This window comes from Campylobacter sp. IFREMER_LSEM_CL2101 (genome assembly GCF_025771825.1).
Classification (GTDB): domain Bacteria; phylum Campylobacterota; class Campylobacteria; order Campylobacterales; family Campylobacteraceae; genus Campylobacter_D; species Campylobacter_D lari_C.
In genome coordinates, this window is the sequence record NZ_JAKMQZ010000010.1 from 1 (window position 1) to 44,828 (window position 44,828).

General features: G+C 29.0%; 44 protein-coding genes. 27 read left to right on the plus strand and 17 right to left on the minus strand.

From position 1 onward, the window contains the following. Positions 1 to 317: 317 nt before the first annotated feature. Complete coding sequence (locus tag L8V88_RS06605; RefSeq protein ID WP_263724489.1) at positions 318 to 770, plus strand: DUF411 domain-containing protein; 453 nt, start codon at positions 318 to 320, stop codon at positions 768 to 770. 10 nt (positions 771 to 780) lie between these two features. On the opposite strand, the gene L8V88_RS06610 is transcribed toward L8V88_RS06605, so the two are convergent. The 3 genes from L8V88_RS06610 to exbB are packed head-to-tail and all read right to left on the minus strand — an operon-like array spanning position 781 to position 2,244. Beyond that, positions 781 to 1,434: an energy transducer TonB gene (locus L8V88_RS06610; protein ID WP_263727309.1), complete on the minus strand. Its 654-nt coding sequence runs from the start codon at positions 1,432 to 1,434 to the stop codon at positions 781 to 783. Continuing rightward, a complete protein-coding gene (gene exbD, locus L8V88_RS06615) occupies positions 1,431 to 1,820 on the minus strand; it encodes a TonB system transport protein ExbD (RefSeq protein ID WP_039628097.1) in 390 nt (129 codons plus the stop codon). Before exbD ends, L8V88_RS06610 begins: the two co-directional genes overlap by 4 nt. Then, positions 1,813 to 2,244 (minus strand): TonB-system energizer ExbB, encoded by a 432-nt coding sequence (exbB, locus tag L8V88_RS06620; RefSeq protein WP_263675372.1) that lies wholly within the window; start codon positions 2,242 to 2,244, stop codon positions 1,813 to 1,815. The genes exbD and exbB overlap by 8 nt, the downstream gene beginning before the upstream one ends. Positions 2,245 to 2,402: 158 nt before the next feature. On the opposite strand from exbB, the gene L8V88_RS06625 reads away from it, so the two are divergent. Continuing rightward, on the plus strand, positions 2,403 to 4,496 hold the full coding sequence (locus L8V88_RS06625; protein WP_263727310.1) for a TonB-dependent receptor domain-containing protein: 2,094 nt from the start codon (positions 2,403 to 2,405) through the stop codon (positions 4,494 to 4,496). Here L8V88_RS06625 and L8V88_RS06630 read toward each other — a convergent pair. Both L8V88_RS06630 and rho read right to left on the minus strand, forming a co-directional pair. After that, positions 4,493 to 6,025: a DNA polymerase III subunit gamma/tau gene (locus tag L8V88_RS06630; protein WP_263727311.1), complete on the minus strand. Its 1,533-nt coding sequence runs from the start codon at positions 6,023 to 6,025 to the stop codon at positions 4,493 to 4,495. The two genes, L8V88_RS06625 and L8V88_RS06630, sit on opposite strands and share 4 nt — an antisense overlap. A 2-nt stretch (positions 6,026 to 6,027) precedes the next feature. Continuing rightward, positions 6,028 to 7,332, minus strand: a complete 1,305-nt coding sequence (gene rho / locus L8V88_RS06635) for a transcription termination factor Rho (protein ID WP_039617780.1) — start codon at positions 7,330 to 7,332, stop codon at positions 6,028 to 6,030. Positions 7,333 to 7,506: 174 nt separating this feature from the next. On the opposite strand from rho, the gene L8V88_RS06640 reads away from it, so the two are divergent. Together L8V88_RS06640 and ccoS are read left to right on the plus strand one after the other, a co-directional pair. Then, on the plus strand, positions 7,507 to 9,852 hold the full coding sequence (locus L8V88_RS06640; protein WP_263727312.1) for a heavy metal translocating P-type ATPase: 2,346 nt from the start codon (positions 7,507 to 7,509) through the stop codon (positions 9,850 to 9,852). Beyond that, complete coding sequence (gene ccoS, locus L8V88_RS06645; protein ID WP_214099529.1) at positions 9,849 to 10,058, plus strand: cbb3-type cytochrome oxidase assembly protein CcoS; 210 nt, start codon at positions 9,849 to 9,851, stop codon at positions 10,056 to 10,058. The genes L8V88_RS06640 and ccoS overlap by 4 nt, the downstream gene beginning before the upstream one ends. An 11-nt stretch (positions 10,059 to 10,069) precedes the next feature. Here ccoS and L8V88_RS06650 read toward each other — a convergent pair whose 3' ends face one another. Further along, the gene (locus L8V88_RS06650) at positions 10,070 to 10,375 is read right to left on the minus strand and encodes a c-type cytochrome (RefSeq protein ID WP_087700117.1); all 306 of its coding nucleotides are present in this window, start codon (positions 10,373 to 10,375) and stop codon (positions 10,070 to 10,072) included. 30 nt (positions 10,376 to 10,405) lie between these two features. Between L8V88_RS06650 and L8V88_RS06655 the strand changes: the two genes are divergently transcribed. From L8V88_RS06655 to gmhA, 4 genes are read left to right on the plus strand one after another with little or no spacing between them, the layout of a single operon-like run. Further along, on the plus strand, positions 10,406 to 11,020 hold the full coding sequence (locus L8V88_RS06655) for a D-glycero-alpha-D-manno-heptose-1,7-bisphosphate 7-phosphatase (RefSeq protein WP_412175404.1): 615 nt from the start codon (positions 10,406 to 10,408) through the stop codon (positions 11,018 to 11,020). Then, positions 11,017 to 11,970, plus strand: coding sequence for an ADP-glyceromanno-heptose 6-epimerase (gene rfaD / locus L8V88_RS06660; protein ID WP_263727314.1), 954 nt, complete (start codon positions 11,017 to 11,019; stop codon positions 11,968 to 11,970). Before L8V88_RS06655 ends, rfaD begins: the two co-directional genes overlap by 4 nt. After that, positions 11,963 to 13,336: a D-glycero-beta-D-manno-heptose-7-phosphate kinase gene (rfaE1, locus tag L8V88_RS06665; protein WP_263727315.1), complete on the plus strand. Its 1,374-nt coding sequence runs from the start codon at positions 11,963 to 11,965 to the stop codon at positions 13,334 to 13,336. The genes rfaD and rfaE1 overlap by 8 nt, the downstream gene beginning before the upstream one ends. Continuing rightward, a complete protein-coding gene (gmhA, locus tag L8V88_RS06670; protein ID WP_263677887.1) occupies positions 13,326 to 13,886 on the plus strand; it encodes a D-sedoheptulose 7-phosphate isomerase in 561 nt (186 codons plus the stop codon). The genes rfaE1 and gmhA overlap by 11 nt, the downstream gene beginning before the upstream one ends. A gap of 7 nt (positions 13,887 to 13,893) precedes the next feature. Here gmhA and pyk read toward each other — a convergent pair whose 3' ends face one another. The 6 genes from pyk to L8V88_RS06700 all read right to left on the minus strand — a co-directional run bounded on the left by pyk (position 13,894) and on the right by L8V88_RS06700 (position 19,295). Then, a complete protein-coding gene (gene pyk / locus L8V88_RS06675; RefSeq protein ID WP_263677888.1) occupies positions 13,894 to 15,345 on the minus strand; it encodes a pyruvate kinase in 1,452 nt (483 codons plus the stop codon). A 12-nt stretch (positions 15,346 to 15,357) separates the two neighbouring features. Continuing rightward, positions 15,358 to 16,704, minus strand: coding sequence for an FAD-dependent oxidoreductase (locus L8V88_RS06680; protein WP_263727316.1), 1,347 nt, complete (start codon positions 16,702 to 16,704; stop codon positions 15,358 to 15,360). Positions 16,705 to 16,813: 109 nt separating this feature from the next. Beyond that, positions 16,814 to 17,437 (minus strand): type III pantothenate kinase, encoded by a 624-nt coding sequence (locus L8V88_RS06685; protein ID WP_087700105.1) that lies wholly within the window; start codon positions 17,435 to 17,437, stop codon positions 16,814 to 16,816. Further along, on the minus strand, positions 17,424 to 17,756 hold the full coding sequence (locus L8V88_RS06690; protein WP_263724478.1) for a hypothetical protein: 333 nt from the start codon (positions 17,754 to 17,756) through the stop codon (positions 17,424 to 17,426). Before L8V88_RS06690 ends, L8V88_RS06685 begins: the two co-directional genes overlap by 14 nt. Position 17,757: 1 nt before the next feature. Then, entirely contained in the window at positions 17,758 to 18,753 is a 996-nt protein-coding gene (locus L8V88_RS06695; protein WP_263727317.1) for a hypothetical protein, read from the minus strand. After that, positions 18,750 to 19,295: a hypothetical protein gene (locus tag L8V88_RS06700; protein WP_263727318.1), complete on the minus strand. Its 546-nt coding sequence runs from the start codon at positions 19,293 to 19,295 to the stop codon at positions 18,750 to 18,752. Before L8V88_RS06700 ends, L8V88_RS06695 begins: the two co-directional genes overlap by 4 nt. A gap of 151 nt (positions 19,296 to 19,446) precedes the next feature. Here L8V88_RS06700 and gatC point away from each other — a divergent pair, with 151 nt between their 5' ends. From gatC to L8V88_RS06740, 8 genes are read left to right on the plus strand one after another with little or no spacing between them, the layout of a single operon-like run. Next, positions 19,447 to 19,734, plus strand: a complete 288-nt coding sequence (gatC, locus tag L8V88_RS06705) for an Asp-tRNA(Asn)/Glu-tRNA(Gln) amidotransferase subunit GatC (protein ID WP_263727319.1) — start codon at positions 19,447 to 19,449, stop codon at positions 19,732 to 19,734. Positions 19,735 to 19,755: 21 nt separating this feature from the next. Beyond that, entirely contained in the window at positions 19,756 to 20,325 is a 570-nt protein-coding gene (locus L8V88_RS06710; protein ID WP_263724476.1) for a CvpA family protein, read from the plus strand. After that, on the plus strand, positions 20,315 to 20,770 hold the full coding sequence (locus L8V88_RS06715) for a Fur family transcriptional regulator (RefSeq protein WP_043019516.1): 456 nt from the start codon (positions 20,315 to 20,317) through the stop codon (positions 20,768 to 20,770). The genes L8V88_RS06710 and L8V88_RS06715 overlap by 11 nt, the downstream gene beginning before the upstream one ends. A gap of 11 nt (positions 20,771 to 20,781) precedes the next feature. Next, positions 20,782 to 22,284, plus strand: coding sequence for a lysine--tRNA ligase (gene lysS / locus L8V88_RS06720; protein ID WP_263727320.1), 1,503 nt, complete (start codon positions 20,782 to 20,784; stop codon positions 22,282 to 22,284). Next, complete coding sequence (locus tag L8V88_RS06725; protein WP_263675350.1) at positions 22,285 to 23,526, plus strand: serine hydroxymethyltransferase; 1,242 nt, start codon at positions 22,285 to 22,287, stop codon at positions 23,524 to 23,526. It abuts the gene before it with no gap. Continuing rightward, complete coding sequence (locus tag L8V88_RS06730; protein ID WP_263675352.1) at positions 23,523 to 24,068, plus strand: DUF1882 domain-containing protein; 546 nt, start codon at positions 23,523 to 23,525, stop codon at positions 24,066 to 24,068. The genes L8V88_RS06725 and L8V88_RS06730 overlap by 4 nt, the downstream gene beginning before the upstream one ends. 19 nt (positions 24,069 to 24,087) lie before the next feature. Then, positions 24,088 to 24,894, plus strand: a complete 807-nt coding sequence (locus tag L8V88_RS06735; protein ID WP_263727321.1) for an SPOR domain-containing protein — start codon at positions 24,088 to 24,090, stop codon at positions 24,892 to 24,894. Then, a complete protein-coding gene (locus tag L8V88_RS06740; protein ID WP_263727322.1) occupies positions 24,891 to 25,673 on the plus strand; it encodes a shikimate dehydrogenase in 783 nt (260 codons plus the stop codon). Before L8V88_RS06735 ends, L8V88_RS06740 begins: the two co-directional genes overlap by 4 nt. Here L8V88_RS06740 and dnaJ read toward each other — a convergent pair. Beyond that, positions 25,670 to 26,791, minus strand: coding sequence for a molecular chaperone DnaJ (gene dnaJ, locus L8V88_RS06745; protein WP_263727323.1), 1,122 nt, complete (start codon positions 26,789 to 26,791; stop codon positions 25,670 to 25,672). The genes L8V88_RS06740 and dnaJ overlap by 4 nt on opposite strands. Positions 26,792 to 26,904: 113 nt before the next feature. Here dnaJ and L8V88_RS06750 point away from each other — a divergent pair, with 113 nt between their 5' ends. From L8V88_RS06750 to L8V88_RS06760, 3 genes are read left to right on the plus strand one after another with little or no spacing between them, the layout of a single operon-like run. Then, positions 26,905 to 27,576, plus strand: a complete 672-nt coding sequence (locus L8V88_RS06750; RefSeq protein WP_039617824.1) for a response regulator transcription factor — start codon at positions 26,905 to 26,907, stop codon at positions 27,574 to 27,576. Next, positions 27,573 to 28,805, plus strand: coding sequence for an ArsS family sensor histidine kinase (locus L8V88_RS06755; RefSeq protein ID WP_263675358.1), 1,233 nt, complete (start codon positions 27,573 to 27,575; stop codon positions 28,803 to 28,805). The genes L8V88_RS06750 and L8V88_RS06755 overlap by 4 nt, the downstream gene beginning before the upstream one ends. Next, positions 28,805 to 29,380 carry a recombination protein RecR gene (locus L8V88_RS06760; RefSeq protein ID WP_263727332.1) on the plus strand — a complete coding sequence of 192 codons (576 nt, stop codon included), beginning with the start codon at positions 28,805 to 28,807 and terminating at the stop codon, positions 29,378 to 29,380. The genes L8V88_RS06755 and L8V88_RS06760 overlap by 1 nt, the downstream gene beginning before the upstream one ends. On the opposite strand, the gene L8V88_RS06765 is transcribed toward L8V88_RS06760, so the two are convergent. Genes L8V88_RS06765 through L8V88_RS06775 form a run of 3 tightly spaced genes read right to left on the minus strand, consistent with a single transcriptional unit; the run spans position 29,367 to position 32,645 of the window. Next, complete coding sequence (locus L8V88_RS06765) at positions 29,367 to 30,389, minus strand: hypothetical protein (protein WP_263727324.1); 1,023 nt, start codon at positions 30,387 to 30,389, stop codon at positions 29,367 to 29,369. The two genes, L8V88_RS06760 and L8V88_RS06765, sit on opposite strands and share 14 nt — an antisense overlap. Then, on the minus strand, positions 30,386 to 32,179 hold the full coding sequence (uvrC, locus tag L8V88_RS06770; protein WP_263727325.1) for an excinuclease ABC subunit UvrC: 1,794 nt from the start codon (positions 32,177 to 32,179) through the stop codon (positions 30,386 to 30,388). Before uvrC ends, L8V88_RS06765 begins: the two co-directional genes overlap by 4 nt. Next, complete coding sequence (locus L8V88_RS06775) at positions 32,172 to 32,645, minus strand: hypothetical protein (RefSeq protein ID WP_263675361.1); 474 nt, start codon at positions 32,643 to 32,645, stop codon at positions 32,172 to 32,174. Before L8V88_RS06775 ends, uvrC begins: the two co-directional genes overlap by 8 nt. 134 nt (positions 32,646 to 32,779) lie before the next feature. On the opposite strand from L8V88_RS06775, the gene nhaD reads away from it, so the two are divergent. Both nhaD and guaA read left to right on the plus strand, forming a co-directional pair. Beyond that, a complete protein-coding gene (gene nhaD, locus L8V88_RS06780; protein ID WP_263727326.1) occupies positions 32,780 to 34,138 on the plus strand; it encodes a sodium:proton antiporter NhaD in 1,359 nt (452 codons plus the stop codon). Positions 34,139 to 34,147: 9 nt separating this feature from the next. Further along, positions 34,148 to 35,683 (plus strand): glutamine-hydrolyzing GMP synthase, encoded by a 1,536-nt coding sequence (guaA, locus tag L8V88_RS06785; protein ID WP_039641066.1) that lies wholly within the window; start codon positions 34,148 to 34,150, stop codon positions 35,681 to 35,683. Here guaA and L8V88_RS06790 read toward each other — a convergent pair whose 3' ends face one another. Next, positions 35,684 to 36,235: a class I SAM-dependent methyltransferase gene (locus L8V88_RS06790; RefSeq protein WP_263675364.1), complete on the minus strand. Its 552-nt coding sequence runs from the start codon at positions 36,233 to 36,235 to the stop codon at positions 35,684 to 35,686. Positions 36,236 to 36,347: 112 nt separating this feature from the next. Between L8V88_RS06790 and L8V88_RS06795 the strand changes: the two genes are divergently transcribed. The 6 genes from L8V88_RS06795 (at position 36,348) to L8V88_RS06820 (ending at position 44,680) form a co-directional block, all read left to right on the plus strand. Further along, positions 36,348 to 37,787, plus strand: a complete 1,440-nt coding sequence (locus L8V88_RS06795; RefSeq protein WP_263727327.1) for a hypothetical protein — start codon at positions 36,348 to 36,350, stop codon at positions 37,785 to 37,787. A 263-nt stretch (positions 37,788 to 38,050) separates the two neighbouring features. Next, positions 38,051 to 39,301: a phosphoribosylamine--glycine ligase gene (gene purD, locus L8V88_RS06800; RefSeq protein ID WP_263727328.1), complete on the plus strand. Its 1,251-nt coding sequence runs from the start codon at positions 38,051 to 38,053 to the stop codon at positions 39,299 to 39,301. Continuing rightward, complete coding sequence (locus L8V88_RS06805) at positions 39,298 to 39,756, plus strand: RDD family protein (RefSeq protein ID WP_263727329.1); 459 nt, start codon at positions 39,298 to 39,300, stop codon at positions 39,754 to 39,756. The genes purD and L8V88_RS06805 overlap by 4 nt, the downstream gene beginning before the upstream one ends. Further along, positions 39,746 to 41,782, plus strand: coding sequence for an LPS-assembly protein LptD (locus tag L8V88_RS06810; RefSeq protein WP_263727333.1), 2,037 nt, complete (start codon positions 39,746 to 39,748; stop codon positions 41,780 to 41,782). The genes L8V88_RS06805 and L8V88_RS06810 overlap by 11 nt, the downstream gene beginning before the upstream one ends. After that, positions 41,782 to 42,438, plus strand: coding sequence for a phosphoribosyltransferase family protein (locus L8V88_RS06815; RefSeq protein WP_263727330.1), 657 nt, complete (start codon positions 41,782 to 41,784; stop codon positions 42,436 to 42,438). The genes L8V88_RS06810 and L8V88_RS06815 overlap by 1 nt, the downstream gene beginning before the upstream one ends. Before the next feature lie 133 nt (positions 42,439 to 42,571). Then, entirely contained in the window at positions 42,572 to 44,680 is a 2,109-nt protein-coding gene (locus tag L8V88_RS06820) for a polyribonucleotide nucleotidyltransferase (protein ID WP_263727331.1), read from the plus strand. The last annotated feature ends 148 nt before the right edge of the window (positions 44,681 to 44,828 follow it).

A 44,828-nucleotide genomic window follows, 5' to 3' on the forward strand; every position in this document is an offset into this window, starting at 1 on the left:
GTTTATTGGTTTAATTTTTAAATTAGTTTGTTTTTTATGCTTATTGTTAGTTGTTATTTTTTATTAATCTAATAAAATTGGTTTTTTATGTGTTTTTAGTATAGTTTCTAAATTTGGTTTGAAATTATTCATTGAATTTTTATTTGGTATATAACTTGGGTTTTAGTTGTAGGTAAAGTTAATATTTGTAATAAGTATTATTAAATGAAGTAGGAGTATAATTTTGTATTTTGGTGTATTTTAAAATAAAAATTATTGGCTTTATAAAAAATATTAATTTTTATAATGTATTTTATCTTTTTATTTTTGGAGGATATATGAAAAAATTATTTTTAACTTTATCGCTTGGTTTTACAGCTTTATTGGCTAATGAGAAATTATTAAATATTTATGAAAGTCCTACTTGTGGATGTTGTGATCTTTGGGCTGATTATATGAAAGATAAGGGCTATAAAGTGCAAATACATAAAAGCGAGGATTTTTTAAAAATAAAAGAAAAAATGAATATTCAGCCTATGTATCAAAGTTGCCATACTGGCGTAATTGATGGTTATGCTATAGAAGGGCATGTGCCTGAAGATGCAGTTGCTTGGCTTTTGAAAAATAAACCTGAAGATGTTATAGGTATTTCTGCTCCTGGTATGCCTCAGGGAAGTCCTGGTATGGAGCAAGGTTATGAAGAAGAATATCCTGTGGTTTTAATGCTTAAAAATGGAGATTATAAAATTTATGGGATCTACAAAGGACATAATTTAATCAAGACAAACTAAGCAATTTTGCTTAGTTTATTTTATATATTAATGGTATTCTTATATGAAAAGTTTTTTCATATTGTGGAAAATTCTTAGATGCTATACGTATAGTTTCTAAGGCACTATCGTTTAATAATTTATATTTTGATGGTTTTAATATTTTTAAGTTTAATAGATTCTTATCTTTAGTCCATGTGAATTCTACTAAAATTTCGCCACTCATTCGCATTTTTTTGGCTTGTCTAGGAAAGATTAAAGCTTCATCTATAGCTTGTTTAACTTCTTTTAAAAGTTCATTGTTATTAGCTAAAGATATGCTTTCTTGAGAAGTTATTGGAGTGTTTTTTTCTTGTGCTATAGTTTTTTGAGGTTTTATTTTTTCATTTAATTGATTTATTGCTTTGGTATTGGTTAAAGTATTTGTTTTTTTAGGTTGCATAATAGCTTTTTCTTTTGTTTGTTCTAGTTTTTTTATTTTTTCTTGTTTAGGTTGTTCGGTTTTTACTTTAGGTGAATCTTGTAAAAATTGTTTTATAGCTATATTAAATTTTTCTTCTTTTGAAGTACTATGTTGTATATGTAAAAAACTCTTAGTGTAAATAAAAACAAAAAATAAAGGCAAAAAGAGAAATAAAGTGATGAAAAAGGATTGATTTTTATGATTGTTTATAAATGTTTTCATCTTTTTTGCTCTGTTAAAATTTGAAAATTTTCATGATTTTTATTTTTTAAAATATCAATAATTTTTACAAAACTTTCAAATTTTGCTTCTTTATCACTTTTTAACTCTACTAATGTTTTAGAATCTATAGTGTCAAATTTTGCTTTTATTTCTTCTAAGGAAGCTGTTTTTCCATCGATATAAAATTCATTTTCTTTATTGATTAAAATACTCACTTTGTCTTTATTTTCGTTTATGGAATTTGAATTTTCACTTTGAGGTAGATTGATTTTGATTTCACCATGTGCGATAAAAGTGGATATGCTTAAAACAATAGCTAGTAAAACAAGCATTATGTCTATAAAAGGAATAATGTTTAAGCCTTCATTTTTTGGTAATTTAAGCATTTTTATCCTTAAAGATACGATATGTATTACTCAAGGTTGATATTTTTCTAAGTAATCCATTATAAGCCATCAAAGAAGGAATGGCAACTAAAATTCCTAATGCTGTAGCCTTTAAAGCTAATGATAAACCAATAACAATAGATTTAACATCAATATTCCCACTTGCACCCATGTCGTAAAATGTAATCATAATCCCTACTACAGTTCCTAAAAGTCCTACATAAGGAGCATTAGTATAAATAATATAAAGCATAGTAAGATTTTCACTAATTGCATCATCAAATTTTTCTTGACATTGATAGTCATTTAGTTTAATTTTTCTAAAAAACAAGATACGTTCTATAGTACACCATATAGCAATAAATGCCATTACCCCTAAAACAATAAATATAATTAAGTCAATATAAGTTTTTAAAAATTCCATCATACCCTCATCTTAAAATTTTTTGTGATTATATTGCTAAAAATTAAATTTTTTATTAATAACAATTATCATAATTGATACAATAAATTTATTTTAAATTAATAATTATTATCATAATATTCCAACTTTGAAAATTTTATTTATCGTGAAAGGAAATAATGAAAAAACATTGTTTATCGTTTTGTGTTGCTAGTTTTTTGGTCTGCAATGCTTTATCACAAGAAGTTTTATTAGATAGTTCCATAGTAAGTGCTTCGGGTTTTTCTCAAGATATCAAAGAAGCCCCTGCTACTATAAATGTGATTAGCAAAAAAGATTTAGAAAGTAAGCCTTATAGAGATGTTGCCGAAGCTATTGCTGATATTCCTGGTGTAGATTTATTTGCTAGTAAGGGAAAAACTGGATCTTATAATATCACCATGAGAGGTATTACCGGATACACTTTAATTTTAATTGACGGACGCCGTCAAGGGATAGGCGGGGAAGTTGGGCCTAATGGTTTTAATGAAATTTCAAATTCATTTTTACCGCCAATTTCTAGTATAGAAAGAATAGAAGTGATAAAAGGACCAATGAGTACTTTATATGGTTCTGAAGCTTTAGGTGGTGTTGTAAATATCATCACAAAAAAAGTAAGTGATAAATGGGAAACATCGGTCAGTTTAGATGGTATTTTTAATGCACATAAAGAATGGGGTAATACTTATGGCACAAGTATATATTCAAGCGGCCCGTTGATGAATGATCGCCTAGGATTAACCTTACGTTTTAGAGAGTTTTATAGAGAACAGTCGAATGTTGAATTTAGTAATGGGAGTGGACAAAGAGTGCAAGGTGATCAAGCACAAAGTCCTACAAAAGCTAATAATTTTAATTTAGGAACTAGGCTAAATTATTTAGTAGATGATTATAATACCTTGATATTTGATATTGATTTTTCAAGAAATCATTATGATAACAAAAAAAGCCAACTAGGAACGCTGACTAAGCCATCTGGTGATAACGGGGCTTTAACAGGTGGTTATACAGATACTATGCAAGTAGATAAGTTGGTAACTTATTTAAGTCATGAGGGTGTATATGAAGATTTTTCGATTACTTCTACCTTGCAGTATAACCGTGTAAGTAATGATGGTCGTGAGGTAGTTGGTCAAAAAACACAACCATTTTTAGGACAAAATAGAGATATAGTTGCTGAAGATATTATCGTAGATACAAGATCAGTTATTCCTTTAGGTCAAAGTCATATTTTAAGCGTGGGTGGTGAATATAGACTTGAAAAAATGCAAGATAAAATCGCTAATCCTACAAATTTTGATCAATATTTATTAGCTTTTTTTGCAGAAGATGAATATAGCATAAGAGATGATTTAAGATTTACTTTTGGCGCAAGATATAATCATCATGAAATTTTTGGAAATAATATTTCACCAAGAGCTTATTTAGTTTATAATCCTACTAGCGAACTTACTTTAAAGGGTGGTGTTTCAACGGGCTTTAAAACTCCATATGCTAATAGATTGATAGCAGGAACTTATAATTACAGTGGACAAGGAAAAATTCCTGTTTATGGAAATCCAAATTTAAAAGAAGAAACATCGCTTAATTATGAATTAGCCGCTGTTTATAATAATGACTTATTTTATATTTCAGCAACCGGCTTTTTAACAAATTTCAAAGATAAAATTTCTAGTCAAAAATTTAGCAATGGCAGTATGATTTCTGGTATTGGAAAATGTGAAGCTGATAGTTGTTATCAAGCGATTAATCATGGCAAGGTTGAATACAAAGGCATAGAGCTTGGAGCAGGGATTACCCCTATAGAACATTTAAATCTAGATTTAGCTTACACTTATCTTGATAGTGAAGTAAAAGATGCACAAAATAAAGCTGTGATAGGAAAGCCAGAAGTGGATAGTTTAAAACACAATATCATGTTAAAAGCAAGTTATAATATCTTTAATAAATTCACTCCATGGGTAAAAGGTGAGTGGCAAATAGATCGTTATATGGGCAATACAAATATTAATAGAGAATATTATCAAGATGTCTTTTTAGCTTCTATGGGTGTGCGTTATGATATCAATAAAAATTGGAACATCAATGCAGCAATTTATAATCTTTTTGATAAAAGTTTTACAAACGATTGGGATTCTTATAAAAACAAAGATGATGAAGATACTTGGGTAAATACTTATAACCGTATAGAAGAGGGAAGAAGAATTTATATTTCAATCAATGGTAGTTTCTAATTTTGTATTGTCGGAGAACCAAAGAGCTTATTAAGAGCCTCTTTGGTTTCGTCTTTAGGATCGTATTTTTTAGCGTCTTTTTTAAAATTTTCAAAATGCTCATTTAAATTTGGTGTGTTTTTTACTTCTTGTTTTATAGGAGTTTTGAATATATCTTGTAGTTTTTGAGTATCTATGGTTTCTATTTTTTGGATTTTAATTTGTGCTTTTTCTCCAAAAAGCTCATGAAGTAATGTTTTGATTAATTTAAAACCGTTATTTAAAACCATTCTATCATCATCTTTAGCATGTGAGCTAATGCTTAAAATGTCATCTTCAAAAGAAATAAATTGAGTGGTTTTTTTAAAAACTTCAGCTAAGTCATAATCTCTTTTATATATTGCTTTTAAGAGATTTTCATAAGGACTAAGTTTTTCTTCTTTAGGGGTTTGTTGAATAGAAGGAGTTTCTTGTTGTTTTAGACTTAGCGTGTTATCTTGCTTTGAATCTTTAATAGCCTCATCAATGCTTTTTAGATAAGTTGCTTCTATAAGCATGAAAGCCATAACGCAAAGCACAAAACTATCATCATCACTAGAATTTAACATAGTCTTAGCGCGTGAAAGAATTCTAAAAAATCTTTCATAAATTAACATAGAAAAAAGATTATTTTTGGTAAAAAATGCTTCTTTTAAAAAAAATATCATCTCATCAATGACATTACTTGCCTCATAATCTTCAAATTCTTTTAAAAACTCAAGAACTTTATCTTTATCATTGGCTAAAATGGCTTGATAAAATTCTTCAATTTTAGCTGGATCTAAAAAGCCTAGCATAGCGGTGATTTTTTGTGTTTGTATATCATTTTGACAATATACTATGGCTTGATCTAGTAAGGTTAGGGTATCTCTTAAAGAACCATTTCCGCTTCTTGCAATGAGTTTTAAAGCTTCTTTTTCATAACTAATATTTTCTTTTTCCAAAATCCATTCAAGATGATTTAAGATATCATGGGTAGAAATTTGCTTAAATCTAAAATGCTGTGTTCTTGAAAGAACTGTGGCAGGAAGTTTTAAAGGATCGGTTGTTGCTAGTATAAATTTTACATAACTTGGTGGCTCTTCTAAGGTCTTAAGCAAGGCATTTGCTGCTTGTGGAGTGAGCATATGCACTTCATCGATAATAAAAATTTTAAATCTAGCTAAAGATGGAGCGTATTTGACTTGCTCGATAAGCTCTTGTATATCTTCTAAGCTTCTATGGCTTGCAGCATCCATTTCTATAATGTCTATATTAGAGCCATTAAGTGAAGATAAACATTGAGAGCATTCTCCACAAGGGTTGGCACTTGGTCCTTTTTCGCATACTAGAGCTCTTGAAAAAATTCTTGCACTTGAAGTCTTTCCGCTTCCGCGTAATCCTGAAAATAAATAAGCGTGTGCTAAACGGTTATTTTCAAGAGCATATTTTAAGCTTGTAGAAACAGTATTTTGCCCTACAAGCTCGTTGAAATTTTTTGGTCTGTATTTAACAGCAAGAGCTTGAAGCATTACTACTCATTCATGATAGATAATAACTCTTCATTGCTTTTAGTTTTTAGCATTTTAGAGTATAAGAATTTTAAAGCCTCTATGTCATCCATTTGTGAAATAGCTGATCTAATTGCCCAAATTTTTTGAAGTTTTTCAACACCTTGGAGTAATTCTTCTTTTCTAGTGCCTGATTTTATGATGTTAATTGCAGGGTAAATTCTTCTGTCTGAAATATTTCTATCAAGAACGATTTCACTATTTCCTGTTCCTTTAAATTCTTCAAAAATTACTTCATCCATTCTTGATCCTGTTTCTATTAAAGCAGTTGCTATAATGGTTAATGAGCCACCATGCTCTATATTTCTAGCTGCACCAAAAAAGCGTTTTGGTTTATGTAAGGCATTTGCATCAACTCCACCGCTTAAAACCTTACCACTACTTGGCGTAGCAGTATTATAAGCTCTTGCTAATCTTGTAATAGAATCAAGTAATATAATGACATCTTTGCCTGTTTCTACCATCCTTTTTGCTTTTTCTATAACAAGTTCAGCTACCCTAACATGATTATAAGCGGGTAAGTCAAAAGTTGAGCTAAAAACTTCGCCTTTGACACATCTTTGCATATCTGTAACTTCTTCAGGGCGCTCATCTACCAAAAGCACAATCAAATGAGCCTCTGGGTGATTTTTAGCAATAGCAGTGGCTAATTCTTTCATTAGCTCAGTTTTACCGGTTCTTGGAGGTGCTACAATTAAGCTTCTTTGACCTTTTCCTATAGGGGCAAATAAATCAAGCATTCTACCTGTTAGTTTTAAAGGATCGTATTCTAATTTGATTTTTTCAGTTGGAAAAATTGGAGTAAGATTGTCAAATAAAGGTCTTTCTCTAGCTTCTTTTAATGGAAGATAATTAATTGCTTCAATTTTTAATAAAGCATAGTATTTTTCTTGGTCTTTTGGTTCTCTAACTTGACCAGTAACTATATCCCCAACGCGCAGAGCAAATTTGCGAATTTGTGAGTTTGATACATAAGCATCATTTACGCTATCGCTTAAATTTGAATCCATTCCACGCAAAAAGCCATAGCCTTCAGGTGAAATTTCTAAAATCCCTGTAAAGAGTATAAAGCCACCTTTTTTGGTTTGTGCTTTTAGAATTTCAAAAATAAGATCTTGTCTTCTAAATTCTCTTGGGTTTTCTATTTCTGCTTCATTGGCAATTTTAACTAAGCTTTCTAGATCAAGCAACTTTAAGTCTTCTATCTTATAACCTTCCACCGGAATGTGTGTTCTTTGATGTTGTTTTTTTTCTTTTGTATTTTCCATATATCCTCTAAAATGTAGAAAATGTAGTATTTAATAATGAATAAGAGATTTTATTCAAAAAAATGCTTCTTTGTCAAATTTTTAAAATTATAATATAGCTTTGTAAATAATTTTTAAAATAGTGATTTTAAAAAAATGATAAAATATTGTAAAAATTATCAAAGAAAGTATAATATGAAATGCAAACACTGTCAATTAAGTTTTAGACAAGATCAAATGATAGAAAAAAATGGAAATTATTTTTGCTGTAAGGGTTGTGAGAGTGTTTATGAGATTTTGCAAGAAAATAATTTGGAAGAATTTTATGAAAAACTTGGCAACCAAACCCTAACTCCTGCCATAATAGAACATAATGTCAAAGATTATGAAAAATACATACAAAAAACCAAAGAAGGTTTTAGTGAGATTTTTTTACTTATAGAAGAAATTCATTGTGCCGCCTGTGTTTGGCTTAATGAAAAAATTCTCATTAAAAGTGAAGGGGTGATAGAAGTTGATATTAATTCTATTACCCATAAAGCTAGAATTGTTTTTGATGAAAAAAGCATAAATTTAGCAAAAATTATCCAAAGCATAGAAAGTATTGGCTATAAAGCTAGTGTGTATTTGCCTACAAAAAATGAGCAAAGAGCAACTCAAACCAAAAGAGATTTTTATGCAAAATTAATAGTTGCCATAGCTTGCGTGATGAATATCATGTGGATATCTGTAGCTAAGTATGCTGGGTTTTTTAGTGGCATGGAAGCTGATACTAAGGATATTTTACATTTTGCTGAATTTTTACTTTGCACTCCTGTGCTTTTTTACACAGGCTCGATCTTTTATAAAAATGCCTATTATGCTTTGAAATTTAAAAGCGTTAATATGGATACTTTGGTAATTAGTGGAGCAAGTTTAGCTTATATATATTCAGTATGGGCGATGTTTTCAAGAGCTTCGCAAGTGTATTTTGATTCTGTAGCGATGATTATTTGTTTTATTTTTATAGGAAAGTACTTAGAGCTTTTAAGCAAGAAAAAAGCTCTTGATACGCTTGATCATTTACGATCGTTTTTAAGTAGTGAAGTAAGGGTTTTAAAAAATGATAAAATAGAAAATATCGATGTAGAAGAAGTGCAAATAGGAGATATTATAGAGTTAAAAGAAGGCGATAGGGTTTTAATAGATGGAGTGTGCATTAGTGGTAATATTAGTTTGGATATGTCTAGTTTAAGTGGAGAGAGCTTACCGCTTGATGTACAAAAAGATGATATGATTTATTCTGCTTCTTTAGTTTTAAGTGGGAATGCTTTATATAAGGTAAATGTACTTTATAAGGATTCTAAATTAGCTAGGATTATTAATTTACTCGAAAACTCAAGTACTAAAAAAGCCAAAATAGAAAAAATGGTACAGCAAGTAAGTAAGTATTTTTCACCTATTATTTTAACTTGTGCTTTACTTTGCTTTGCTTTTACTTTTTTTGTATTAAATTTGGGTTTTGAAGAAGCTATGATACGCATGGTTTCTGTGTTAATTATAGCTTGCCCATGTGCTTTAGCTTTGGCTACTCCGGTGAGTTCTTTAGTAGCAATTAGTGCTGGTTTGAAAGAAAAAATTTTATTTAAAGAAGCAGGTGTTGTGGAGGATTTGAGTAAGTGCAATGTGGCTGTGTTTGATAAAACAGGGGTTTTAACAAAGGCTAGTTTAGAAGTTAAAAAAAGCTTTTTAGATGAGAGGTTAGATAAAAATGAGTTATTAAATTTCTTATACCTAACTAATCATCCAGTGGCTAAAAGCATTTTGAAATTTTTAGATGAAAAAATCGATAACAGAATAGAATTTGAAAAAATTCAAAATTTTCAAGCAAGAGGTTATAAAGCCTTTTTGGGTAAAGATGAATTTTTGGGAGGAAATGAGAAATTTTTCAAAGAAAATCATATGCAAGTACAAGAATTTCAAACTACGCATTTTATATTTGCTAAAAATAAAACTGTATTAGCAGTTTTTGAATTAGAAGATAGTATAAGAGAAAGCTCTGAAGAGTTGATTGGATTTATGAAAGAATGTAAAATGCAAATTTATATGTTAAGTGGTGATAATTTATCTGCTGTGAGTAAGGTGGCTGAAAAATTAAAAATAAATAATTTCAAAGCCGCATGTATGCCAGAAGATAAAATGCAAATAATAGCTAATTTAAATCAAACAGGTAAGGTTTTAATGGTAGGAGATGGAGTAAATGATGCTTTAGCACTTTCTTATGCAGGTGTTGGGGTTTCTTTAAAAGAAGGTTCTGAACTTGCTATGGAAAATAGTGATATTATATTGTTAAAAAATGACCTAAAAAGCTTACAAAAAGCCATACAAATAGCTAAAAAAACTTATCAAATTATTAAACAAAATTTGGCTTTTTCTTTATTTTATAATGCTTTGAGTATGCCTTTGGCTTTTTTTGGTTTGATTAATCCTTTAATTGCGGCTTTATCAATGTCTTTTAGTAGTATAATAGTAATTTTAAATGCTTTAAGGATTAAAAAATGAATGGTGTTTTAATGATGATGATAGGTGTTTCTTTGGTTGCTTTGTTTTTAGCAATTTGCGCTTTGCTTTGGGGTATAAAGAATAAACAATTTGATGATGATTATAAATTTACTACTTTAAATGATAGTGAAGATGCGTTAAACGATGCGGTGATTTTAGAAAAAAGAAAAAAAGAAGCTTTGGAAAAGAACAAAAAACAGCCATAAAGGCTGTTAAATTATTTTTTTAAGCTTTCAATATAATCTTCAATAGCTTTAAAATCTGCTTCTGTTAAACCTTTAAGGTTAATTTTCATGATCGCTCCTTGACCATAAGCATTTCTTTTACCTGCTGCATAGTCTTTCATGTATTGTAATCTTTCAGCTGCAGTTAAAGTATTTAAAGCAGGAACTTTGTTAAGGTAAACTTTATCTGCTTTAGCACCATGACATACTGCACATTTTTTATAAAGTGTAGCACCATCTGCAGCAAAAGCTGAAACACCAAGACATGCTAAAGCTGATAAAACAAGTAGCTTTTTCATTGTATCACTCCTATATAAATTGAAAATAAAATGTATTTAATTATAAGCTTTTTTTATTTAAAGTCGCTTAAAAAACTTTTTTACTTGATAAATTATAAAATCTTAAAAAAAATTCATTATAATTTTTTTATGAAAACAAAGGCGTTATTTTTAGATAGAGATGGGATTATTAATATAGATAAAAAATACGTTCATAAGATTAGTGATTTTGAATTTTGTGATGGTATTTTTGAACTTTGTGAATTTTTTCAAAAGCAAAATTTTTTAATTTTTGTAGCTACTAATCAATCAGGTATTGCAAGGGCTTATTATAGTGAAAAAGATTTTGAAATTTTAAGCTCGTATATGCTAGGTGAGTTTTTGAAAAAAGGCATTAAAATAGAAAAAATTTATCACTGCCCACATTTAGAAAATTGTGAATGTCGTAAGCCAAAACCTGGCATGCTTTTAAAAGCACAAAAAGAATTTAATATAGATTTTTCACAATCTTTTTTTATAGGGGATAATTTAAGTGATATGCAAGCTGGAATTAATGCTGGTATAAAAAATCTATTTTTGATTAATGAAAATTATAATGATGATGAAAACTATAAGGTCTTTAAAAATTTAAAAGAACTTTTGTATTATTTAAAGGATAGGAAATGAAAATTGTGATAACGGGTGGAGCAGGTTTTATAGGCTCTGCTCTTGCTTTAGAACTTCAGGATAAACATGAGGTTTTGATTGTAGATAAAATGCGCTCAAGCACTACTTTTGAAAATGGAAATTTAGAAAGCTTTGGTCATTTTAAAAATATTTTAGATTTTGAAGGTGAGCTTTATGTGGGTGATATTAATGATGAAAAAACTTTAAAAGTTATAAAAGATTTTAAACCCGATGTGATCTTTCATAAGGCTGCAATTTCAGATACAACTGTTTATGATCAAAACAAAGTTTTAAAGACTAATTTAAACACTTTTAAAGATTTTATAGAACTTGCCTTAGAGCTTAATGCAAAATTAATCTATGCAAGCTCAGCTTCAGTTTATGGAGATGCGCCAAGCCCACAAACTGTAAATTTAAGTGAAGCCCCTAAAAATCCTTATGCGTTTTCAAAATTAATGATGGATAAATTAGCAAAAAAATACTTTGATAAAATGCATATAGTTGGGCTTAGATATTTTAATGTATATGGCAAGGGAGAATTTTTTAAAAATAGTACTGCTTCTATGATTTTGCAATTTGGACATCAAATTTTAGCGGGTAAAAGCCCGCGTTTGTTTGAAGGAAGTGATCAAATTTATCGTGATTTTGTATATATTAAAGATGTTGTGAGTGCAAATTTGCAAGCTTTAGAAGCAAAAAGTGGAATTTATAATGTAGCTACAGGTAAGGCAAGAACTTTTCAAGATATAGTTGATATTTTACAAAAAGAATTAAACACTAATTATCCTTGTGAGTATATTCCTAATCCTTATAAAAACGCTTATCAATTTCATACTCAAGCAAAATTAGATGAGAGTTTTTCATATAAAGCTAAATTTAGTCTTGAAGAGGGAATAAAAGATTATTTAGATGAGATTAAAAGGCTTTATGAAAAGGAAGTAAATGCTTGATTTTTTAAGTTCTAAAAAGCCAAAAATTTTAGTTGTTGGGGATTTTATGGTGGATCATTATATATGGTGTGATTGTACTAGAATTTCTCCAGAAGCTCCTGTAATGGTGATGAAATCACAAAAAGAAGATAAAAGACTAGGCGGAGCTGGTAATGTGTATGCAAATTTAAAAAGTCTTGGTGCTGAGGTTTTTGCTCTAGGACTTGTGGGTGATGATGAGAGCGGGAGGTTTTTAAAAGAGAATTTAAATGCAAAATTATTAGTAGAAAAAGATAGAAAAACCCCTCTTAAGAGCAGAGTTTTATCGCATTCTCAGCAAGTTTTAAGACTTGATGATGAGAATGATTTTGATACTAAATTAGAGGATGAAATTATCAAAGAATATAAAAAAATCGCAAAAGATTATGATGCAATTGTTTTGAGTGATTATGCCAAAGGAGTTTTAACTTCAAAAGTTACAAAGGCTTTGATAGAGCATGCAAATACTTTAAATTTACCTATTTTGATTGATCCAAAAGGAAGTGATTTTAGCAAATATCAAAATGCAACCTTGCTAACTCCAAATAAAAAAGAAGCTATTCAAGCTTTGGGTGTAGAAAAAATTGATAATTTAGAAAAAGCTTTGAAAAAATTAAAAGATGATTTAAATCTAACTTATTCTATTATAACTTTATCTGAAGAAGGAATAGCACTTTTTGATGAAAAATTACATATTATTCCTGCAAAAGCCTTGGAGGTTTATGATGTAACAGGAGCTGGAGATAGTGTTATAGCTATGCTTGCTTATACTTTGGCTTTAAAAGTTGATATTATAAAAGCATGTGAGTTAGCAAATGATGCAGCGGCTGTTGTGGTAGCAAAAGTGGGAAGTGTGAGTGTAAGTTTAGAAGAGATAAAAAATCTAAAAAAAGCTTCTTTTGAAGATAAAATTAAAAGTAAAGAAGAGCTTGTAAAATTAATACAAAATCAAAAAGTAGTTTTTACCAACGGATGTTTTGATATTATGCATTATGGTCATATAAAATATCTTGAAAAAGCTAAAAAATTAGGAGATATTTTAGTTGTAGGTTTAAATTCAGATGAAAGCGTAAAAAGACTAAAAGGAAACTCAAGACCTATAAATTTAGAGTTCCAACGTGCATGTATGCTTGCAAGCATGTATTTTGTAGATTATGTAGTGATTTTTGATGAGGATACTCCTTATGAATTAATAGAGTTTTTAAAACCCGATGTGTTAGTTAAAGGAGCTGATTATAAAGATAAAGAAGTAGTGGGTTCAAATTTAGTAAAAAAAGTAGAATTGATTGACTTTGAAGATGGATTTAGTACTACCAATATAATTAATAGGATTGCAAATGATAAATAAAATTGAAAAGGAATTTATTCAACATCAAAAAACTTTAGAACAAAGTTTGAGTTTAAAAGAGCAAATTGCTATGGTTGCTCAAGAGTTAAAAGTATGTTTAAAAAATGGAGGGAAAATTTTAATTTGTGGAAATGGTGGAAGCGCCGCAGATAGCCAACATTTTGCAGCTGAACTTAGCGGAAGGTATAAAAAAGAAAGAAAGGCTTTAGCTGCTATTGCCCTAAGCACTGATACTTCTGCTTTAAGTGCTATAGGAAATGACTATGGTTTTGAATTTGTTTTTTCAAGACAAGTTGAAGCTTTAGCTAGCAATAAAGATGTATTGATTGGAATTTCTACTAGTGGAAAAAGTCCAAATGTGATCAAAGCTTTTGAAAAGGCCAAAGAAATTGGTACCAAATGTATAGGGCTTAGCGGAAAAGGTGGTGGAGCGATGAATGCATTATGTGAGCATAATATAGTCATTCCAAGTGATGATACAGCTAGAATTCAAGAAATGCATATTTTAATCATACACTGCTTATGTGATTTGATAGAAGAAGAATATTGAGTTTGGGTTATTTTCCCAAACTTAAATAATATTCAATTTGATCTTTTTGTAAAATTCTAATTAAATTTGTACTTCCTGCAACACCTACTGGAAATCCTGCAGTAAGAGTGTAAACCCCATCTTTTTTCATAAGGCCTTTTTCAACTCCAAGTTTTACAGAATTGCTTAAAAGTTCTGTTAAATTTTCATGCTTTTCTATCAATATAGCAGGTTGAACTCCCCAAACTATACTTAAAAAATTTAAAGCTTTTTTAGAATGAGTAATAGCTATGATATCCATTTTTGGACGATATCTTGCTGTTTTAACTGCAGAAGCACCACTGCTTGTAATGGTAAAAATTGCATTTGCGTTTAAATCAGTTGCTAGTTGTGTGCTTGATTTAGCAATGATATCGGTTTCATTGAAACATTTAAAGCTTTCAAATTTTTCATAAGGATAGTTTTTTTCTGTTTCTATAATGGTTTGAGTCATAATATCAACCGCATTTGCTGGATCAATCCCCACTGCACTTTCTTCGCTAAGCATAACTGCGTCAGTGCCATCAAGCACGGCATTAGCAACATCTGAAATTTCAGCTCTTGTGGCAGTTTTGGATTTTGCAAGAGAAAAAAGCATTTGAGTAGCAGTGATGACAGGTTTATTAGCCTCGTTAGCTTTTTTAATGATGAGTTTTTGTATATTTGGCACCCTATAATAAGGCACTTCAATGCCTAAATCTCCTCTTGCAACCATTATACCATCGCTACAATTTATGATTTCATCGATATTTTCAACCGCATCAAATTTTTCTATTTTTGCAAAAATAGCAATTTTGGCATTATTTTCATCAAGTATTTTTTTAACTTCATCAATATCATGAGCATTTTGCACAAAAGATATGGCTAAAAAATCAACATCATTCTTAATACCCCACGCAAGATCGTCTTTATCTTTTTGAGTGATAACATCAATATTAATTTTTGTATTTGGAAAATTAATTCCCTTGTTTGAACTAAGCACCCCGCTATTTTCTACTTGGGTTTGGATAAAATCTTTTTCAACTTGTACTACCTTAGTTTTGATGGAGCCATCACAAAGATAGATGTATTCTCCTACCTTTAGCATTGAAAGAATTTCAGGGTGATTAATACAGACTTTATAATGTTCATTAGAAAGTTTTTCTCCTTCAAAAGTATCCTTGTAAAAGTCTAGTCTATCTCCATTTTTTAATTCAAAAGCTTCTGGAATTTTTAAGGTTCTAATTTTTGGTCCACTAATGTCTTGTAAAATTCCAATTCTTGCATTAAGTTCAGCTGCTACTTTTCTAATAGTAGCTAGATTTTGACTATGATACTCATGGGTTCCATGTGAAAAGTTTAAACGAAAAACATTTACCCCATTAATAATCATTTGTCTTATTGTAGCTTCATTTTCGCTTGCTGGTCCGATCGTTGCAACTATTTTTGTTTTTTTTAACATTTCTTATCCTTTTTATAGTAGTTCGCTAGTAAATAAATCCTCATTAAAATTAGCACCCAAGTATTGACAAATAAGTTTTGCATCTCTATAACCATTGCCAAGACAGCTTGTAGCACCTGGACTTGGTGTCATATTGAAAATTATGCCCGGAATTTCAGTGATGCTTGCCTCACCAAGCATTAATTCCCCTGCTTTTTTATCAAGCACTTGAGGGCGTACTCCGCCAAAGTTTTTGGCATAGTAAATATCATCTGTTTTTAAACTAGGAACTATTTTTTTGGCATCTTTTACAAAAAGTCTTTTGTTAATATAAGGAATTTCAAACAAATAATTATAAAGAATATAATTTCTAATAGTAGAATCTTTAAAAAGATTAAAACAAATTTTAACTACATTCATATCTAAATTTAATGTTTTGAAAAATTCAGGTAACGATTTAAAACCATGATATCTTTCTAACATAGGAATAACTAAAGCAGTAGGGCCAAAGCGTGTATTCATATTGGCTAATAAATCAGGATCACCATGTAACGCAGCAAATGGGAGTTTTGGATTTTGTACCATATAAACTTTGCCATTTAAAATTTTTCTTTTAGACATATAAAAACTTCCTGCAACAGGAAAGCAAGATTTATCTAATCCTATACTCATTTTATGCGCTAAAAATAAAGAATGCGCTCCCGCATTTACTATAATTGATTTTGCACTATATTCTTTAAAATCTCTTGTTTTTATATAAAAAATATCATCTTTTTTTTCTATAAAAACAACTTCTTGATTATAAGCTACATGGGTATTTTTACCTTGTTTGCAAGCTTGTTCTATAAGATTTTGACTCATTAATCCAAAATCCACTGTGGTATAAATTTCACCTTCTTCTACACCCATAGCTACTATATTATCTGCTCTATCATTGATGCCATCTTCACCTAAGACAACATTAGGTTCTATTTGTTTAATATCATTTTTGGTGTAAAATTTAATATAAGGATATAATTCTTTAAATTCTTCATATCTATTTTTCATATACTCGCATTCTTTGTCTCCAACTGCAAGTGCAAGTTTTTGGTGTGAGTGCATAAATTTATTTTGTGCATTTTGCAAAAGACCGTATTTAACAATCATATCTGCAGTTTTTTTAACTTTTTTTGCTTTTTCTAAGGTATAGTTTGTTTCTATATCGCCACAGTGGATAGTTTGTGAATTGCTTGTGCTATGACTATTTAAAGTTGCGGCATTATTATATTTTTCTAATAAAGCAATATTTTGAATATTTGTATATCTAGCTAGCTCATAAAATGCCGCAGCACCAGAAATCCCACCGCCAATTACTACGGTATCAAAATGTTTTTGATCCATTGTTATCAATTCCTTTTGTATATTTACTTTTGCTAATGATATCAAAATATAGTTGTTTTGAGTTTAAATAAAGCTTATAATTTTAAGAGTGGGGGCGTAGAAATAAATTTTAAAGTATAAAATTTTCACAAACAGCTTTTTTCATGCCTCTAAAAATTAAAAATTTATCATAAATAGCATAATCAAAAAAATTTGCAAGAAATTGTCCATCACCGCCAGTAAAATATAATTTTTTACCATATGCACTATCTTTTATGAGTAAATATATGCTTTTAAATACACCATAACTTAAAGCATCAACAGTTCTTTGGGGAAAAGCATCAAAATTTATTTGGGTGTTTAATTCATATTTTAAACGTGATGAAATATTAGAAAAAGATTTTTTGTAACTTTCAATACCAGGAAGAATAAATCCACCAAGATGAATAGAATTAGAGATAATATCTACAGTGATTGCAGAGCCTGCATCAACTACAACACCATCTTCTATAGTATAGCAAGCTGCTATTCTATCGACCCCTAAATTATCATAAATAGTATCAAAGTTAAAATATGGAGCAAGATTGATAAATAAGGGATTTTGTTTCAATCTTTGCTCTAAATTTGGATTAACATTGATATAAAATACTTTCTGTGTTGGCTCATATTGTAAAAACTGTTCTATACTCATAGAATGAAATTTTTGCTCATTTAAAAAACTTGCGGTTGTATTGCCAATATCACATAAAAGCATAACTTTTAATTCCTTTGGTAGTTAAATATTCTTTTGCTTTTGAGCAAATCAAAGCTTGATGAAAAATAAAATAATTTTTGAAATTTAAATTTAGAGTTTGGTTTATATTTTGAAAAATACTTTCAAATTCTAGACATTCTTTTGTTAAAATTTTACTTTTCACAAAAGAAAATAAAATTAAGCAGTATTGCTTGCTTGCATTTTCTCCATAAATACAAGTTATTTTTTTCTTTTTACTAAAAACATGAATATCTAAAGACTTAGTGTTTTTTAAAATAATTCCATGTTTTATAAGAATATCACTAAGTTCTTGATTCATTTTAGTTTAATTGTAAAAATTTGTTTTGAAAGAAAAATTTACCATTTGCCATAAAACTTTTTTTATCAACAGCTTCACTTAGTTTATATACTGTATAATCTTTTAAATTGGTGTTTAATTTGATTAAATAACCTGTTTTTTCAAAAATATATAAAGAGTTGTTGTATAAGGTGCTTTTGGAAAATAGAGCAAATTGAAATTTTATTTCATCGATTTTTCTAAGATTGTAATCATTTTTAAGAATTCTTCCATCTTTTGTAAGTATGAAAATTTCATTATCATTGATTTTTACTTCTTTAATATTTTCATTTAGGTATAAAGTTCTATTTGGAGTAACAACGATGATTTTTTGTGCAGTTGCAGCAACCATTGTATCATTTTTTACATGAAGGTAGATGATATTGTTAAAAAATTCTTCACTACTTACCAAAATTTCTTTACTAACTTTTAATGTGCTTTTATTGAGTATGGCTAATTTTCCATTAAGCATAGGATATATGATAATAGTATTTAAAAAATAAGGATTAGCATAACGACTATCTTGAGCATAAGCTGTACCAAGATTTTGAAGCATTTTAATACCAAGATTTTTATTTGCATATACTAAGGTATTGCTAGCTAAAACCAAGGCTATATCATCTCCATCTATACTTGCGCTTACTACGCTTTCATTAAATTTATGAGAAAATAATTCATCTCCTTGTAAATTTAAAATCTTAAAATTTCCATTATCATCGCCAATAAGAACTTCTTCTTGTTGCATATTTAAAATATGATAATTTTTATCTAGTTTAAAATTAATAATATTCCCCGTGGAATCTATAAAGGAATTGCTATTTAATTGTGCTATATTGTTATTGAAATTGATAATCTTACCATTAATATTATGTGAGCTATAAGGAAGTTGTTCTGTTTGTGTTGGTTGATAATACTCCCTTTTTGTGCCACAAGCGCTAAAAAATATTAAAGTTATAATAAATAAATAAAAGTGTTTCATTTTATTCCTTGATAATGTTTTAAGCTTGTAATAATCTGCCATAAAGGAGAATTTATAGGTATTTTATTAAATTCTATATCTGCATTTTTAAAATCATTTTGTTTTAGAAATTCAAAACCTGCTAGTAGAGTATTATAATCTTTTAAAAATTCTGACTTTTGATTATTTTGAGCAAGTACTATTTGTTTTAACAAAGGATCTATATTAAGACTTAAAGTTTGATTAAGATCTTGATTGTTTTGTCCCATGATGAATATGGTGTATAAATTTGCATTTTTTTGTTTTAATTCTTCAAGTAATTTTTGATCTGAAGGATTTTTTAATAAATTATTAAAAATTATATTGCTTTCTTGAATATTACTTTCTTGTTTTAGATTATAAAAATAACTTCCACCAAAATATGCAACCAAAAGCACGATAATCGTAATGAAGTAGTATTTGTATTTTTTTATAAAGCGCTCAGATTTAATAAAATTTTCCATCATTTGCTCTTGAGAGCTTAATTCTTCTTGGACTGCTTTTAAGTTTTCTTTTAAAGCCATATTTTCCCTTTTTTAGCAAGAATAAACATTATTTATTGTTTTAAGTCTATAATTGTAACATATAAAAATGAAAAAATAAATGATTTTATGTTATAATTTTTAATCTAAAAAAAAGAGTTTTCTTGGATATAAATTAAAATTAAGGTAAATCATGCAAATTGATGATAAATTATTAACTAAACTTGAAAAGCTAAGTGCTTTAAAAATTGCTGATGAGAAAAGACAAGAATTAGAAGAACAATTAAGTCAAATTGTTAATTTTGTAGAAAAATTAGATGAATTAAAACTTGATGATATGGAGGCTATGACAAGTACCACAAAAGGTGGAACGCCATTTAGACTAGATGAAAGTAGAAAATCTGAAGTATTTGATGTAATTAGCAAGCATGCTCCAAATTCTCAAGATGGATTTTTTATAGTCCCTAAAATAATTGAATAAAATATTTGGAGTTTAGCGTAGATGGAAAATTTTTCGTGGTTTGATGTATTTGTTTTGGGCTTAACTGTGATTTTGGGCTTAAAAGGCTTGGTAAGTGGTTTATTTAAAGAAATTTTTGGTTTGCTGGGTATAGTTGGTGGGGTTTTACTTGCTTCAAGATATGCTAAAGAAGTAGCAGAAATTATTAATAATAATTTTTATGCAATTGAAAATGAAAATCTTGCAATTTTTGCGGGATTTTTAGTTTTATTGATCGTGATATGGATAGCTTGTATGGCTTTGGGAAATATACTATCAAAAATGTTTAGTATGAGTGGTCTTGGTTTTATAGATCGTATTGGTGGATTTTTGTTTGGTAGTGCTAAAATATTTTTGATTTTTGCTATTTTGGTAGCTTGTGTTAATAATATAGAATTTTTAAATTCAAGCTTGGAAAAATATGCTAAAAATAGCTATACATTAGAATTACTTAGACAAACAGGTGATTTTATAATGAATACGGATTTTACTCAAAATGGTTTAGATAAAATACAAGAACAAATTATAGATTCTAATTTAAGTCTAAATTCGGAGGTAAATAATGCAAATTGAAAATATAGAATATGATGTTTTGCTTGAGCGTTTTAAAAAAACACTTAAAGATAATGGTCTAAAATATACTAAACAAAGAGAAGTGCTTTTAAAAACCTTATATAATAGCGATATGCATTATACTCCAGAAAGTTTATATGTGGAAATTAAGCAAAAAAATCCTGAGCTAAATGTAGGTATTGCGACAGTTTATAGAACTTTAAATTTATTAGAAGAATCAGGTATGGCTACTTCTATATCTTTTGGTGCTTCAGGAAAGAAATTTGAACTTGCAAATAAGCCTCATCATGATCATCTAATTTGTAAAAGCTGTGGAGAGATTGTAGAATTTGAAAATTCTATTATTGAACAACAACAAATGTTAATAGCAAAAGAATATAATTTTAAATTAACAGGGCATTTAATGCAACTTTATGGCTTATGTCCACAATGTAGTAAAAAATAAAGGTATATTTAATGTTTGATAATATTTTAGAACAACAAAAAATTCAAAAAGCACAAGAATTAAAAGAACTAGGAATCAACCCTTATCCGCATTTTTTAAAAAAAGAAATGAGCATAAATGAATATAAAAGTAAATTTGCTTACATTAAAGATATGGAAAATCAGCGTGATGAAAATGCTCATGGGGTGTTAGCAGGAAGATTAAAGCTTCTTAGGATAGCTGGTAAATCAGTATTTGCTAATATAGAAGATGAGCAAGATAATTTACAAATTTATTTTAATCAAAATATTTTAGGGGAAGAATACTTTGCTATTTTAAAAAAATATCTTGAAGTAGGGGATATTGTTTTGGTTAAAGGTTTTCCTTTTACGACTAAAACAGGAGAATTTAGTCTTCATGTGGAGCAAATTCAAATAGCTACAAAAGCCATAGTGCCTTTACCGGAAAAATATCATGGACTTACTGACATCGAGCAAAGATATAGAAAAAGATATCTTGATATGATTATGAATAGTGAAGTGAGAAAAGATTTTATTTTGCGTTCTAAAATTGTTTCTTATATTAGATCTTTTTTTGATAATAAAGGATTTTTGGAAGTTGAAACACCAATGATGCATCCTATTGCAGGAGGAGCAAATGCAAAGCCTTTTGTGACTTATCACAATGCTTTGGGTGTGGAAAGATTTTTAAGAATAGCTCCAGAATTATATCTAAAACGTTTGATTGTAGGTGGTTTTGAGGCAGTTTATGAGATTAATAGATGTTTTAGAAATGAAGGGATGGATTTAACGCACAATCCTGAATTTACTACAATTGAGTTTTATTGGGCTTATCATAATTATCATGATTTGATGGATTTAACAGAAGAGCTTTTTGCTATGCTTTTGGATAAATTAAATTTAGACAAAAAACTTGAATTTGATGAAAAAATAATTGATTTTTCTAAGCCATTTGAAAGAATTACTTATAAAGATGCGTTAAAAAAATATGGTGGTTTAGATGATGAGCTTATTAATAATAAAGAATTAATCTTAGAAAAGCTAAAAAAAGATGGTTTTGAAGCCAATGAAAAATTAGAATTAGGTCATTTACAAGCTGAACTTTTTGATAATTATGTTGAAGATAAACTAATTGATCCTACTTTCGTGATAGATTTTCCTATTTCCATAAGTCCTTTATCTAGAAGAAGTGATAAAGATAAAGATATTGCTGAAAGATTTGAGTTGTTTATCGCAGGTAGAGAGATTGCAAATGGATTTAATGAGCTTAATGATCCGCTAGATCAATATGAGAGATTTTTAAAACAAATTGAAGCTAAAAATGCAGGCGATGAAGAAGCATGTGAGATGGATGAGGATTTTGTTAATGCATTAGGCTATGCTATGGCACCAACTGCGGGGCAAGGCATTGGAATAGATAGATTAGTTATGCTTTTAATTAATAAAAAATCAATTCGTGATGTAGTGCTTTTCCCAGCTATGAGACCACTTAAAAATGAGATAAAAGGAGAGTAAATGTTGGAAAATTTTGATAAAGAAATTTTTGATTTAACCCAAAAAGAGTTAGCAAGACAATGCGATGGTCTTGAAATGATAGCGAGTGAAAATTTTACCATACCAGAAGTTATGGAGGTAATGGGTAGCATTTTAACAAACAAATATGCAGAAGGCTATCCTGGTAAAAGATACTATGGTGGATGTGAATTTGTAGATGAGATTGAGACGATTGCTATAGAAAGATGTAAAAAACTTTTTAATTGTAATTTTGCCAATGTGCAACCTAGTTCAGGTTCACAAGCAAATCAAGGTGTGTATATGGCATTATTAAATCCTGGTGATAGAATTTTGGGTATGGATTTAAGCCATGGAGGACACTTAACTCATGGTTCTAAAGTAAGTTCTTCTGGAAAAGTTTATGAAAGCTTTTTTTATGGAGTTGAGCTTGATGGAAGAATTAATTATGATAAAGTTAGAGAGATAGCAAAAGAAGTTAAGCCAAAACTTATTGTTTGTGGTGCTAGTGCTTATCCTAGAGTGATTGATTTTGCTAAATTTAGAGAAATAGCAGATGAGGTTGGCGCATACTTATTTGCTGATATTGCGCATATTGCAGGTTTGGTTGTAGCAGGTGAACATCCTAGTCCATTCCCTTATGCTCATGTTGTAAGTTCTACTACACATAAAACTTTAAGAGGCCCAAGAGGCGGGATTATTATGTGTAATGATGAAGAAATTGCCAAAAAAATCAATTCCGCAATTTTTCCAGGTATTCAAGGTGGTCCATTAATGCATGTAATTGCTGCTAAGGCAGTTGGGTTCAAATATAATTTAAGTGATGAGTGGAAAATTTATGCTAAGCAAATCATTAAAAATACTGCTACTTTGGCACAAGTTTTAATAGATAGAAAATATGATTTAGTCAGTGGTGGTACTGATAATCATTTGATTTTATTAAGCTTTTTAAATAAAGATTTTAGTGGTAAAGATGCAGATTTAGCGCTAGAGAGAGCAGGTATTACAGCTAATAAAAATACTGTTCCAGGTGAAACTAGAAGCCCCTTTGTAACGAGTGGTTTAAGACTTGGAACAGCAGCTTTAACAGCTAGAGGTTTTAAAGAAGAGCAAATTACTATTGTTGCAAATTATATAGCTGATATTTTAGATGATATACAAAATACTAAACTACAAGAGGAAATCAAGGTTAAACTAAAGGATTTGGCAAGTAATTTTATTATTTATGAAAGGGCTTTATTTTGATTACAACAATGGATTTAGCTTTAATTAAAATGGTTACAAGCCATTATTATATAAAGCGTGATACTATAGTAAATAAATATGAATACAAGGGTAGGATTTTCTTTGATAAATTTGAGAAAATCAATGCTCCATTAACTGCTAGTGTTATACAAGAGCATATGGAAAAAAAGATAATCGTGGCGCATTCTTTGATTAATAGTTTTGATAAGGTTGAAAATATTGTATTTGATTATAACGGTTTTAATGCGGAGCGTTTTTGGCATAGAGCGCAACTTGTTTTAAGAGAAGAGGGTTTTATTAATTTTACCGCTTATAGAACAAGAACTAATAATCACTTGCATTTGTATATTCATAAAGGACATACAACCTTTAACGAGGCTTGCTCTTTGGGCTCAAAATTATCTTTGCTTTTTTCTCAAAAGATGCCAGTAGAATGGAAGGTTTTTCCTAGTATGGATATACCTAGAGAATTTAATATATTAACCTTGCCTTATGAAGTTTATCAAAAAGAGCGTGGTGCCTCTTGGTCTAAACACATGTAATTTCTTGAAAGGATGAAAAATGGAAGAAAATAACAAAAATGAATTTGATGATATTATTTTGCAAAAAAACAATAAAAGCGAAAAGCTTAAAAAAATTTTGCTTAGATCAATTATTTTAATCATTGTATTTTTAGTTGTTATGATAGCAATGAAACTAATCAATGATCCAGGTGAAGAAAAAACATTACAAATGCCATCAGAGCCGCAAGAGCAAGCTACTTATGGAAATAACTTTAATTCTTTACCTATTACAGATAGTACTAAAGAAGAAGATGAATTTGAAGCTTTAGCTAGAAAATTAAAAGAAGAAAGCTCTTTGAATGATACAAATACTACTATAGAGGAAAAGCAAGAAGTTCCAAGCAATAGTGTGTTAGATCAAATTACTACAGTAGAATCAAAAGAAGAGCCAGCTAAGGTGGAAGAAAAACAAGAAGAGATTAAGCCTGTAGAAAAATCCATAGAAAAACCAATTCAAAAACCTTCTGAAAAACCAAAAAATAATGTAGTTGAAAAACCAAAAGCTCCAGAGCAAAGTAATACAAATGAATTGTTTGAGAGTATAAAAACCCCAAATGTTCAAACGCAACTTCCTGCAGGTGCTTATATTCAAGTTTTTTCTTTAAATAGTTTAGATCCTAAATCAAGAGAATTAAATATACTTAAAGAAAATGGATATGATTATAAAATTTATAAAACAACAGTAAATGGTAAAGAGCTAACAAAAGTTTTAGTTGGACCTTATAAAGAAAGTGAATTAAAGGCTGAGTTAGAAAAAGTACGTTCTAAAATCGCAAAAGGTGCTTTTACATTTAGAGTAAAATGAAAACTTTTGCAGTTATAGGCGATCCTATTATGCATTCTAAATCTCCAAGAATGCATAATAATGCCTTGCAAGCTCTCAAAAAAGACGCAGTTTATACAAGATATCATCTAAAAGATAAAACAAAATTAAAAGAAATTGTTCAAAAATTAGATGGTACTAATATCACCATACCTTTTAAAGAAGTAGCTTGTGAAATAGCTGATTTTAAAGATGAAAGTGTTATGCATATAGGCTCTGCTAATACTTTGTTAAATAAAAATAACAAAATTTATGCTTATAATACAGATTATCTAGGATTTTTAAAAGCGATTGAAGATTTTTCTCTTATTAAAAATGCTTTGATTTTGGGTGCTGGGGGTACGGCTAAAGCTTTAGCTTATGCTTTAAAATCTATAAAAATTGAAGTTACAATAGCAAATCGCTCTAGTGCTAGATTTGAAAATTTAACCGATTACCCATGTTTTTTATATGCTCAACTTGATTTAAGTAAAAAATTTGATTTGATTATTAATACAACTAGTGCAGGTTTAAATGATGAAAAATTACCTTGTCAAGAAGAGATTTTAAAAGGTTTTTTTCTAAATGCCAAATATGCATTTGATGTGATTTATGGTAAAAATACACCTTTTTTAAATTTAGCAAGAGAAAATGACTTGACAATAAAAGATGGCACACAAATGCTTTTATGGCAAGGTGTTTTTGCTTTTGAGTTATTTTTAGAGTGTCAAAAAACAGAGGAAATTTATAAAGCCATGGAGATGGCTTTAAAACTTCCTTAGTGACTAAACCAAGATTTGATTTTATCAAACAAGCTTTCTTGTTCTATAAAAGCTTCTTCATCTGCTAAGCCAAAGCTTTTTTCAAGTTGTAATAGTAGATTTTTTTGTTCATCAGTAAGTGTTTTTGGAAATTTTATTTCAATTTGTACAATATGTGAGCCTAATTTTCCATTATGAATATTTTTAACACCTTCATTAGCTAATTCAAATTTTTGTTTATCTTTTGCACCTACTGGAAGTTTAAGATCAGCCTCTCCCCTTATGGTAGAAACCTTAATAGTCTTTCCTAGAGCAGCTTGGGTAAAAAATACAGGTACTATGGTATAGATATCATCATCATGTCTGATAAATTTATCATCATCTTCTACGATAATTTTGATATACAAATCACCTCTTTGAGAAGAATTTGGAAGCTCATTAGCTTTGTTTTGTACTCTAAGACTCATGCCACTATCTATACCTTCTGGTATATCAAGCTCTATACGATCTTTAATTTCTTCATAACCATTACCATGGCATGTTTTACATTTATCTTTGATAATCTGACCGCTACCTTTACAATGATCACAAGTTTGCACAAAGGTCATAAAACCTTGTCTAACACCAACTTGCCCTTTTCCTCCACAATGAGGACAAGTATCTAATTTTCCATTTTCCGAGCCACTTCCTTTGCAGGATTTACAAAAGCTTTTATAGGTAAAATCGATTGTTTTTTTGCAACCAAAAACAGCTTCTTTAAGGCTAATTTTTGTCGCTATTTTTAAATCGTGAGGATATTTATTTCCTTTTTCCTTTTTGCGTGCTGAGCCTCCAAAACCAAAATTATCTCCAAAAAAGCTTGAAAATATATCTCCTAAATCAACATCACCAAAGCCATTAAATCCACCTGTTTGTCCTTTAAGCCCTTCTTTTCCATATCTATCATATATGCTTCTTTTTTCATCATTGCTAAGAACTTCATAAGCTTCGTTGACAAGTTTAAATTTTTCTTCAGCTTCTTTATCTCCTTGGTTTCTATCAGGATGATATTTTAACGCCATTTTTCTATAAGCTTTTTTTATGGTTTCTTTGTCTGATGTTTGAGAAATTTCTAGTATTTCATAATAGTTAAGTTCCACTTTTTTCCTCTCTTGAAAAATTAATATTGTAATTTTAGCAAAAAAATAAATGAATAGTTAAATTATGTGTTATAATATTAAGTTTGTAACATATTTTCACTAAAGGGGTAGAGATGATTAATGTTTTAATGATCGAAGATGATCCAGATTTTGCAGAGTTTTTGGCAGAATATTTGGCCCAGTTTAATATAAAAGTTACTAATTATGAAGATCCGTATTTAGGAATGAGTGCTGGTATAAAAAACTATGATTGTTTAATTCTTGATTTAACTTTACCTGGACTTGATGGTCTTGAAGTTTGTCGTGAAATAAGGGAAAAATATAGTATTCCTATTATTATTTCTTCAGCTAGAAGTGATTTGAGTGATAAAATTGTAGGACTTCAAATAGGTGCGGATGATTATCTACCAAAACCTTATGATCCAAAAGAAATGCATGCAAGAATTATGAGTTTGATTCGTCGTTCAAAACGCGTAAATGAAACTCCTGAGAAAATCATCAATTCAGCATTTAAAATTGATGAAAAAAGACATGAGATTAGTTACAATGATGAAGTTTTAGTTTTAACACCTGCTGAGTATGAAATTTTAAGTTATATGATAAGACAACATGGATTTTCAGTTAGCAGAGAACAACTTGTATATCACTGTAAGAGTTTAAAAGATAAAGATTCTAAGAGTTTAGATGTAATTATTGGTAGGCTTAGAACTAAGATTGGCGATAGTTCAAAAGCACCAAAACACATTTTCTCAGTTAGAGGAATAGGATACAAATTAATAGGATGAAAGTAACTATTAACCTTAAGATCACGGTCCTTTTTGCAACAGCATTTTTATTTGTTTGTGCCTTGTTTGTGCTTTTAGGTAAGGTTCAGATAGATTCTTATTTAACCAATGAGCAAAGCAGACAAAAAGAAATTGTAGAAAAGATAATATATAATTTAGAAAGAAAAGAAGGTTTTTCAATACATGAGTATCTTCTTTCTAAATCTTTTAAATTAGTTGAAAATGAGCGTAATATAAAACATATTGTTGCCAAAGGTGAAAAAGTACTTAGGGTTAATTCCTTGTATGGAAGCTTTTCTTCTATTATTTATCATAATCAAATTTTTTTCTATGTAGAGCAACTTAATACAAAACATCTTTATGAGTTAAACGCTTCTGCGCGTCTTGAGTATTTATTTTTATTGAGTTTCTTTTTTAGCTTGATTTTGATTATATTTTTATATTTTTCAGTATTAAGATCTTTAATGCCTTTAAAAATTTTAAAAAAGAAAATTAAAAATATTAGCGCAGGTAAAATTGAACCTTTATCTGAATACTCTCAGATTAATGATGAAATTTCTGAAATTTCTTTTGAATTTGATCATGCTATCAATAAAATTCAAGAACTTGTAAAATCAAGACAGTTTTTCTTAAGAATGATTATGCATGAGCTTAAAACACCTATTGGAAAAGGTAGAATAGTTTGTGAAATGCTAGATAATCAAAAGCAAAAAGATCGTTTAGTGGCGATTTTTGAAAGACTTGAATTATTAATAGATGAATTTGGAAAAATTGAAAAAGTTTTATCAAGAAATTGTCAGCTTAATTTGCAAACTTATCATCTGAGTTTGATTTTAGAGCAGGCTGAAGATTATTTAATGAGGGATGATTTTTATCAAAAAGTAAAGATTACTTATAAAGAGGATACTATGATAGTTGCTGATCTAGAACTCTTTTCTTTAATGCTTAAAAATTTAATTGATAATGCTATTAAATACTCAGTTGATAAAGCTTGCGAGATTATATGTTCTGGAGATTATATTATTGTTAGAAATAAGGGAATTCAACTTAAAAAAACTTTTGATTATTATTTAAAACCTTTTGTAAGAGAGCATAATACCCAAGTAGAAGGAATGGGGTTAGGACTTTATATTATTAATAATATTTGCAATCTTCATGGTTATAATCTAACCTATAGTTATGAAGATGGTTATCATACTTTTAAAATTGTTTTTTCAAGGTTGAAATAATTTTGAAAGGCTTAGAAAAATTTAATGAGTTAGTAGCTGCTTTTTCTGCATTGCCTACCATAGGAAAGAAATCTGCTTTAAGGCTTGCATATCATGTTTGTATAAAAGATCCTTTGTTGGGTTCTAAACTTGCTTATCATATTGAAGAATCCATAAGAATGATAAAAAAATGCACACAATGTGGTGCTTTAAGTGAAAATGAATTATGCGAAGTTTGTTCTAATATAGAAAGAAATCATAATATTATCTGTATAGTTCAAGATTCTAAAGATGTTTTGGTTTTAGAAGATAGTGGAAGTTATGATGGGCTTTATTTTGTACTTGATGATACAAGTGAAGAAAACATTATAAAATTAAGAAGCATGATTGAGCATAATAAAACCACAGAAATATTTTTTGCTTTCACACAAGGCCTAAATTCTGATGCTATTGTTTTTTTTATAGAAGAAAAATTAAAAGATTTAAATTTAAGTTTTTCGCAAATAGCTCAAGGTATCCCAAGTGGTGTGAGTTTGGAAAATGTTGATTTTATATCTTTACATAAAGCTATAAATCATAGAACTAAGCTTGATTAATATATTTTTTTAATAATGCCAACCATTCATTTTTGTTAATATCATTTAAGATTATATTGGTAAAATCACAGTTTTTAACCCTATCTTTGGAAAAAAGTAAAATGGTATTTTGCGGATTTTTTATTTTATATTCTTGCAAAATTTGACTAATATATACAAGATCAAATTTTATAACTTCATAATCTATTAAAATTAATTTGAAATTTAATTGTAATGCTTTTTTAAAATCACTTAAATTATTTACAGCCTGGTTGTTTTGGCAAAATTGATTGGTTATATTTAAAATAAGATCGTTTTCAAAACTAGTAGATTTAAAAATCAAAACATTATAAGAATTTCTTTTTTTGTAAGTTTCTTGTGTGAAATTGGCATTTAAAAAATTAATAATATCTTCAGCACAAATTTTAGTAAAAGTAAAATTTAAAATATCATCAACTTTTTCTTTCGAGATAATAAAGCTAAATTTCTTTTCTTTATAATCCTTTGTAATTTCACTACTAATTCCTATATTTGATAATATACATTGTAAAAGAAAATTTTCAATAACATTGTCGTTTATGATACCTACATGTATATTTTCAAAACAATCATTTATGGGAATTTTATTGTGGTGATATTGTTGTAAAATTGGTTTTAGTGTGCATAAATTATCTGTTTGTAAGTAATTTAAACCTTGAATAAGATATTGAAAATCTTTTTGTGTAAGTTGATTTTGTAGTTTTTGATCTTGTAGTTGCTTATTGATTAAATCAAACGATAGTTTTAAATTTTCTTTTAATTCTTCTAAAGAGTTTGATTTTGGTAAGGAAAAATATTTTTCAATTTCTTGAGTTAAAATTTTATTTTTTTTGATTTTTTGATTTTTTAAGATTATATAAACACATGCAATGATAAAAATCAAAATACTTATAAAAGTATAAATGAAGAATAGTTTTTGATTGATAGGGTATAAAAAATAATAATTTAAAAAACATAAAATTAAAGTCAAAAGACTAATAAATAATATCATGAATTTTCCTTGATTAATTTAGCTATTTTTATATTGGAAAGTGATTTTAATTCATCAAAGCTAGCTTTGCTAATTTCATCAAAACTACCATAATAATCTAAAAATTTTTTAATATATCCTTGGGAAATTCCAAGTTGTATTAACCTAGAACTTTGCAAATCTTGTTTTCTTTTTGTTTTTTGATGAAAACTAATTGCAAAGCGATGTGCTTCATCGCGTAATTTTTGTAAAAATTGTAATTTTTTATCATCAGTTGAAAGTTGAATTTTACCTTCTTGGGTATAAATTTTATCTTTCGCACTTCCTTTTGCCCTATAAGCTTTTGCGTCTATTTTTTCTTTAGAAATCGCTAAAATATCTACATTTGCCCCAGAACTTTTGATGATATCATTGGCCAGTTTTAATAAAGCATCTCCTCCATCAATTAACCATAAATCAGGCGGAGGATTTTTATCAAACAACATAGCTCTTTTGCTAAGAGTTTGAAGCATTTGATCGTAATCATTTTTATAGGATAAATGGTAGTGTCTATAAGAACTTTTATCAAATTTTCCATCTTTATAGGCTACCAAAGCACCGACATTTGCCTCACCTTGCATATGGGAATTGTCAAAAATTTCTATATAATTGGGATAATTTTGCAAGTTAAAAAATTCTTTTAATTCTTTTAAAAATAAATAATCATCACTTTTTAAGTGTTTTTGTATATTTATTTTTGCATTTTCCAACGCAAGTTCACACAAGGCTTTTTTTTCACCAAGTTTTGGAGTCTTAAGATGAAATTTTCTAGAAAATCTCTCGCTAAGTAAATTTTGCAAAAGGTTCATATCTTCAAATTCTTCATGTGTATAAATTCGGGTTGAATTTATTGGGCTATCTTGGGTGTAATTTTCTAATATGTATTGTTTATATACTGCATTTAGGTCAAATTCATCTTGATGATTTAGGGTTAGCACTTTATGGTTTGAGCTAATTATTCTACCATTATTTATAACAAAACGTACCATAGAGAGTATATTTACTTCATGATATATGGCAAAAACATCAAAATCTTCTAATTTTGCAAGGTCTATTTGTATTTTTACGCTTAAATCTTCTATTGTTTTGATTTGATCCCTTATAATAGCTGCTTCTTCGTAGTTTTCATTTTTTGCATATTCAAGCATTTTGTTTTCTAAATTTTTTGTTAAAGATAAGGGATTTAAAAGAGCTTGAGTAGCATTTTGGACAATTTTTTCATAATCTTGTTTGGAAATTTTTTGCTCGCATGGTCCTTTACAACGCTTGATTTGATAAAAAAGGCAAAGTTCTTTACAAGATTTTTTTTGTCTTAGTTCAAAAGATAAATACAAAGCATTTAAAAGCTCTTTTGCTCCTTTAAAAAAGGGACCAAAATATTTTATTTTATTTTTTTTGATAATTTTTCTTGTAATTTCAAATCTTGGAAAATCTTCATTTAAATCTATATAAATATAAGGGTAGGTTTTATCATCTCTTAATAGTATATTGTATTTTGGATGAAGTTGCTTTATAAAAGAATTTTCTAGTATTAAAGCATCGGCCTCACTTTTTGTAGTGATAAATTCTAAATGATGTGTTTGGCTAATCATTTTTTGAATTCTTAAGCTATTGCTAGGATTTGGGCAAAGATTTGGAGTGAAGTTAAAATAACTTCTAACACGATTTTTTAAATTCTTGGCCTTACCTACATATAAAAGCTTACCTTGTATATCAAAATACTGATACACACCTGGTAAATTTGGCAAGGTTTTGAGTTCATTTTCAAGCATTTTTTATAAGCTTTCGTAGTTCTTCAAATTTATTATATAAAATAGGATTTTCAAAATGATTTTTAAAATTTCCATTAGAAAGCTCTAGATGAGTTTTTTTATGATCAGCAAAAATACTATTTTTAGATATAAAGTTTTTATCGCTAAGTATTTTTATATTTTCTACCTTTGCAAAATTACTCATTGGTTTAGCTAAAGTATAGTTTTTTATGAGACTTTTAATCATTTTTTTGGTATTATCGTGATTAAGCTCCATATACGCAATGTGGTGTTTAACTAAAATAATCAAAGTATTATTTTTTATAAAGAGTTTAGTAATCATTTGTTGGTGATTATGATTAAACAAATTTAAAAACTCTTTATATTGCAAAAGTGCTTTTAAAGGTCTATAATGTTTATATTTTTCAGAATTAACAAATATATTAATAACATCACGACTTGTTTTAATTTCGTTTTTAACTTCCATTTAATTATTGTAACATTTTTTTTATTAATATTTTTAAGTGCATGTGGTTATAAAGCTGCTCCATTTTATGAAATAAAAGATAATAATGGCAGCGTAAAGGAAATAAAAAAATTCCAATCTTTGGAGAGTGAAATATGAGTAGAATACTTTTTTTACTTTGTTTTAGTATTAGCTTTTTATTAGCAGGTCAAACTCATGAGTTAAATTTGGCTTTTAGTGCTTTGGGTATAGGTATTTTAATAATTTTTATATTAGGTTATTATTTTATCGCAGCAGAAGAAAAATATCATATCAACAAAACTAAGCCTGCTTTGTTTATAGGTACTTTATCTTTTGTTATCATAGGTATATATATGGTAATGAACGATTTAGATACGCAAATACTTGAAGAAAGTGTTAATCATCTTATTTTAGAAATTGCACAAATTGTTTTTTTCTTAATAGCTGCTATGACTTTTATAGAAGCGTTGATAGAAAGATCAGTTTTTGAAACTTTAAAATACAAACTTGTAAGCAAGGGTTATACTTATAGAAAGTTATTTTGGCTAACAGGTATTTTAGCTTTTTTTATCTCTCCAATTGCAGATAATCTTACAACCGCTTTGATTTTATCCACTGTGCTCTTAACCATAGATAAACATAATAAAGAATTTTTAATCCCAGGTGCTATAAATATTGTCGTTGCAGCTAATGCTGGTGGAGCTTGGTCGCCATTTGGTGATATTACTACTTTGATGGTTTGGACAGCAAAAAAAGCCACGTTTTTTGAATTTTTTGCTCTTTTTCCTGCTTCTTTTATTGGTTGGTTACTTACTGCTTATTTGTTATCGCGTTATGTGCCTGATATTAAGCCAAATTTCCACAAAGATAATCTAGAAAAAGTAGAAATTAAACCAGGCGGTAAAGTTTTTATTGTACTTGGTTTTTCAACTATAGCTTTGGCGGTATTTATTCATAGTATTTGTGATTTACCTGCAATGTGGGGTATGATTTTTGGCCTTTCATTGCTTAGTTTGTATATGTATTTTTTCAACAGAAAACAAGGTAAAAAAGATTTAAATATTTTTCATTATATGACGCGTATTGAGATGGATACTTTATTATTTTTCTTTGGTATTTTATCTGCTGTGGGCGCCTTGCATTTTGTTGGTTGGCTTGCTTATGCTTCTGATCTTTATGCAAAATTTGGAGCTACTAGTATTAATATAGGAGTAGGATTTTTATCTGCTATTGTAGATAATGTTCCGGTTATGAGCGCGGTATTAAAAGCAAACCCAAGTATGGATGATACTCAATGGCTTTTAGTGACTCTTACAGCGGGAATAGGGGGATCTTTGATTAGTTTTGGTTCAGCTGCTGGAGTGGGAGTAATGGGTAAAATGAAAGGGATTTATACTTTTAATGCTCATTTAAAATATGCATGGACGATTTTAGTTGGATATATAATATCTATTATAGTTTGGTATGTACAATTTCAATTGTTAAATTTATAAAGGAGTTAGATGAAAAAAGCAGATATTTTAGTTTTGGACTTTGGTTCACAATATACGCAACTCATTGCTAGAAGATTAAGAGAGCAAGGTGTATATGCAGAAATTTTACCTTTTAATGTGAGCTTAGATGAGATTAAAGCTAAAGAGCCTAAAGGTATTATTTTAAGTGGTGGGCCAGCTAGTGTATATGCAAATGATGCTTATTTTTGCGATAAGGGTGTTTTTGATTTAAATATACCAGTTTTAGGAATATGTTATGGTATGCAACTTATGGCACATCATTTTGGAGCAAATGTTGCCCCAGCAGGTCATAAAGAATATGGCAAAGCAACTATAGATATTCAAAATGATAGTGACTTGTTTAAAAATTTACCTAAAAAGCAAACAGTATGGATGAGCCATTCTGATAAGGTTGAGAATTTACCACAAGGTTTTGAGGTTTTAGCAACTAGTGAAAATAGTCCTTTTTGTGTATTTGGAGATGAGAAGCGTAAATTTTTTGCTTTACAATTTCACCCTGAAGTTCAACATAGTGAATTTGGAAAAAGCATCTTGAAAAATTTCGCAAAATACGCATGTAATTGTGATAGTGTATGGAATATGGGATCTTTTGCAAAAACTCAAGCGCAAAAAATCAAAGAAGAAGTAGGAAATGATAAAGTACTTTGTGCAGTAAGTGGTGGAGTGGATAGTAGCGTAGTGGCTGCATTGCTAGCAAGTGCGATAAAAGATCAAGTAGTAGTTGTTTTTGTTGATAATGGTCTTTTAAGAAGCGGAGAAAAAGAACAAGTTGAGTATATGTTTAGACACACCTTGGGTATTGATCTAATTAGTATTGATGCTAGAGAGATTTTCTTAAGTCGTTTAGCGGGGGTGAGAGATCCTGAGCAAAAGAGAAAAATCATAGGAAATACCTTCATAGAAGTTTTTGAAGAAGAAGCTAAAAAACATAAAGATGTAAAATATTTAGCACAAGGGACTTTGTATACGGATATTATTGAAAGTTCGGTTGTAGGAGCTAGTAAGACTATAAAATCTCATCATAATGTGGGTGGTTTACCTGAAAAGATGAATTTAAAACTCATCGAGCCTTTAAAGGAAATTTTTAAAGATGAGGTAAGAGCTTTGGGAATGGAGCTTGGTTTAAGTAAAGATGTAGTTTATCGTCATCCTTTTCCGGGACCAGGCCTTGCTATACGTATAATGGGCGAGGTAAATGAGCCTAGTTTGGAGCTTTTAAGAAAAGCAGATGTGATTTTGATTGAAGAATTAAAAAGCAGTGGTTGGTATGATAAGACATGGCAAGCTTTTTGTGTGCTTTTAAACGTGCAAAGTGTTGGTGTAATGGGAGATAATAGAACCTATGATAATGCAGTTTGTGTGCGTGTTGTTAATGCAAGCGATGGTATGACTGCGACTTTTTCTCATTTACCTTATGAATTATTAGAAAATATTTCACGCCGTATTATTAATGAAGTAGAAGGAATCAATCGCGTAGTGTATGATATTTCTAGTAAGCCACCAGCAACGATTGAATGGGAATGATTATTTAGTGCAAAAATAAACAAAAGCAGGAGGGAGATTTTGCCAAATGATAGGTGAAATTTCTACCTTGCTAAAAGTAGCAAAAAGTTTTTTCTTAAAAGCCCTTCCTTTTGGTGTTGGGAGTATATAAGCAAATGTTGCAAAACAACCGTTTTCTTCTAAAGCATCATGAATAGATTTTAGTAATAAATCTTGCTCTTTGGAATTTAATAAAGCCCAAGGAATTCCTGAGATAATCAAATCAACACTGCTGATTGCTCTTTTTTCTAACATATTTGGTAAAAATTCTGCTGAATTAACTTCTATATCTATATTTTTTATATTTTGCTTTAATTTTTTTGCCATGTGAGGGTTGATTTCAACGGCAAAAAATCTTGCATTATGGCTTTTTTGTTTGAGGATATACTTTGTAAAACTTCCCGTACCAGGCCCTATTTCAACGATATTTTTTGCATGTTGGACATGAGAAGTTATGAGTTTGCTTAATTTTTTGGAGCTTGCGCAAAATGCTCCTGTTTGTTTTGGGTTTTTAAAATATTGATATAAAAACATAAATAAAATACCTAAAGATGTTTATTTTTTGAAATTTTAAAATATAATTGTAAATTTATGAAAACAAAGTTAAAATAAGAATTGAATTTTTCTTTAGATCAAGGATTTGGATATGCACGGAAAAATAATGGTTTATGTGGATGCTACTGGAAGAGGAACAGTAATCAATCTAGCAAAAACATTTTTTGAATTTAATAAACATGCATGGCATGATAAAAGAAGTATGCCAACAGTTGGTATGTTTGTTGAATTTAGATCCGATGGAAAGCATATTACTGATTTAAGACCTTCCAAATTTCAAGAATTTACAGATAATGATTTTATTAAAGAAAGAGATTTTTGGAAAACAGATAGTGATGATGAATTAGAAGATTTAAGACTAACAAGACGTGATGCCTATGTTCAAGAACTTTATAGAGAAACAGATTATGATAATCTTGATAAAATCACATTAAATTTAACTATCCCACAAGCCATTCAAAGATATTTTTATAATGAAACCTTGTCAATTAATGCAGTAAAAGACATTAACACAGATGAGGTGCCATATATTATTGATTTTTTTGCTATGAAGCGTTTTTTGTATAAGGCTTTAGATACTTTATTATTTTCGGATAATACTATCAATCAAGCTGATTTTTCTGCAATGAAAAATATCATAGTGCACCTTGAAATGGCATATAAAGATATGAAAGATAAGCAAAAACATATCAATATGGAGCGTTTGTATGATGAGGTGTTTTTATCTCATCAATGTCATTATCAAGCACTTTTAGCTTCGATTGATAATAGGAAAAATAGAAAATTAGCACTAGATCGTCAGATGAGTACTTTAATTACAGATATAAAATCAAAACAAGCAAGATTAGAATCTGAAAATGGTAAAAAACGCCAAGAATTTGAAGAGTTGATACAAAGTAAAAAACAAAAATTAATAGAAATTAAAAATGAAGCTGACTATTTTACAAAAAGCGTAGAAAAATTAGAGGCAATGAAAAAGTCTTTTTATGAAAAAAATTTTACTATTTTTAGTAATAGTTTTAATATGGCAAGAGAAAAGCTTTTTGAAAAAATTAAGCAAGGTTTGAATATTTGTGCTACAAAATTAGATATAGAAATTTGGAAAAAATCTTTAAAATCAACAAGTATTAAAAACTCTTATTTTAAAACAGCAAGTGAAATTTCTTTTTGCACGCTTTCTTTTGCTGAGCTTTATTTAAACAGACTAAACAAACATGCATTAAACCCAAATGATCAATTATTACTTTCTTATGTTAAAAAGGTTCGAAAAGAATGTGAAAAGAGTTTTTTAGTAGTTACTTCTAATCCTGATTTGTATGTTAGCATGAAGATTCAAATTTTTGCAATGAATCCTTATTATGTAGTTAAGCATGCACCTAAAAAAGTAAATTATCAAGGATTAATGAAAAATACTGAATTTGATATAGTTTATGTAGATGAAAAGACTATATGGGCACCTGTTGCTGATGTTATCTTAGAAGGGAAATATTTCTTAAAAAAAGATTCTAAAACTAAATTTAAAATTTTATAAAAATCCTTTTTAAACCCTATTTTTAAGTTTTCTTAGTTATAATTATATTGCCTAAATGGTTCGATATGGTATTAAAGAGGATCCAACACATTAATTATAAGCTGTGATGTGTGATTTACCGTGTTCTGTGACTTCGTTTGAGTTTTGAGAAAAGCGAGAAGCTGCAGCCTTTAAAAATCACCTAATGGCATACTTTGACTTTTTGAGGGTCAGACACTTATACTCCGGCCATTTGGGTTTTTGCAACACTTTTAAGGAAAATAATGAAAATTTTAATATTAGGAAGCGGTGCAAGAGAGTATTCTATCGCTTTGGCTCTTCAAAAAACAAATGATAATTTAGAATTTTATTTTGCTCCAGGAAATGGTGCTACTGCTAAAATAGGAACTAATCTTAATATGAAAGATCCTAAGGTGATTACAGCTTATGCAAAGGCATCTGAAATTGATCTTTGTATAGTTGGGAGCGAAAATTTTTTAGCAGAGGGTATAGCAGATCTTTTTAAAGAAAACAATATTGCTATTTTTGGGCCTACTAAAGCTGCTGCTATGTTAGAGGCTTCAAAATCTTTTATGAAGAGTTTTTTAAAAAAATATAAAATTAAAACAGCTAAATTTTTAAATACAACAGATTATGAAAAAGCTAAGAAATTTATCACATCCTTAACACCTCCTATAGTGGTAAAAGCAGATGGCTTATGTGCGGGTAAAGGGGTAATTATTGCTCAAAGTCATGAAGAAGCTTTAGAAGCTACTAAAAATATGCTAAGTGGAGAAAGCTTTGGGGAAGCTGGAAAGATTGTTGTGATTGAAGAATATCTTGATGGCTTTGAGTTAAGTGTATTTGCAGTTTGTGATGGAAATGATTTTATATTATTGCCTGCTGCACAAGATCATAAAAGATTATTAGATAATGATAAAGGACCTAATACAGGTGGCATGGGAGCTTATGCCCCAAGTGCTTTAGCAAGTGAGAATTTGTTAGAGCAGGTGAAAAAAGATATAGTGGCGCCAACTCTTAAAGGTATGAAAGAAGAAGGTGCTGAATTTGTTGGAGTGTTGTTTATAGGTTTAATGGTTGTAAATAATAAACCTTATGTTTTAGAATACAATGTGCGTTTTGGTGATCCTGAGTGTGAGGTTTTGATGCCTTTGATAGAAAATCCTTTGGATTTATTTTTAGCATGTGTGAACAAAAATCTTGCTAATACTCATATAAAAATTAAAAATGAATTTGCTGTGGGTGTGGTTTGCGCAAGTAAAAATTATCCTTACAAGGACTCACCAAAAGCCTTGATTGAGATAGATAATGTCCCGCAAAATTCTCATATTTCTTATGCTGGTGTAAGTTTGGAAGATGATAAATTGTATGCTAGTGGTGGTCGTGTATTGGTTTGTGTGGGAACTGGAAAAAGCATTGAGGAAGCTCAAAAAAATGCTTATATGCTTTGTGAAAATGTTCATTTTAAAGGAAAACAATATAGAAAAGATATTGCTTTTCAGGTTCTTAAATGAGTACAAATCAAGAATTATTTGATAAACTAGAAAAAGAAGAGCTAAAAATAGCAAGTTTTAAAAAAAGATTTTTAGCTTATATTATTGATAGTTTTGTAATTTTAGCTATTGTAAGTATTATTTTGCTTGATAAAATTAATTCTATGCAAACTTATGATGAAATTCATAATCTTTTAATGCGCTTTGCTGGTGGAATTTTGATTTTGCAGTTTGCGTATCATAGTTTATTTACTTATTTATACGGTGCAACTTTAGGGAAAATGCTTTTGAAAATTATGGTGATTGATCAAGAATTACTAGATAAGCCAAATTTTACCCAAAGTGCTTTAAGGGCAGGTGTAAGACAAATTAGCGATATGTTGTATGGTTTAGGTTTTGCTTGGGCTTTGAGTAATATTGTTTTGAAAACTTGGCATGACTATGCAGCAAAAACAGTGGTGATAGATCTTGCGTAAAATATTACTTTCTTTAGCTTGCGTAGGGAGTTTGTATGCTTCTAAGGTAGATATTTATGCTTTAGATGTTGTAAAAAAAAATGATATTATAGAAGCAAAAAATAATGTAGTTGTAGTTTCTGATTTGTATTTAATCACCGCAAGTGAAGCTAAATTTAATGAAACAACTAAAGATTTAGAATTATTTGGTGATGTAAATATCTTACGAGGGCAAAAAGAAAGAACTAATTCTACTTATACTAAGATTAACCTCAAAGATAACACAACAGCTTTTAAAAATTTATTTTTTTCAAATAACGATTTAGAGGTTTGGTTGCAATGTCATCAAGCTGATTTAAATGATAAATTTGTTACAACTAAAAAGTCAGTTGTTTCTAGTTGTAATGTAGAAAATCCTGATTGGGAAATTCGTTTTGATGAAGGAAAATTAAATAAAGAAAGTAATTTTTTACATCTTTATAATGCAAGATTGTATGTTAAAAATACCCCTGTGATGTATTTACCTTATTTTGGTTTTAGTGTAGATACTAAAAGAAAAAGTGGTTTGTTAATCCCTCAGGTAGTTTTAAAGCAAAGTGAGGGGCTGTATTACAACCAACCAATTTATTATGTTATTGATGATAATGCAGATATTCAATTTGAGCCTCAAATTAGAACAAAAAGAGGTTATGGATTATACTCAACCTTAAGATTTATTGACAGTCCTTATTCTCAAGGTGAAGTTAGCGGTGGTATTTTTGGAGAAAAATCAAGCTACAAAAGAGAGGAAAATTTAAAAAACAAAGAACATTATGGTTTAGAAATCAAATATTCAAGTGAAGCTTTGTTTAAAAGTCTTTTGAGCGATGAGTTTCAAGAAGGCTTGTGGGTTGATGCTACTTATTTAAATGATGTGGATTATATGAATTTAAGTTCTAGTGCAAAAACTGAAGCTTCTTTAGTTACCTCAAAAATAAATTATTTTTTATCTGATGATGATAATTATTATGGTGCTTATGCAAAGTATTATATAGACACTTCTAAAATTAGCAATAAAGATACCATGCAAGAATATCCATCTTTTCAATATCATAGATATTTAAATGGTTTTTTTGATAATTATATACAATATAGTTTAGACGCTTCTTTTCATAGGTATTATAGACATACAGGTATTTATGCTAAAACATTAGATTTTGATCTGCCTTTAATCTATCATACGAGTTTTATGGATGATTTTTTAAATTTTACTTTTACTGAAAGAGTGTATGCAAATTTTGTTAATTATTCTAATACAGATGCTAAAAATCAAGAACATTTGTTTCAAAATTCACATAATTTTTCTTTATATACAGATCTTTCTAAGCCATATGAAAATTTTTATCACACTTTATATTTAGGTGCTAATTATTTTATACCTGGAGCCAAATCAGGTAAAATTACTGAAGATTTTATAGAATTAAAAAATGATCCTGAGCAGTTTAATTTTTCAATGTATCAGTATTTTTACAATACTTTAGGTAAAAAAAAGCTATATCATAGTTTGAAGGCTAAATATTTCACCAAGGAAGGTAGTTTTGGTGGTTTTGATAATGTTATAGAATATTTTTACAATGATTATATAAGCTTGAGAAATGAAGCAGAATATTCAGGGGCAGATAATAGGTTTGATAAAGTATTTAGTGAGGCTTTGTTTGATTATGGTGAGTGGAAAGTTAGTCTAAATCATGCTTATAGAATTTATGAAAATGAAAAATATAATTTTCTAGGAACTAAAGCTCAGTATGATATAAATACTAATTATCAAATATTTGGTGGCTTATGGTTTGATTTAAACAAAGATCCTGAAAAATGGGAAGTAGGTTATACCTATCAAAGAAAATGTTGGAATTATTCTTTGATGTATCGTAAGGATATTTCACCTAAGCTTACTAGTGGAGGGATTAGCGCTAAAGATCAAAGCGGTGTATATTTTATGTTTAATTTTTATCCGCTGGGTGGAGTTTCTTATGATTTTTCTTTGGAAGAAAATGAAAGGTCTATATAATGCTTTTTGAAGATGAAAAAGATGCGCTTGCTAGATTGTATGATATATTACCACTAAATAAATTAAAAGATTATATTATTATTACACCTTCTTTAAAATCTATAATTTTTGTTGATGCGCTAGCACAAAAATTAGAAATTCCGTATGATTTTTTATTTACGGAACAAATTAAAGCTCCTAATAATGATGAGTGTCAAATAGCTATGATTAGTGAGACAAAGGAGCTTGTTTATAATGAGGCTTTAGTTAAAGCTTTTGATATAAGCTTAGATTATATTTATGGTGAGGCAAATAGGACTTATGAAGAAAAAATTTTAAAAAATGTATATCGTTACAGAAAAGGAAATCTTTTAAAAGACTTAAAAGGAAAAAATATTTTAATGTTACATGAGGGCTGTGAAAGCGGAATTACTGCTTCTTCGTGTATTAAAAGTTTGCTAAAGGAAGAAGTAAATAGTATTATTTATGCCACTGCCTTAATGCCAAGTGATGTGTATGATTATATTAGTGTTTTTGTAGATGAGGTTTATTGTGTGCAAAAGATTGATCATTTTGTGAATATTGAGTTCTATTTTAAAAATAAAACGATTTTGCAATCCTATGAAATTTTAGATATTTTAGAAGAAAGTAAATATTATTTACCTTTAAAAAAGTAAATTTATATCTAAACAATTTGTTGTTTAGATATAAATTTATAGGCAAAATAAAAACAGGCTTTTTAAGTTTTAATTTTTAAAATTTAAAAAGCTTATTTGGTTTTGTCTATGATAAAAATTTAAAGGAAAAATCATGCGACATGAAATAAATATCAATAATCATCTTGAAATATTTGATACCGATAAAGTGGCAAAACAAGCAGCAGGTGCAGTTTTAATGCAAGAAAAAAATGCAGTAGTCTTAGCAACTGTAGCAAGAGAAGAAAAAATGGTAGAAGAGGATTTTTTACCTCTTACGGTGCAATATATAGAAAAAGCTTATGCAGCAGGTAAAATTCCAGGTGGCTATGTAAAAAGAGAAACTAAACCAGGTGATAATGAAACTTTAAGTGCAAGAATTATAGATAGAAGCTTAAGACCTCTTTTTCCAAAAGGCTATGCTTATCCAACCCAAATTGTAGTTATGGTTCTTTCTGCTGATCCTGAAGTAGATTTACAAGTAATGAGCTTAAATGCTGCAAGTGTTGCTTTATATTTAAGCGATATTCCTATTAAAGCGCCAGTTTGTGGTGTAAGAATAGGTCGTATAAATAATGAATTTGTTTTAAATCCAAGTAACAGTGAGCTAAAAAATAGCACTCTAGATCTTTATGTAGCAGGTGTTAAAGACGAGCTTTTGATGATAGAAATGAGAGCTTTGGCAAATAAGCAAAACAATAAACATTGTATGAATGAGTTAAGTGAAGATGATATTTTAAAAGCTTTAGATTTTGCAGGTAATGCAATTTTACGTGGCTCTAATGAATATGAAAAAACATTTGCTGCTTATAGAAAAAATTCCAAACTTGAGTTTAAAATAGAGCTAGATAATGCTCAAATTATTGACTATATAAAAAATACTTATATGACAAAACTTAAAATTGCTATTAATCAAATGGCAAAAAGTGAAAGGGCAAGTGAAATTTTACAAATTGCAAAAGAAATTGAAAGCGAAACAATGGCTATTGAAAATGAATGGAAATTTGAAGATATTGAAAAAGCTTTGCATGTATGTAAAAGAGAACTTATTAGAAGTCAAATTATTAATGAAAATAAAAGAGCAGATGGTAGAGGTTTGAAAGATGTTAGGAAAATAGATATAGAAACAAATATTTTACCAAGTGCTCATGGATCTTGTCTTTTTACTAGAGGACAAACCCAAGCCTTAGTTGTTGCAACTTTAGGAAATGATAATGATGCGCAAATGTCAGATTTGCTAACAGAAAAAAATCCAATTTGTGAAAAATTTATGGTTAATTATAATTTTCCGGGGTTTTCTGTAGGCGAGGCTAGCCCTATAAAAGCTCCTGGTAGAAGAGAGCTAGGACATGGAAATTTAGCAAAACGAGCTTTACATCCTAGTGTGGATGTAGATTATGCTCATACCATTCGTTTGGTATCTGAAATTTTAGAAAGTAATGGTTCTAGTTCTATGGCTACTGTTTGTGGTGGTGCTTTGGCTTTAAGAGCTGCAGGAGTAAAAAGTGAAAAACTAGTAGCAGGTGTGGCAATGGGGCTTGTTTTTGAAGATGAAAAATATGCTATTTTAACCGATATCATGGGGCTTGAAGATCACGATGGAGATATGGATTTTAAAGTAGCAGGAAGTTATGATGGAATCACTGCTTTGCAGATGGATATAAAACTTGGTGGTATAGAGCAACAGGTTTTAAAAGAAGCTTTGTATCAAGCAAAAGAAGCTAGAGAGTATATTTTAAAACTAATGGAAGAAGCTGATAGAAATATCATTGTTAATGAGGCTATTTTACCAAAGATTGAGATCTTTAATGTAGATCCAAACAAAATCCCTGATATTATAGGTCAAGGCGGTAAAACTATAAAAGAAATCATCGAAAAATTTGAAGTTAATATCGACTTAGATAGAGATAAAGGCGAAGTTAAAATAGCAGGAATTAATCATGATTTAATTTCTCAAAGCAAAGAATATATATTAAATTTACTCCATTCTAAAGGTTCCAATAAAAAACGCGATAGAAAAGAAATGCCTAAATTTGATATCGGAGAAGAATTTATAGGAAAAGTTCAAAAAGTTGTAGAATTTGGAGTTTTTGTAGAACTTAAAGAAGGCGTGGATGGTTTATTGCATAATTCTAAGATTAAAGAAAAGTTAGAAGTAGGCAATGAAATTAAAGTTAAAGTTGCAGAAATTAAAAATGGAAAAGTTTCTTTAGATTTAGCCTAAATTTTGAGCATATTAAAAAATATGCTCAAAATTTTATATTATATCTTGACAAAAGAATATTCTTTTGGCATAATTTCATTTTTTGATTGTCTCGTTAGCTCAGCCGGTAGAGCATCTCCCTTTTAAGGAGGGGGCCGTTGGTTCGAAT

What these genes read in the sequence shown, in the direction of transcription:
- exbB (WP_263675372.1), bottom strand. Translation starts at nt 2,244, where the DNA reads ATGGAATTTTTAAAAACTTATATTGACTTAATTATATTTATTGTTTTA.
- ccoS (WP_214099529.1), top strand. Translation starts at nt 9,849, where the DNA reads ATGAATGGTGTTTTAATGATGATGATAGGTGTTTCTTTGGTTGCTTTG.
- gatC (WP_263727319.1), top strand. Translation starts at nt 19,447, where the DNA reads ATGCAAATTGATGATAAATTATTAACTAAACTTGAAAAGCTAAGTGCT.
- L8V88_RS06650 (WP_087700117.1), bottom strand. Translation starts at nt 10,375, where the DNA reads ATGAAAAAGCTACTTGTTTTATCAGCTTTAGCATGTCTTGGTGTTTCA.
- L8V88_RS06735 (WP_263727321.1), top strand. Translation starts at nt 24,088, where the DNA reads ATGGAAGAAAATAACAAAAATGAATTTGATGATATTATTTTGCAAAAA.
- L8V88_RS06605 (WP_263724489.1), top strand. Translation starts at nt 318, where the DNA reads ATGAAAAAATTATTTTTAACTTTATCGCTTGGTTTTACAGCTTTATTG.
- pyk (WP_263677888.1), bottom strand. Translation starts at nt 15,345, where the DNA reads ATGTTAAAAAAAACAAAAATAGTTGCAACGATCGGACCAGCAAGCGAA.
- L8V88_RS06740 (WP_263727322.1), top strand. Translation starts at nt 24,891, where the DNA reads ATGAAAACTTTTGCAGTTATAGGCGATCCTATTATGCATTCTAAATCT.
- rho (WP_039617780.1), bottom strand. Translation starts at nt 7,332, where the DNA reads ATGGAAAATACAAAAGAAAAAAAACAACATCAAAGAACACACATTCCG.
- uvrC (WP_263727325.1), bottom strand. Translation starts at nt 32,179, where the DNA reads ATGCTTGAAAATGAACTCAAAACCTTGCCAAATTTACCAGGTGTGTAT.
- L8V88_RS06805 (WP_263727329.1), top strand. Translation starts at nt 39,298, where the DNA reads ATGAGTACAAATCAAGAATTATTTGATAAACTAGAAAAAGAAGAGCTA.
- L8V88_RS06755 (WP_263675358.1), top strand. Translation starts at nt 27,573, where the DNA reads ATGAAAGTAACTATTAACCTTAAGATCACGGTCCTTTTTGCAACAGCA.
- L8V88_RS06610 (WP_263727309.1), bottom strand. Translation starts at nt 1,434, where the DNA reads ATGAAAACATTTATAAACAATCATAAAAATCAATCCTTTTTCATCACT.
- L8V88_RS06725 (WP_263675350.1), top strand. Translation starts at nt 22,285, where the DNA reads ATGTTGGAAAATTTTGATAAAGAAATTTTTGATTTAACCCAAAAAGAG.
- L8V88_RS06820 (WP_263727331.1), top strand. Translation starts at nt 42,572, where the DNA reads ATGCGACATGAAATAAATATCAATAATCATCTTGAAATATTTGATACC.
- L8V88_RS06765 (WP_263727324.1), bottom strand. Translation starts at nt 30,389, where the DNA reads ATGATATTATTTATTAGTCTTTTGACTTTAATTTTATGTTTTTTAAAT.
- L8V88_RS06625 (WP_263727310.1), top strand. Translation starts at nt 2,403, where the DNA reads ATGAAAAAACATTGTTTATCGTTTTGTGTTGCTAGTTTTTTGGTCTGC.
- L8V88_RS06815 (WP_263727330.1), top strand. Translation starts at nt 41,782, where the DNA reads ATGCTTTTTGAAGATGAAAAAGATGCGCTTGCTAGATTGTATGATATA.
- L8V88_RS06655 (WP_412175404.1), top strand. Translation starts at nt 10,406, where the DNA reads ATGTATTTAATTATAAGCTTTTTTTATTTAAAGTCGCTTAAAAAACTT.
- L8V88_RS06750 (WP_039617824.1), top strand. Translation starts at nt 26,905, where the DNA reads ATGATTAATGTTTTAATGATCGAAGATGATCCAGATTTTGCAGAGTTT.
- L8V88_RS06690 (WP_263724478.1), bottom strand. Translation starts at nt 17,756, where the DNA reads ATGAATCAAGAACTTAGTGATATTCTTATAAAACATGGAATTATTTTA.
- L8V88_RS06795 (WP_263727327.1), top strand. Translation starts at nt 36,348, where the DNA reads ATGCACGGAAAAATAATGGTTTATGTGGATGCTACTGGAAGAGGAACA.
- purD (WP_263727328.1), top strand. Translation starts at nt 38,051, where the DNA reads ATGAAAATTTTAATATTAGGAAGCGGTGCAAGAGAGTATTCTATCGCT.
- rfaD (WP_263727314.1), top strand. Translation starts at nt 11,017, where the DNA reads ATGAAAATTGTGATAACGGGTGGAGCAGGTTTTATAGGCTCTGCTCTT.
- L8V88_RS06710 (WP_263724476.1), top strand. Translation starts at nt 19,756, where the DNA reads ATGGAAAATTTTTCGTGGTTTGATGTATTTGTTTTGGGCTTAACTGTG.
- L8V88_RS06715 (WP_043019516.1), top strand. Translation starts at nt 20,315, where the DNA reads ATGCAAATTGAAAATATAGAATATGATGTTTTGCTTGAGCGTTTTAAA.
- L8V88_RS06775 (WP_263675361.1), bottom strand. Translation starts at nt 32,645, where the DNA reads ATGGAAGTTAAAAACGAAATTAAAACAAGTCGTGATGTTATTAATATA.
- L8V88_RS06700 (WP_263727318.1), bottom strand. Translation starts at nt 19,295, where the DNA reads ATGGCTTTAAAAGAAAACTTAAAAGCAGTCCAAGAAGAATTAAGCTCT.
- gmhA (WP_263677887.1), top strand. Translation starts at nt 13,326, where the DNA reads ATGATAAATAAAATTGAAAAGGAATTTATTCAACATCAAAAAACTTTA.
- nhaD (WP_263727326.1), top strand. Translation starts at nt 32,780, where the DNA reads ATGAGTAGAATACTTTTTTTACTTTGTTTTAGTATTAGCTTTTTATTA.
- L8V88_RS06680 (WP_263727316.1), bottom strand. Translation starts at nt 16,704, where the DNA reads ATGGATCAAAAACATTTTGATACCGTAGTAATTGGCGGTGGGATTTCT.
- L8V88_RS06630 (WP_263727311.1), bottom strand. Translation starts at nt 6,025, where the DNA reads ATGCTTCAAGCTCTTGCTGTTAAATACAGACCAAAAAATTTCAACGAG.
- lysS (WP_263727320.1), top strand. Translation starts at nt 20,782, where the DNA reads ATGTTTGATAATATTTTAGAACAACAAAAAATTCAAAAAGCACAAGAA.
- L8V88_RS06685 (WP_087700105.1), bottom strand. Translation starts at nt 17,437, where the DNA reads ATGCTTTTATGTGATATTGGCAATACAACCGCAAGTTTTTTAAATGAG.
- L8V88_RS06695 (WP_263727317.1), bottom strand. Translation starts at nt 18,753, where the DNA reads ATGAAACACTTTTATTTATTTATTATAACTTTAATATTTTTTAGCGCT.
- L8V88_RS06790 (WP_263675364.1), bottom strand. Translation starts at nt 36,235, where the DNA reads ATGTTTTTATATCAATATTTTAAAAACCCAAAACAAACAGGAGCATTT.
- exbD (WP_039628097.1), bottom strand. Translation starts at nt 1,820, where the DNA reads ATGCTTAAATTACCAAAAAATGAAGGCTTAAACATTATTCCTTTTATA.
- guaA (WP_039641066.1), top strand. Translation starts at nt 34,148, where the DNA reads ATGAAAAAAGCAGATATTTTAGTTTTGGACTTTGGTTCACAATATACG.
- L8V88_RS06640 (WP_263727312.1), top strand. Translation starts at nt 7,507, where the DNA reads ATGAAATGCAAACACTGTCAATTAAGTTTTAGACAAGATCAAATGATA.
- rfaE1 (WP_263727315.1), top strand. Translation starts at nt 11,963, where the DNA reads ATGCTTGATTTTTTAAGTTCTAAAAAGCCAAAAATTTTAGTTGTTGGG.